Source organism: Streptomyces sp. E11-3 (genome assembly GCF_046540415.1).
Lineage (GTDB): Bacteria > Actinomycetota > Actinomycetes > Streptomycetales > Streptomycetaceae > Streptomyces.
On sequence record NZ_JAZGRL010000002.1, the window covers coordinates 1590702 to 1646976 of the forward strand.

50 protein-coding genes and 3 pseudogenes (1 of these 53 running past the window's edge) are annotated in these 56275 nt (G+C 70.9%); 26 read left to right on the forward strand and 27 right to left on the reverse strand.

Features of this window, described 5'->3' with window-relative positions; all coding sequences use genetic code 11:
• Positions 1–47: 47 nt before the first annotated feature.
• The 4 genes from U9R90_RS26270 to U9R90_RS26285 all read right to left on the reverse strand — a co-directional run bounded on the left by U9R90_RS26270 (position 48) and on the right by U9R90_RS26285 (position 5133).
• Positions 48–1739 (reverse strand): glycoside hydrolase family 13 protein, encoded by a 1692-nt coding sequence (locus U9R90_RS26270; protein WP_411059148.1) that lies wholly within the window; start codon positions 1737–1739, stop codon positions 48–50.
• Between the two features lie 111 nt (positions 1740–1850).
• Positions 1851–2774 carry a sugar ABC transporter permease gene (locus tag U9R90_RS26275; protein ID WP_411059807.1) on the reverse strand — a complete coding sequence of 308 codons (924 nt, stop codon included), beginning with the start codon at positions 2772–2774 and terminating at the stop codon, positions 1851–1853.
• 5 nt (positions 2775–2779) lie between these two features.
• Positions 2780–3781, reverse strand: coding sequence for a carbohydrate ABC transporter permease (locus tag U9R90_RS26280; protein ID WP_411059149.1), 1002 nt, complete (start codon positions 3779–3781; stop codon positions 2780–2782).
• 71 nt (positions 3782–3852) lie between these two features.
• The gene (locus tag U9R90_RS26285) at positions 3853–5133 is read right to left on the reverse strand and encodes an extracellular solute-binding protein (protein WP_411059150.1); all 1281 of its coding nucleotides are present in this window, start codon (positions 5131–5133) and stop codon (positions 3853–3855) included.
• A gap of 349 nt (positions 5134–5482) precedes the next feature.
• Here U9R90_RS26285 and U9R90_RS26290 point away from each other — a divergent pair, with 349 nt between their 5' ends.
• Entirely contained in the window at positions 5483–6508 is a 1026-nt protein-coding gene (locus tag U9R90_RS26290) for a LacI family DNA-binding transcriptional regulator (protein WP_411059151.1), read from the forward strand.
• A gap of 145 nt (positions 6509–6653) precedes the next feature.
• A complete protein-coding gene (locus U9R90_RS26295) occupies positions 6654–7577 on the forward strand; it encodes a phosphatase PAP2 family protein (RefSeq protein WP_411059152.1) in 924 nt (307 codons plus the stop codon).
• On the opposite strand, the gene U9R90_RS26300 is transcribed toward U9R90_RS26295, so the two are convergent.
• Positions 7565–10552 (reverse strand): bifunctional [glutamine synthetase] adenylyltransferase/[glutamine synthetase]-adenylyl-L-tyrosine phosphorylase, encoded by a 2988-nt coding sequence (locus tag U9R90_RS26300; RefSeq protein ID WP_411059153.1) that lies wholly within the window; start codon positions 10550–10552, stop codon positions 7565–7567. The genes U9R90_RS26295 and U9R90_RS26300 overlap by 13 nt on opposite strands.
• A 167-nt stretch (positions 10553–10719) precedes the next feature.
• Here U9R90_RS26300 and U9R90_RS26305 point away from each other — a divergent pair, with 167 nt between their 5' ends.
• The gene (locus U9R90_RS26305) at positions 10720–11148 is read left to right on the forward strand and encodes a VOC family protein (protein ID WP_411059154.1); all 429 of its coding nucleotides are present in this window, start codon (positions 10720–10722) and stop codon (positions 11146–11148) included.
• Between the two features lie 64 nt (positions 11149–11212).
• Here U9R90_RS26305 and U9R90_RS26310 read toward each other — a convergent pair whose 3' ends face one another.
• Positions 11213–11737 (reverse strand): RICIN domain-containing protein, encoded by a 525-nt coding sequence (locus tag U9R90_RS26310; protein ID WP_411059155.1) that lies wholly within the window; start codon positions 11735–11737, stop codon positions 11213–11215.
• Between the two features lie 166 nt (positions 11738–11903).
• Between U9R90_RS26310 and U9R90_RS26315 the strand changes: the two genes are divergently transcribed.
• From U9R90_RS26315 to U9R90_RS26330, 4 genes and pseudogenes are all read left to right on the forward strand, one after another.
• The gene (locus U9R90_RS26315; RefSeq protein WP_411059156.1) at positions 11904–12638 is read left to right on the forward strand and encodes a cytochrome c biogenesis CcdA family protein; all 735 of its coding nucleotides are present in this window, start codon (positions 11904–11906) and stop codon (positions 12636–12638) included.
• A 122-nt stretch (positions 12639–12760) separates the two neighbouring features.
• Positions 12761–13188, forward strand: a pseudogene (locus U9R90_RS26320) (hypothetical protein); the annotation flags it as partial.
• Positions 13189–13349: 161 nt separating this feature from the next.
• Positions 13350–13472, forward strand: a pseudogene (locus tag U9R90_RS26325) (helix-turn-helix domain-containing protein); the annotation flags it as partial.
• Positions 13455–13982: a Scr1 family TA system antitoxin-like transcriptional regulator gene (locus tag U9R90_RS26330; RefSeq protein ID WP_411059808.1), complete on the forward strand. Its 528-nt coding sequence runs from the start codon at positions 13455–13457 to the stop codon at positions 13980–13982. The pseudogene U9R90_RS26325 and the gene U9R90_RS26330, both read left to right, overlap by 18 nt.
• On the opposite strand, the gene U9R90_RS26335 is transcribed toward U9R90_RS26330, so the two are convergent.
• The gene (locus U9R90_RS26335) at positions 13886–15247 is read right to left on the reverse strand and encodes a glutamine synthetase family protein (protein WP_411059157.1); all 1362 of its coding nucleotides are present in this window, start codon (positions 15245–15247) and stop codon (positions 13886–13888) included. The two genes, U9R90_RS26330 and U9R90_RS26335, sit on opposite strands and share 97 nt — an antisense overlap.
• Positions 15248–15495: 248 nt before the next feature.
• Here U9R90_RS26335 and U9R90_RS26340 point away from each other — a divergent pair, with 248 nt between their 5' ends.
• Both U9R90_RS26340 and U9R90_RS26345 read left to right on the forward strand, forming a co-directional pair.
• Positions 15496–16179, forward strand: coding sequence for a DUF3105 domain-containing protein (locus tag U9R90_RS26340; RefSeq protein WP_411059158.1), 684 nt, complete (start codon positions 15496–15498; stop codon positions 16177–16179).
• Positions 16176–16826 (forward strand): DUF305 domain-containing protein, encoded by a 651-nt coding sequence (locus U9R90_RS26345; RefSeq protein ID WP_411059159.1) that lies wholly within the window; start codon positions 16176–16178, stop codon positions 16824–16826. Before U9R90_RS26340 ends, U9R90_RS26345 begins: the two co-directional genes overlap by 4 nt.
• A gap of 2 nt (positions 16827–16828) precedes the next feature.
• Here the strand turns inward: U9R90_RS26345 and U9R90_RS26350 are convergent, their stop codons facing one another.
• The 7 genes from U9R90_RS26350 to U9R90_RS26380 form a co-directional block, all read right to left on the reverse strand.
• The gene (locus U9R90_RS26350) at positions 16829–17617 is read right to left on the reverse strand and encodes an alpha/beta fold hydrolase (RefSeq protein ID WP_411059160.1); all 789 of its coding nucleotides are present in this window, start codon (positions 17615–17617) and stop codon (positions 16829–16831) included.
• Entirely contained in the window at positions 17614–18333 is a 720-nt protein-coding gene (locus tag U9R90_RS26355) for a DUF998 domain-containing protein (RefSeq protein WP_411059161.1), read from the reverse strand. Before U9R90_RS26355 ends, U9R90_RS26350 begins: the two co-directional genes overlap by 4 nt.
• A 371-nt stretch (positions 18334–18704) precedes the next feature.
• Positions 18705–20456: an NAD+ synthase gene (locus tag U9R90_RS26360; protein WP_411059162.1), complete on the reverse strand. Its 1752-nt coding sequence runs from the start codon at positions 20454–20456 to the stop codon at positions 18705–18707.
• A gap of 74 nt (positions 20457–20530) precedes the next feature.
• On the reverse strand, positions 20531–22108 hold the full coding sequence (locus U9R90_RS26365) for a multicopper oxidase family protein (RefSeq protein ID WP_411059163.1): 1578 nt from the start codon (positions 22106–22108) through the stop codon (positions 20531–20533).
• Positions 22109–22174: 66 nt separating this feature from the next.
• Complete coding sequence (locus tag U9R90_RS26370) at positions 22175–22549, reverse strand: DUF6153 family protein (RefSeq protein ID WP_411059164.1); 375 nt, start codon at positions 22547–22549, stop codon at positions 22175–22177.
• A gap of 550 nt (positions 22550–23099) precedes the next feature.
• On the reverse strand, positions 23100–24314 hold the full coding sequence (locus U9R90_RS26375; RefSeq protein ID WP_411059809.1) for an MFS transporter: 1215 nt from the start codon (positions 24312–24314) through the stop codon (positions 23100–23102).
• Between the two features lie 112 nt (positions 24315–24426).
• Positions 24427–25449: an endonuclease/exonuclease/phosphatase family protein gene (locus U9R90_RS26380; protein WP_411059165.1), complete on the reverse strand. Its 1023-nt coding sequence runs from the start codon at positions 25447–25449 to the stop codon at positions 24427–24429.
• A gap of 305 nt (positions 25450–25754) precedes the next feature.
• Between U9R90_RS26380 and panB the strand changes: the two genes are divergently transcribed.
• The 3 genes from panB (at position 25755) to U9R90_RS26395 (ending at position 28689) form a co-directional block, all read left to right on the forward strand.
• A complete protein-coding gene (gene panB / locus U9R90_RS26385) occupies positions 25755–26633 on the forward strand; it encodes a 3-methyl-2-oxobutanoate hydroxymethyltransferase (protein ID WP_411059166.1) in 879 nt (292 codons plus the stop codon).
• A gap of 203 nt (positions 26634–26836) precedes the next feature.
• Positions 26837–27853 (forward strand): ATP-binding cassette domain-containing protein, encoded by a 1017-nt coding sequence (locus U9R90_RS26390; RefSeq protein WP_411059167.1) that lies wholly within the window; start codon positions 26837–26839, stop codon positions 27851–27853.
• Positions 27850–28689 (forward strand): ABC transporter permease, encoded by an 840-nt coding sequence (locus U9R90_RS26395; RefSeq protein WP_411059168.1) that lies wholly within the window; start codon positions 27850–27852, stop codon positions 28687–28689. The genes U9R90_RS26390 and U9R90_RS26395 overlap by 4 nt, the downstream gene beginning before the upstream one ends.
• Here U9R90_RS26395 and U9R90_RS26400 read toward each other — a convergent pair.
• The 3 genes from U9R90_RS26400 to map form a co-directional block, all read right to left on the reverse strand.
• Positions 28637–31618, reverse strand: coding sequence for a BTAD domain-containing putative transcriptional regulator (locus U9R90_RS26400; protein ID WP_411059169.1), 2982 nt, complete (start codon positions 31616–31618; stop codon positions 28637–28639). The two genes, U9R90_RS26395 and U9R90_RS26400, sit on opposite strands and share 53 nt — an antisense overlap.
• Before the next feature lie 87 nt (positions 31619–31705).
• Complete coding sequence (locus tag U9R90_RS26405; RefSeq protein ID WP_411059170.1) at positions 31706–32356, reverse strand: heme oxygenase (biliverdin-producing); 651 nt, start codon at positions 32354–32356, stop codon at positions 31706–31708.
• A 184-nt stretch (positions 32357–32540) separates the two neighbouring features.
• Positions 32541–33398, reverse strand: a complete 858-nt coding sequence (gene map / locus U9R90_RS26410; RefSeq protein WP_411059171.1) for a type I methionyl aminopeptidase — start codon at positions 33396–33398, stop codon at positions 32541–32543.
• A gap of 67 nt (positions 33399–33465) precedes the next feature.
• Here map and U9R90_RS26415 point away from each other — a divergent pair, with 67 nt between their 5' ends.
• Positions 33466–33738, forward strand: coding sequence for a hypothetical protein (locus U9R90_RS26415; RefSeq protein ID WP_411059172.1), 273 nt, complete (start codon positions 33466–33468; stop codon positions 33736–33738).
• Between the two features lie 79 nt (positions 33739–33817).
• On the opposite strand, the gene U9R90_RS26420 is transcribed toward U9R90_RS26415, so the two are convergent.
• Positions 33818–34429, reverse strand: a complete 612-nt coding sequence (locus tag U9R90_RS26420) for a hypothetical protein (protein WP_411059810.1) — start codon at positions 34427–34429, stop codon at positions 33818–33820.
• A gap of 178 nt (positions 34430–34607) precedes the next feature.
• Between U9R90_RS26420 and U9R90_RS26425 the strand changes: the two genes are divergently transcribed.
• The 3 genes from U9R90_RS26425 (at position 34608) to U9R90_RS26435 (ending at position 36786) form a co-directional block, all read left to right on the forward strand.
• Entirely contained in the window at positions 34608–35684 is a 1077-nt protein-coding gene (locus U9R90_RS26425) for a sialidase family protein (RefSeq protein WP_411059173.1), read from the forward strand.
• An 81-nt stretch (positions 35685–35765) separates the two neighbouring features.
• Positions 35766–36491, forward strand: a complete 726-nt coding sequence (npdG, locus tag U9R90_RS26430) for an NADPH-dependent F420 reductase (RefSeq protein ID WP_411059174.1) — start codon at positions 35766–35768, stop codon at positions 36489–36491.
• A gap of 52 nt (positions 36492–36543) precedes the next feature.
• A complete protein-coding gene (locus U9R90_RS26435) occupies positions 36544–36786 on the forward strand; it encodes a hypothetical protein (protein WP_411059175.1) in 243 nt (80 codons plus the stop codon).
• Here U9R90_RS26435 and U9R90_RS26440 read toward each other — a convergent pair.
• The 3 genes from U9R90_RS26440 to U9R90_RS26450 all read right to left on the reverse strand — a co-directional run bounded on the left by U9R90_RS26440 (position 36776) and on the right by U9R90_RS26450 (position 40213).
• Positions 36776–37582 carry a site-2 protease family protein gene (locus tag U9R90_RS26440; protein WP_411059176.1) on the reverse strand — a complete coding sequence of 269 codons (807 nt, stop codon included), beginning with the start codon at positions 37580–37582 and terminating at the stop codon, positions 36776–36778. The two genes, U9R90_RS26435 and U9R90_RS26440, sit on opposite strands and share 11 nt — an antisense overlap.
• A gap of 84 nt (positions 37583–37666) precedes the next feature.
• The gene (locus tag U9R90_RS26445; protein WP_411059177.1) at positions 37667–38476 is read right to left on the reverse strand and encodes an HtaA domain-containing protein; all 810 of its coding nucleotides are present in this window, start codon (positions 38474–38476) and stop codon (positions 37667–37669) included.
• Between the two features lie 291 nt (positions 38477–38767).
• On the reverse strand, positions 38768–40213 hold the full coding sequence (locus U9R90_RS26450; protein ID WP_411059178.1) for an HtaA domain-containing protein: 1446 nt from the start codon (positions 40211–40213) through the stop codon (positions 38768–38770).
• A 133-nt stretch (positions 40214–40346) separates the two neighbouring features.
• Between U9R90_RS26450 and U9R90_RS26455 the strand changes: the two genes are divergently transcribed.
• From U9R90_RS26455 to U9R90_RS26470, 4 genes are read left to right on the forward strand one after another with little or no spacing between them, the layout of a single operon-like run.
• Complete coding sequence (locus tag U9R90_RS26455) at positions 40347–41429, forward strand: hemin ABC transporter substrate-binding protein (protein ID WP_411059179.1); 1083 nt, start codon at positions 40347–40349, stop codon at positions 41427–41429.
• Positions 41430–41431: 2 nt separating this feature from the next.
• Complete coding sequence (locus U9R90_RS26460; protein ID WP_411059811.1) at positions 41432–42517, forward strand: FecCD family ABC transporter permease; 1086 nt, start codon at positions 41432–41434, stop codon at positions 42515–42517.
• Positions 42514–43374, forward strand: coding sequence for a heme ABC transporter ATP-binding protein (locus U9R90_RS26465; RefSeq protein ID WP_411059180.1), 861 nt, complete (start codon positions 42514–42516; stop codon positions 43372–43374). The genes U9R90_RS26460 and U9R90_RS26465 overlap by 4 nt, the downstream gene beginning before the upstream one ends.
• Before the next feature lie 32 nt (positions 43375–43406).
• Positions 43407–44378 carry a hypothetical protein gene (locus U9R90_RS26470; RefSeq protein ID WP_411059181.1) on the forward strand — a complete coding sequence of 324 codons (972 nt, stop codon included), beginning with the start codon at positions 43407–43409 and terminating at the stop codon, positions 44376–44378.
• Between the two features lie 39 nt (positions 44379–44417).
• Here the strand turns inward: U9R90_RS26470 and U9R90_RS26475 are convergent, their stop codons facing one another.
• The gene (locus U9R90_RS26475; protein WP_411059182.1) at positions 44418–45155 is read right to left on the reverse strand and encodes a bifunctional DNA primase/polymerase; all 738 of its coding nucleotides are present in this window, start codon (positions 45153–45155) and stop codon (positions 44418–44420) included.
• Between the two features lie 150 nt (positions 45156–45305).
• Here U9R90_RS26475 and U9R90_RS26480 point away from each other — a divergent pair, with 150 nt between their 5' ends.
• Positions 45306–46166, forward strand: coding sequence for a glycerophosphodiester phosphodiesterase (locus tag U9R90_RS26480; RefSeq protein ID WP_411059183.1), 861 nt, complete (start codon positions 45306–45308; stop codon positions 46164–46166).
• 32 nt (positions 46167–46198) lie between these two features.
• Here U9R90_RS26480 and U9R90_RS26485 read toward each other — a convergent pair whose 3' ends face one another.
• Entirely contained in the window at positions 46199–46834 is a 636-nt protein-coding gene (locus U9R90_RS26485; RefSeq protein WP_411059184.1) for a TetR/AcrR family transcriptional regulator, read from the reverse strand.
• A gap of 165 nt (positions 46835–46999) precedes the next feature.
• On the opposite strand from U9R90_RS26485, the gene ddaH reads away from it, so the two are divergent.
• Positions 47000–47854: a dimethylargininase gene (ddaH, locus tag U9R90_RS26490; protein ID WP_411059185.1), complete on the forward strand. Its 855-nt coding sequence runs from the start codon at positions 47000–47002 to the stop codon at positions 47852–47854.
• Between the two features lie 66 nt (positions 47855–47920).
• On the opposite strand, the gene U9R90_RS26495 is transcribed toward ddaH, so the two are convergent.
• Entirely contained in the window at positions 47921–48937 is a 1017-nt protein-coding gene (locus tag U9R90_RS26495; RefSeq protein ID WP_411059186.1) for a small ribosomal subunit Rsm22 family protein, read from the reverse strand.
• 210 nt (positions 48938–49147) lie between these two features.
• On the opposite strand from U9R90_RS26495, the gene U9R90_RS26500 reads away from it, so the two are divergent.
• A complete protein-coding gene (locus tag U9R90_RS26500; protein WP_411059187.1) occupies positions 49148–50464 on the forward strand; it encodes a hypothetical protein in 1317 nt (438 codons plus the stop codon).
• A gap of 5 nt (positions 50465–50469) precedes the next feature.
• On the opposite strand, the pseudogene U9R90_RS26505 reads toward U9R90_RS26500, so the two are convergent.
• Positions 50470–51562, reverse strand: a pseudogene (locus tag U9R90_RS26505) (serine hydrolase domain-containing protein).
• Positions 51563–51630: 68 nt separating this feature from the next.
• On the reverse strand, positions 51631–53067 hold the full coding sequence (locus U9R90_RS26510) for a Bcr/CflA family multidrug efflux MFS transporter (RefSeq protein WP_411059188.1): 1437 nt from the start codon (positions 53065–53067) through the stop codon (positions 51631–51633).
• A 106-nt stretch (positions 53068–53173) separates the two neighbouring features.
• Here U9R90_RS26510 and U9R90_RS26515 point away from each other — a divergent pair, with 106 nt between their 5' ends.
• The 3 genes from U9R90_RS26515 (at position 53174) to U9R90_RS26525 (ending at position 55982) form a co-directional block, all read left to right on the forward strand.
• On the forward strand, positions 53174–54175 hold the full coding sequence (locus tag U9R90_RS26515) for a Gfo/Idh/MocA family protein (RefSeq protein WP_411059189.1): 1002 nt from the start codon (positions 53174–53176) through the stop codon (positions 54173–54175).
• A 107-nt stretch (positions 54176–54282) separates the two neighbouring features.
• A complete protein-coding gene (locus U9R90_RS26520; RefSeq protein ID WP_411059190.1) occupies positions 54283–55044 on the forward strand; it encodes an SDR family oxidoreductase in 762 nt (253 codons plus the stop codon).
• Positions 55045–55100: 56 nt separating this feature from the next.
• Positions 55101–55982 (forward strand): PhzF family phenazine biosynthesis protein, encoded by an 882-nt coding sequence (locus U9R90_RS26525; RefSeq protein ID WP_411059191.1) that lies wholly within the window; start codon positions 55101–55103, stop codon positions 55980–55982.
• 98 nt (positions 55983–56080) lie between these two features.
• On the opposite strand, the gene U9R90_RS26530 is transcribed toward U9R90_RS26525, so the two are convergent.
• On the reverse strand, positions 56081–56275 hold the 3' portion of the coding sequence (locus U9R90_RS26530) for a PhoX family protein (RefSeq protein WP_411059192.1). It continues 1764 nt past the right edge of the window; 195 of the gene's 1959 nt are visible here — the last part of the coding sequence; its start codon lies beyond the right edge, outside the window; the stop codon is at positions 56081–56083.

The window sequence follows — 56275 nt, forward strand, 5'->3', positions numbered from 1 at the left end:
GGGGGGCCCGGGGGTGGCGGCCCCCCCCCCCCGCGGCAGGGGGATCGTCACACTGCCCACCAGACGGTGCTGTCGGCCGGCAGCTCCACCTCGGCGTCGCCGGTCAACGGCTCGGCGCTGGCCAGCAGTTGGCGGCCGGGACGCGGGATGCGTACGGCCTCACCGGTGGTGTTGGCGGTGCAGACGAACGAGCCCGCACGGCGGAAGGCCAGCACGCCCTCGGGGGCGTCCAGCCACTCGACCACGTCGCCCGCGCCCAGTGCGGGCTGCTCGCGGCGTACCGCGAGGGCGCTGCGGTACAGCTCAAGGGTGGAGTCCGGGTCGCCGGTCTGTGCCTCGACGCTCAGGTCGGCCCAGGCCGCGGGCTGCGGCAGCCAGCTGCCGCCGGTCCCGAAGCCGTACGAGTCGCCCTCGACGGTCCACGGGATCGGCACCCGGCAGCCGTCGCGGAAGCCGTCCTGGCCGCTGGCCCGCCAGAACGACGGGTCCTGGCGTACCTCGTCGGGCAGGTCGGTGACGTCCGGCAGGCCGAGTTCCTCGCCCTGGTACAGGTAGGCGGAGCCGGGCAGCGCCAGCATCAGCAGGGTCGCGGCGCGGGCCCGGCGCAGGCCGAGTGCGCGGTCGCCCGCCTCGCGCAGCTGGGTGCCCAGGCCCGCGGGGTTGGCGAACCGGGTGGCGTGCCGGGTGACGTCGTGGTTGGAGAGCACCCAGGTGGCGGGGGCGCCGACCGGGCGCATCGCGCCGAGCGAGGTGTCGATGACCTCGCGCAGTTCGGCGGCGTCCCAGTGGGTGCCCAGGTACTGGAAGTTGAAGGCCTGGTGCAGCTCGTCGGGGCGTACGTAGTGTGCGGTGCGCTCCACGGTGGGCGTCCATGCCTCGGCGACGGCGATCCGGTCGCCGGGGTACTCGTCGAGGATGCGGCGCCAGCTGCGGTAGATCTCGTGCACGCCGTCCTGGTCGAAGAACGGCATGACGTCGTTGCCGAGGAGCTTGAGCTGCTCGCCGTCGCCGCCGATGTCCGGCAGGCCTTCGGCCTTGACCAGGCCGTGGGCGACATCGACCCGGAAGCCGTCGGTGCCCATGTCCAGCCAGAAGCGCAGGATCGAGCGGAACTCGTCGGCGACGGCCGGGTGCTCCCAGTTGAAGTCGGGCTGCTCGGGCGCGAACAGGTGCAGATACCAGTCGCCGGGCGTGCCGTCGGGGTTGGTGGTACGGGTCCAGGCGGGTCCGCCGAAGATGGACTCCCAGTCGTTGGGCGGGAGTTCGCCGTCGGTGCCCTTCCCGGAGCGGAAGTGGTAGCGGTCGCGCAGCGCCGAGCCCGGGCCCTCCTTGAGGGCGCGCTTGAACCACTCGTGCTGGTCGGACGAGTGGTTGGGCACCAGGTCGACGATGATGCGCAGGCCCAGTTCGTGGGCGTCGCGGATCAGCGCGTCGGCGTCCAGGAGGGTGCCGAACATCGGGTCGATCGCCCGGTAGTCGGACACGTCGTAGCCCGCGTCGGCCTGCGGCGACGCGTAGAACGGGCTCAGCCATACGGCGTCGACGCCGAGGTGACGCAGATACGGAAGTCTGCTGCGTACGCCCTCGAGGTCGCCCATGCCGTCGCCGTTGCCGTCGGCGAAACTGCGCGGATAGACCTGGTAGATGACCGCGTCCCGCCACCAGCCTGGGCGGTCGGCGGTGCTGCGGTCGGCAGCGGCGTCCGTACCGGCGGTGGCGTCAGCGAGGTGCTGGGTCATGGCATCCCTGGGTGTGGTGATGGTGGTGGGGCCGCGACCGGTCCGGAGGTGGTCCGGACCGGCGCGGCCGACGTCTGGTTCGTACGGATGGAAAGGGACGTGGCGGGGGACTCAGCCCTTGGTTCCGCCGGCGGTGAGTCCGGCCACCAAGTTGCGCTGCACCAGGAGGAATATCAGGCCCGCGGGGACCGTGATGATGACCGCGGAGGCGGCGAGGTAGCCCCACTCCGCCTTGTGCTGGCCGATGAAGCTCTGCAGTCCCACGGAGAGCGTGAGCATCGCGTCGCTGCTCAGGAAGGCCCGTGCGAAGGCGACTTCACCCCAAGCGGTGATGAACGAGTAGAACGCGGTGACCGCCAGGCCGGGCTTGGCCAGCGGCAGGATCAGCCGGTAGAAGGTGCCGAACGGGGTGAGTCCGTCGACCCGCCCTGCCTCGTCGATCTCGTGCGGGACGGTGTCGAAGTAGCCCTTCATCATCCAGGCGCAGAACGGCACCGACACCGAGCAGTACGTGAGGATCAGGCCGACGTAGGAGTCGAGCAGCCCGAAGCCGCCGAGGATGTTGTAGAGGGCGACGATCAGCACCGCCACCGGGAACATCTGGGTGACGAGCAGCACCCACATCAGCGACTTGTGGCCGGGGAAGCGCATCCGCGAGATGGCGTAGCCGGTGGAGGCCGCGATGAAGACGCCGAGGACGGTGGTGCCGCCGGCGACCAGGACCGAGTTGGCGAACCAGCGCGGGAACTCCGTCTCGGTCAGTACGTAGGTGTAGTTGCTGATCTCCAGGCCGCCTTCGGCGCTGGTCGGCGTGGTCCAGCCGTTCCGGCCGCGCAGCGAGATGAAGACCATGTAGGCGATCGGGAAGACCGCGACCAGAGCCGCGACGATCAGCCCCAGGTGCAGTCCCAGCGAGGCCAGCGGGGACCGCTCGTCGCGGCCGCGGACCTTGCGGGGCGCGCGGGGCGGCTGGGGCGGGGTGTGCGAACGGCCGTGTGCCGACGGCTGGGCACTGTCGTGCCGGGATTCGGTCATCGCGCTCACTGGGTGGCCTCCTGACGGTTGAGCAGGCGCCGGTAGAACACGGCGAACACCAGCAGCATGGAGAGGATGATGATTCCGTAGGTGGCCGCGCCGGCGTAGTCGCGCACCGAGCCGAAGGCGAGCCGGTAGGCGTAGGTCACCAGGATCTCGCTGTTCATGGCGTTGGCCTCACCGAGCATCAGATAGATGATCGGGAACATGTTGAAGGTCCAGATGGTGCCGAGCAGGATCACCGTGGAGCTGACGGGCTTCAGCCCCGGCAGAGTGACATGCCGGAACCTCTGCCAGGGGGTCGCGCCGTCCATCTCGGCGGCCTCGTACTGGTCGCTGGAGATGGACTGCAGTCCGCCGAGGATGGCGACCATCATGAAGGGGACGCCCAGCCAGACGTTGACGCCGATGACCGCGACCTTCTGGGTGAAGGTCTCGCCGAGCCAGTCGACGGGGGCGAAGCCCAGTTTGCCGAGCAGGGCGTTGAACACGCCGGACTCGCTGTTGTACATCATGCGCCAGATGTAGGTGGCGACGAACGGCGGGACCGCCCAGGGCAGGATCAGCATGACCCTGTACAGCGAGCGGCCCTTGAGCTTGCGGTTGAGCAGCATGGCCAGGCCCAGGCCGATGGTGTAGTGGAAGAACACGCAGGACGCGGTCCACACGACCGTCCACCACAGCTTGGGGTAGAACTCGCCGTCGGCGCCGGACAGGATCCGCCAGTAGTTGTCGAGGCCGATGAACTCGTAGGTCGCCGGGATGGTGGTCTCACCGAGCTGCTTGGCGACGTTCAGTTCGTTGGCGTCGGTGAAGGACAGATAGATCCCCCGGCCCAGGGGATATCCGATCAGCACGCCGATCACCAGGACCACCGGCAGCACCATGGCCCAGGCGTACCAGTACCGGTCGTAGGAGCGCTTCATGCGGGTGAGAAGCCCAGCCTTGGAAGACCCAGACGTGGCGGACCCAGTCGCCTGCGCGGGCTGTGCGGTGGCTTTCTTCATGGTTTCCCTGCTTGTGTACGGCTCTGGTCCGGCCCGGCAGCGTCAGGACTGCCGGGCCGGACCAAAGAGGCCTACTTGGTCGAGTAGTCCTTGAGGGACTGCACGTTGGACTTCCACTTGTCGGCGGTGGCGTCCAGGCCCTTCTCAACAGAGGTGTTGCCCTTGAGGGTCTCGATGTACTGCTTGGTCCACTCGGCGAACATGTCGCTGACCCCGGCGACGTTGGGGCGCGCGGTGGCGTCGTCCAGTACGTCCTTGAAGGCGCCCTTGATCGGGTCGGAGATGACCGCGGGGGTGTAGGCGTCGTCGCGGGTCGGCAGCACACCGGTCTCGGTGGCGGCGGTCTCCTGCGACTTCTTCGAGGTCATGAAGGCGACGAACTTCTGGGCCGCGGTCTTCTTGGCGGCGCTGGAGCCGTTGTAGACGACGAGGTTGTGGCCGCCGGTCGGGGTGCCCGCCTTGCCGCTGGAGCCGGCCGGGACCGAGGCGATCCCGAGGTTCTCCTTCTCCTTGAAGGCCTTGCCGGTCAGGTCGTCGGCCGTGGACCACGGGCCGTTGATGACCATGGCGACCTTGCCGTCCTTGAAGGCGGCCTGCATGTTGTTGTAGCCGTCGGTGTAGTCCGGCTTGACGGCCACGCCGTCCTCGATCAGGTCCATCACGGTCTGGACGGCCTTGTTGCCGGCCTTGTCGTTGACGGTGATCTTCTCGCCCTCGACGTCGACCATCGAGCCGCCCTCGCCGTACAGGAAGGGCAGGGCGAAGTAGCTGTCCGGGTTGAGGTAGATACCGTCGACGCCGGTCTTCTTCTTGATGGTCTTGGCGGCCTTGGCGAGCTCGTCCCAGGTGGTGGGGGCCTCCACACCGGCCTCGTCGAAGATGTCCTGGTTGTAGAGCAGGGCGAGGGCGTCGGTGACCTGGGGTACGCCGTAGAGCTTGCCGTCGACCTTGGCGCCTTCGACCAGGCCCTTCTTGAAGGAGTCGAGTTCCTTGACCGCGTCGGTGCCGTCCAGCGGGGCGAGGTACTGGTTGGCCGCGAGCCCGGCCGTCCAGCCGACGTCGGCGCGCAGCACGTCGGGCGCCTTGCCGGCCTGCGCGGCGGTCTTGTACTTCTGCTCGGCCTCGGCGAACGGGACGTTCTGGTACTTGACCTTGATCCCGTCGTTCGCCTTCTCGAACTCCTTGACGAGCTTCTTGTAGGTCGGCGCCTCGTTCGTGGCATCCGAGGTGTCCCACCAGGTGATGGTGACCGGGCCGCCGGCCTTGTCGCCACTGTCGCTGTCGCCACCGCAAGCCGTTGCCGCAAGCGCCAGGCTCGCGATCATCGCGGTGGCCGCTATGCCACGCCGCATGTGAACTCCTTCAAAGGTCCCCGGAACGACGGAGGCGAGCGTGCCTCCCGCTTACCGCGCCCTCGCGGCGCCGGGTTCGGCAGGAACGTAACAACGATGAAAGCCGACCGAAAGACCTTGCGGCAATTTTCTGCAAGACGGGTTGATCGTTACCTTCGCGTGTCCGGAAGGTTGCCACCAGATCGCTTGACAGTGGTGACAGCACGGGACCAGAGCTACGCAAGGGCCTGCAAGGCACCCCGCAAGGGCTTGCAGAGACGACGTGGGGCCGACGCAGGGCCGCTTCGGGGCCGTGCGCTCCCCGGCATTTGGTGGGCAATCCGCCCTGTGACCGGTACAGTCCAGCTCTGTGACCGCACGGCTTGCCGACATCGCAGCCCAGGCGGGGGTCAGCGAAGCCACAGTCAGCCGCGTGCTCAACGGCAAGCCCGGTGTGGCCGCGGCCACCCGCGAATCCGTCCTGGCCGCACTCGACGTGCTCGGCTACGAACGGCCCACCCGGCTGCGCAGGCGCAGCGCGGGGCTGGTCGGCCTGATCACACCCGAGCTGGACAACCCCATCTTCCCGGCGCTCGCCCAGGTCATCGGCCAGGCCCTCACCCGCCAGGGGTACACCCCCGTACTGGCCACCCAGACACCCGGCGGCTCCACCGAGGACGAGCTCACCGAGATGCTGGTGGACCGCGGGGTCTCCGGGATCATCTTCGTCTCCGGACTGCACGCCGACACCAGCGCCGACATGGAGCGCTACGAGCAGCTGCGCGGCCAGGGCGTGCCGTTCGTGCTGGTGGACGGCTTCTCGCCGAAGGTGCGGGCGCCGTTCATCTCGCCCGACGACCGGGCCGCGATGCAGCTGGCCGTCACCCACCTCGTGTCGCTCGGCCACACGGAGATCGGGCTCGCGCTGGGCCCGCAGCGGTTCGTGCCCGTACAGCGGAAGATAGAGGGCTTCGTCAAGGCGATGCGCGAGCAGCTCGGCCTGCCATCCGACGACGTCGCGGAGCGGCTCGTCCAGCACTCCCTCTACACGCTTGAGGGCGGCCAGGCCGCGGCCGCCGCCCTGATGGACCGGAACTGCACCGCCGTCGTCTGCGCCAGCGACATGATGGCCCTCGGCGCCATACGAGCGGCCCGCCAGCGCGGCCTCAGAGTGCCGGACGACATCTCCGTGGTCGGCTTCGACGACTCCCCGCTCATAGCGTTCACCGACCCCCCGCTGACCACGATCCGCAAGCCGGTGCCCGCGATGGGCCAGGCGGCCGTGCGCACCCTGCTCGAGGAGATCGGCGGGACGCCCGCGCCGCAGAGCGAGTTCGTGTTCATGCCGGAGCTGGTAGTACGTGGTTCAACGGCTTCCGCGCCCAGGACCTCATAGCCCTGTGGGGTACCCACGGACAGTGGGGCACGGGCACCTAGGGGGATGTCCGGAACGAGACTCGTCCCTAGGGTGTAGGACGTGCATTCACGAACCAACCGAGGGATGATCAGACGGCGGGCTACTTCTGGCAGACTTTTGCTCCATGGGTGAGACGACTGTGACAGCACTGGAAGGCCGGACGGCAGCCGCGTCACCCGACGTCGACGAAGAACAAGGCCGCCCGGCACAGAGTTTTATGCGGCGCCTGCGCACTCAGCGTCGGCCGCGCCTGTGGTACGAGCTGGCCCTGATCGCGGTGAGCTACTGGCTCTACTCGCTGGTACGCAACGCGGTGCCGGAACAGAAGTCCGAGGCGATGCGCAACGCCGACTGGATTCTGAGCGCCGAGCACTCGATCGGCCTGGCCTTCGAGCAGAGCGTCAACCACGCCGTCAACTCCGTGACGTGGCTCATCGTCGGCATGAACTACTACTACGCGACGCTGCACTTCATCGTGACGATCGGTGTCCTGGTCTGGCTCTACCGCCGCCACCCCGGGCGGTACGCCGCCACCCGCACGGTGCTGTTCGTGACCACCGGTATCGCCCTGGTCGGCTTCTATCTGTTCCCGCTGGCGCCGCCGCGGCTGATGGAGGGCCATGACTACATCGACACGGTCCTGGTCCATCAGACCTGGGGCTCGATGGCCTCCGGCGACCTGAAGGAGATGACCAACCAGTACGCGGCGATGCCGTCGATGCACATCGGCTGGTCGCTGTGGTGCGGCCTGACCATCTTCGCGCTGGCGCGGGTGCCGTGGGTGCGGGTGCTCGGGCTGCTCTACCCGGTGGCGACCCTCGTCGTGATCGTCGCGACGGCCAACCACTTCTGGCTGGACGCGGTGGGCGGCATCCTCTGCCTCGCCGTCGGGTACGCGGTGGCCTACACGTGGTACGGGGCACTGCCGCACCGGCTCTCGCGCGAGGTACCACCCGCGCCCCAAAGGGGCGCGGGGCTGTGTCGATCTGCGGCTCCGCCGCGTGGGCGCGACAGCCACGACGCGCCCGCGGACAGCTACGCCCCGTAGAACAGCTCCTCCACCACCGCCCGCGCCCTGCGCGTCGTACGCCGGTAGTCGTCCAGCATCTCCCCCACCGTGCCGGGGTCGTACCCCAGGTAGCGGGCCACCGCCGCGAGCTCCCGGCCGCCCGCCGGGAAGGTGTCGCCCGCGCGGCCGCGGACCAGCATCACCGCGTTGCGCACCCGCGTGGCCAGCACCCACGCCTCGTCGAGGATCGCGGCGTCCTCGGCGGAGATCAGCTCAGCGGCACAGGCCGCGGCCAGCGCCGTACGGGTCCGCGTGGTGCGCAGCCCCGGCTCCACCCAGCCGTTCCTCAGCTGGCAGAGCTGTACGGTCCACTCGACGTCCGAGAGGCCGCCGCGGCCGAGCTTGGCGTGCAGCGTGGGGTCGGCGCCGCGCGGCAGCCGCTCGGCCTCCATCCGGGCCTTCAGACGCCGGATCTCGCGTACGGCGTCGTCGCCGAGGCCCTCGGCCGGGTAGCGCAGCGGGTCGGCCAGCTCCATGAACCGGCGCCCCAGGTCCGCGTCGCCCGCGACCGGCTCGGCGCGCAGCAGGGCGTGGCTCTCCCAGACCTGGGACCACCGCCGGTAGTACGCCTCGTACGACTTCAGGGTCCGCACCAGCGGCCCGGTCTTGCCCTCGGGGCGCAGGTCGGCGTCGATGAGCAGCGGCGGGTCGGCGCTCGGCACCTGCAGCAGCCGCCGCATCTCGGAGACCACGGTGTTCGCGGCCTTGGCCGCCTCCTGCTCGTCGACGCCCTCGCGCGGCTCGTGGACGAAGAGCACATCGGCGTCCGAGCCGTAGCCGAGCTCGTGCCCGCCGAAGCGGCCCATGGCAATGATCGCGAACCGGGTGGGCAGCTCGTCGCCCCAGCCCTCGCGGACGACGGCCCGCAGGGTCCCGGCAAGAGTCACCGCCGTCAGGTCCGACACGGCGTCCCCGACCCGGTCCACCAAGGCGCCGGGGTCCTCCTGGGCGGGGTGCTCGTCGGTGCCGTACGAGCCGATGAGGTCCGCGGCCGCGGTGCGGAACAGTTCGCGCCGCCGTACTCCACGGGCCGCTGTGACGGCCTGTACGGCGTCGTCGGCCCGGCCGACCGCGGACAGGACCTCCTGTTCCAGATGGGCGTGGTCGCGGGGCTCCAGGCCACGGGGATCGCCGAGCAGGGCCACCGCCTCGGGGGCGCGCAGCAGCAGGTCGGGGGCGAGTCGTCCGGCGGACAGCACCCGGGCCAGGTTCTCCGCCGCCGCGCCCTCGTCGCGCAGCAGCCGCAGGTACCAGGGGGTCTTGCCGAGCGCGTCGGAGACCTTGCGGAAGCCCAGCAGGCCCGCGTCCGGGTCGGCGGAGTCCGCGAACCAGCCGAGCAGCACCGGCAGCAGGGTGCGCTGGATCGCGGCCTTCCTGCTCACCCCGGAGGCGAGGGCCTCCAGGTGGCGCAGGGCGGCGGCCGGGTCGGCGTACCCGAGGGCGACCAGGCGCTCGCGGGCGGCGTCGGTCCGCAGCCGGATCTCGCCCGGAGCGAGCTGGGCGACCGCGTCGAGCAGCGGCCGGTAGAAGATCTTCTCGTGCAGGCGGCGGACCACCGACGTGTGCTTGCGCCAGGCGCGGTCCAACTCGGCGACCGGTTCGGTGCGCAGGCCGAGCGAGCGGCCCAGGCGCCGCAGGTCGGCCTCGTCCTCGGGCACCAGGTGGGTGCGGCGCAGCCGGTGCAGCTGGATGCGGTGCTCCATGGCGCGCAGGAAGCGGTACGCCTCGTCCAGCTGCCCGGCGTCCGCGCGGCCGACATAGCCGCCGTCGGCCAGGGCCTTCAGGGCGTCGAGGGTGGTACCGCTGCGCAGCGAGGTGTCATGGCGCCCGTGCACCAGCTGGAGCAGCTGGACGGCGAACTCGACGTCCCGCAGCCCGCCGGGCCCGAGCTTGAGCTCTCGCTCGACCTCGGCGGCCGGGATGGTGGCGACCACCCGGCGGCGCATCCGCTGCACATCGGGGACGAAGTTCTCCCGCTCGGCCGCCTGCCACACCAGCGGGGCGAGCGTGGCGACGTACTCCTCGCCGAGCTCGGGGTCGCCCGCGACAGCCCGCGCCTTGAGCAGCGCCTGGAACTCCCAGGTCTTGGCCCAGCGCTGGTAGTAGGCGAGATGGCTGGAGAGCGTACGCACCAGCGGACCGTTTCTGCCCTCGGGCCGCAGATTGGCGTCCACCGGCCAGATGGTGCCCTCGACGGTCGTCTCGGAGCAGATCCGCATCAGGTGGGCGGCGAGCCGGGTGGCGGCCTGCATGGCCTTGCCCTCGTCGGCGCCCTGCGCGGGCTCCCCCACGAAGATGACGTCCACGTCCGATACGTAGTTCAGCTCGTGGCCGCCGCACTTGCCCATCGCGATGACCGCGAGACGGCACGCGGCGTCGTCCGCGGGCGCGGCGGCGCGCGCGATGGCCAGCGCGGCGCGCAGCGTGGCCGTCGCCAGGTCGGCCAGCTCGGCCGCGGTCTCGGCCACGTCCGTGGTGCCGCAGACGTCACGGGCCGCGATGGACAGCAGGCAGCGGCGGTAGGCGACCCGCAGCGACACCGGGTCGGTGGCCGCCGCCAGGCCGTACTCGAACTCCTCGACGCCCGGGTGCAGATCGGACGGCTCATACGTCACCAGGGCCTGCCAGTCCCGAGGGTGGCGGGCCAGGTGGTCGGCGAGCGCCGCGGAGGCGCCGAGCACGCCGAGCAGCCGGTCCCGCAGCGGCTTCGCGGAGACCAGCGTGTCAAGGAGCACCTGGCGCTCGTCGGCGGGCTGCGCCTCCACCAGCCGCACCAGCCCGAGCAGCGCCAAGTCCGGGTCGGCGCACGCCCCGAGCGCGTCCAGCAGTACGGGGTCGGCGCGCACCGGGCCCAGCTCCGGTGTGTCCAGGAGCCGCTCGGCGGACGAGGGGTCGGTGAAGCCGTGCCGCAGCAGCCGGGTGAAGGTACTGCTTCTGCGCCCGCCCGCGGTCATGGTCCGGCCTCCCGTTCGCTCACACGTGTGGCCTGAGCCTAACCCCAGTGGCCAGCCGGGGACCCGTCGTACGTGCGGAGTCTGCGCAGGCGAAGGCGGGCTATCGCTGGTCTACTCGGTAGTGCCGCGCAACAGTTCCACCACCCCCACCCCCCAGGGAACGCACCATGCACTACACCCTCGAAGTGATCCCGCTGCCCGTCTCCGACGTCGACCGCGCCCGGGACTTCTACCGCGACAAGCTGGGCTTCCACGTCGACATCGACGCCGAGGTCGCGGAAGGCCTGCGCATCGTGCAGCTGACCCCACCGGGCTCGGGCTGCTCGATCGCGCTCAGCGAGCAGCTCTGGGACATGATGGAGGGCCCGAACCCGGCGCCCGGCTCGTACCAGGGCCTCCAGCTCTGCGTCTCCGACATCAAACAGGCCCGCGCCGAACTCGTCGAACGCGGCCTGGATGTGTCGGAGCCGGTGGTGTTCGTGCCGCAGGACGGCGGCACGTTCATGTACTTCAAGGACCCGGACGGCAACGGCTGGGCGATCCAGGAGTACCGCACCCGCGCCACCCAGCCGCTGCGCGACGTGATCCCGGCCTGACCGTGCTGCCGGTGCGCGCGCCGCACCGGCAGCAGCGGGCGGATGGCCACCCACTCCGCGTCCGTCAGGTCCAGCGTTGGTAGTTGCCCTTGTTGCAGGCCTTAGTCCGGACAGTGGTTCCAGTAGATCCGCTGCTGTCCAGGCAGCGGCCGGTAGCCTTGTTCTTCAGCTGCCATCCCTGGGAGTTCTTGGTCTCATACCAGCGCTGGTAGTTTCCACCGTTGCACTTGAGGGCGTAGACCCCACCCTTGCTATTGCTGTCCAGGCAGAGTTCCCCGGTGAACCGCCTGGTTTTCATTTCCCAAGCGTCGCCCTTCTTGTACTCGTGCCACTTGGCACCAGCGACCTTGCAGGAGCCAGTCAGGATCTGCTTCGGGTGTGCGATCACCAGGCAACCGCCGTTGGCCTTGTTCTTCCAGGTGACCTGTCCGTCAGCAAGAGCAGGCGTTGCCGTTGCGGTCACGATCACAGGGACCGCGACTACCGCCGCGAGTATCTTGCCAAGTCGACGCTTCTTCATTTTGATCCTCCCCATTGCCAACCCTGGCCCTCCAGGCTGCTGGTCATGCAGCCTGTTCTGCGGACTCACGGTTGTGATCTTGGAAGCGACCCTACATGACCTCCGTCGGAGGTCATGTACGAGGCAGGGGCCCGCGTAGTGGGTCGGAACCGACGTGCGAGACTCGTTGGGCTACCGCGCCTCGTACCCTGGAGAACCCGTGATCGGAATGGCTGCTTCCACGCAGGAAACCGTCATGAGCGGTACGCTGCTAGCCGCCGTCCCCATTGCCCTCATAGCCGGGTTGATATCGTTCTTCTCGCCCTGTGTGCTGCCACTAGTTCCTGGTTACCTGAGTTATGTGTCCGGGCAGTCCCTCGCGGACCTGACGGACGAGAGGGGCGGGCACTCACGAGGGCGGGTGCTGGCCGGATCGATACTGTTCGTCATCGGCTTCTCTGTTGTCTTCGTGACGCAGGGCGCGTTCTTTGGGTACTTCGGCCAGACCCTGCTGGAATATCAGCAGACCGCGAACATTGTGCTGGGCATCTTCACTATTCTGCTCGGACTGGTCTTCATGGGCCTGTTCCCTGGTTTTATGCAGCGAGAGATCCGGAGCCATCGCCGCCCTGCGGCAGGGCTGATCGGCGCCCCCCTGCTCGGCTTCGTCTTCAGCCTCGGCTGGGCTCCCTGCGTTGGCCCGACCCTGGCGACCGTCAACGCGCTGTCCTTCAGCGAGGGAAGCGCTGAGCGTGGTGCCCTGCTGGCCATCTTCTACTGTCTGGGCCTCGGCATTCCGTTCCTGCTGACAGCGCTCGCCCTTCGCCGCGCGATCGGTGCGTTCGGATGGGTCAAGCGGCACTACAAATGGATCATGAGGTTTGGCGGGGGCGTCATGGTCGTCGTCGGTATCTTGCTGACCACCGGGGCCTGGGCCTACCTCACCAATCAACTTCAAGTGTGGCAGAGCGGCTTCACGCTAGGGATCTAGGTGTATTGCTCACGAGCGTTGTTGACATTGGCCGGGCTTGATCATGGCGAAGACCTCCGGTGTGGTGGAGCTGTCTGGGAACGCACCACGCGGAGGTCTTCGTGTCCCACCGTAATCCCCGGCTGACCGTCTTTGGCAGGCGACTGCTGGTCGAGCGCGTCTGTTCTGGCCGCCCGGCCTCGACCGTGCACTGCGTTCTGGCCCGTCACCGGCTCAACCGCCTGTCCTGGCTGGACCGTCCGAACGGCACGGTGATCCGCCGCTACGAACGCGAACGCCCCGGCGAACTGATCCACGTCGACGTGAAGAAGCTCAGCCGGATCCCCGACGGCGGCGGCCACAAGGTCCTGGGCCGCCAGGCCGGCCGAGCCACCCGCAGCCGGATGGGCTTCGACTACATCCACTCCGCCGTCGACGACCACTCCCGCCTCGCCTACAGCGAGATCCACCCGGATGAGAAGGTCGCGACCTGCGCGGGCTTCCTCACCCGCGCGGCCACGGCATCACCCGCATCGAACGGGTCCTCACCGACAACGCCTGGGCCTACCGCAAGAGCCTGGCCCACCCGCGTCAACAACCCTGCGGGTCAATACACCTATGGCCTGTCCTGCCGTTGTCCTGTTCTTGTCCCGACTGTCCGGAGTGGCGGGCGGGTAAGGGTGCGCGCGGTGGACGAGAACGGTACGTCGGAGGTGGCAGAAGCGCTGGCGGGAGAAACGCGGGCTGAGCGTGGTCGAGTTCGCCGAGGCAGTCGGGTACGGCGAGGACCTGGTACGGAAGGTGGAGCGCGGGGCGCGGATTCCGAGAGCGGAGTACCTGGACAAGGCGGACGAGGTCTCCGGGGCGAACGACTTCATCTCCGCGATGAAGGAAGAGATGGCCAAGGCCCGGTACCCGAGGAATGTCCGGGAGTTGGCGAAGCTGGAGGAGCGGGCGGTTGAGATGCCCCTGTACAGCAACCACAACGTGCATGGGCTGTTGCAGACGAAGGAGTACACACAGGCGCTGCTCAGCGTGCGGCGGCCCGCGTACTCGCGAGGTGAACTGGAGCGGATGGCGGCAGGACGCATGGACCGTCAGTCGATCTTCGAGAGATCACCTGCTCCTGAACTCGGCTTCATTCAGGAAGAGGTGACTCTTCGGCGGTTGAGCCGAGCGCGCCGGGAGCTGTCGATGCGTGGTCACGTGACCACGCATGGTGGGGTGGCCCGGCCCCCCCCCATCGACACAGAGGCCCCGGTGACCGGCTACAGGACCGGGAGGTTCTTGCGGAGCTCGAAGGCCGTGACCTCCGAGCGGTACTCCTCCCACTCCTGCTTCTTGTTCCTGAGGAAGAAGTCGTAGACGTGCTCCCCCAGCGTCTCGGCGACCAGCTCGCTGCGCTCCATCAGCGTGATGGCCTCGCCGAGGTTCTGGGGCAGCGGCTCGATGCCCATGGCGCGGCGCTCGGCGTCGGAGAGCGCCCACACGTCGTCGTCGGCGCCCGGCGGCAGCTCGTAGCCCTCCTCGATGCCCTTGAGTCCGGCGGCGAGGAGTACGGCGTAGGTCAGGTACGGGTTCGCGCCGGAGTCGATGGAGCGCACCTCCACCCGCGCCGAGCCGGTCTTGCCCGGCTTGTACATCGGGACGCGGATCAGCGCGGAGCGGTTGTTGTGGCCCCAGCAGATGTACGAGGGCGCCTCGCCGCCGGCGCCCGCGGTGCGCTCGGAGCCGCCCCAGATGCGCTTGTACGAGTTGACCCACTGGTTGGTGACGGCCGCGATCTCGGCGGCGTGGGTGAGCAGCCCGGCGATGAAGGAGCGGCCGACCTTGGAGAGCTGGTATTCGGCGCCCGACTCGTAGAACGCGTTCCGGTCGCCCTCGAAGAGGGAGAGGTGGGTGTGCATGCCCGAGCCCGGGTACTCCGAGAACGGCTTGGGCATGAACGTCGCCTGGACGCCCTGCTCCAGCGCCACCTGCTTCATGATCAGGCGGAACGTCATGATGTTGTCCGCGGTGGACAGCGCGTCCGCGTACCTGAGGTCGATCTCCTGCTGGCCCGGCGCGCCCTCGTGGTGGCTGAACTCCACCGAGATGCCCATGGATTCGAGCATCGTGATCGCCTGGCGGCGGAAGTCCATGCCCACGTTCTGCGGGGTGTGGTCGAAGTAGCCGGAGGAGTCGGCCGGGGTGGGCCGGGTGCCGTCCACCGGCTTGTCCTTCAGCAGGAAGAACTCGATCTCGGGGTGCGTGTAGAACGTGAAGCCCAGGTCGGAGGTCCTGGCGAGGGCGCGCTTCAGTACGTACCGCGGGTCGGCGTACGACGGCGAGCCGTCCGGCATCAGGATGTCGCAGAACATCCGGGCCGTGCCGGGCGCCTCCGCGCGCCAGGGCAGGATCTGGAAGGTCGCCGGGTCCGGCTTGGCGATCATGTCGGACTCGTAGACCCGCGCGAAGCCCTCGATCGCGGAGCCGTCGAACCCGATGCCCTCGTCGAAGGCCTGCTCCAGCTCGGCGGGGGCGACGGCGACCGACTTGAGGAAGCCGAGGACGTCTGTGAACCACAGGCGCACAAACCGGATGTCGCGCTCCTCGAGCGTGCGGAGCACAAACTCCTGCTGCTTATCCATGTTCAGGTCCTACCCATCCTTGCTGGTCAGTCCGCCTGTCCCGCGTCTGGAAGGTACCGACGGGCACCTGAGCATCCCACCACACGGTTTCCCTGGTGTTGCGCACGCGCGTCTGAATACCCTCGATGCCCTCATTGTGGAGCACGGTGTCTACCCGGGTCGACCTGCGGTCCCTTCCGGCTTCCTACTACGATCGGCCCACCTGCCTGCCCGCCCCCATCCCCGATATCCCCGCGAGGACACACAGCATGGGTTCCGCCAAGAACAGAGCTTCCAACGCCCGCCAGGCCCGGATAGAGGAGATGCGCCGGGCCGAGCGCGCGCGTGAGCGGCGCGGTCGCATCATCGCGATCGTCGCCAGCACCGCCGTCGTCGCGGGGCTGGTCGGCTTCGGCTCGTACCTGTTCATCAAGGAGCAGGACAAGCGGAAGGCCGAGGACGCCAAGGTCCAGGCGGACGCCAAGGCGCGCGAGAAGGCCGCGAAGCGGCCGATCAAGGACGAGAAGACCTGGGACGCGAAGAAGCTGGGCCGCAACCACGTCAGTAAGCCGGTCAGCTACCCGATGACGCCTCCGGTCGGCGGTGACCACGACCCGGCCTGGATGAACTGCAACGGCGACGTCTACAAGAAGGCGATCCCGGACAAGCACGCCGTGCACTCCATGGAGCACGGTGCCGTGTGGGTCACGTACAACGACAAGGCGGTGGCGGGTGACGTCACGAAGCTGGCGGACCGGGTTGCCGAGACTCCGTACTCGCTGATGAGCCCGCACGACGACCAGAAGGGCGCGATCATGCTCAGCGCGTGGGGGAAGCAGGTCACCGTCGACAGCGCTGACGACCCGCGCGTCGAGACGTTCTTCGCCAAGTACGTGCTGGGCGAGCAGACTCCGGAGAAGGGCGCCGCCTGCACGGGCGGGATCTCGCAGTGAGGCGTGCGGGCTGGGTCGCGGCGGGCGCGGCTGTGGTGCTGGCCGCCGTGGGAGGTGTGACCGTTGCCCTCGCGGACGGGCCTGTCGCGTCCGCGCCCGCTGCGAAGTCGAAGGTACCGACGGATGGTTCGGCGGATGCGGGCTTCGCGCGTGACATGGCCGTGCACCATCAGCAGGCCGTCGAGATGTCGTTCGTCATCCGGGATCGTACGGATGACCCGGGGATTCGTCGGCTCGCGTACGACATCGCCAACACTCAGGCCAATCAGCGCGGGATGTTGCTGGGGTGGCTTGATCTGTGGGGGCTGCCGTATGCGTCTTCTGACGCACCTATGGCTTGGATGAAGCACGGCGGGGACGGGGGGCACTCTGGGCATCAGGTCAAGGACGGTGCGCTGATGCCTGGCATGGCTACCAAAACGGAGATGGCGCGGCTTGCCAAGGCCAACGGGAAGCAGGCTGAGATCCTGTTCCTGCAGTTGATGACCGATCACCACAAGGGTGGGGTCACCATGGCCCAGGGCTGTGTCGACCAGTGCTCGGTCGGTACCGAGCGGAAGCTCGCGCAGGGCATGGTGGACGCTCAGGAGTCCGAGCTCAAGCTGATGGCCGACCTGCTGAAGGAGCGGGACGCGAAGCCTCGTTGATGTCAGGGAGAGATGGTACTCAGGACCGCGTCCGCTACCTCGGTTGGGCGGTCCAGCATCACCAAGTGGCCGGATGGCTCGACGACCCTGAAGTGCGCGTGCAGTTCTGTGGCCAGGTGCGCTTGGCGTTCCAGCCAGCGGCGGTTGTCCCCCGCGGCCAGTACGGTGACCGGGCTGTGCGGCGGGAGCGGGAACTCTCTGCGCAGCGCGGCTAGTTCCGCTGCCTGGTCGTGGTAGCTGGCGTACTCGGTGAGGATCGCCCGCGCGGAGTTGCTGGTGCCGTACGTCCTTCGCACCAGGTCGTACGGGGCCGGGTCGCCGCCTGCGGTACGGCCCGCCCGCACTACGGCTCGGCGTAGCGGCGGGCCGAGCGCGCGTGGTGCGCCGATGGCGCGCAGCGTCGCGGCGGCGAGCCTGGCCGCGGTGGTCCGCAGGGCGGGGGCTGGGGGGCGGCGCGCGTCCTCTTCGACGCTGGAGTCGACCAGTACGAGGCCTGCGGTGCGGGACGGGTACAGGCGGGCGAACGCCTCGCAGTGGAACCCCGCGAGTGAGTGGCCGACGATTGTGGCTTGGCGGTGGGGTGCGTGGGCGTCGATGGCGCGGAGGATGCGGGCGGCCTCTCGGGCCAGTGAGGGTGTGCGGTGCGGTTCTGGGCCCAGGCGGTCTAGGCGGATGACTGTGCGGTGCGGGGTGAGGAGGCGGGCCACCGCGTCCCAGTCGAACCAGGCGAGGCCCAGGCCGCCGGACAGGACGCAGACTGGGCCGTTGCCCTCCACCACGGTGCGGTTCATCGGGCCGTCGCCTCCGTGGCCTCCGTCGCCGCCGTCGTCCCTGACCTGCTCCGTGCCAGGGCGAGCGCCAGCATCGCGAGCCAGAGCGCGATGGTCAGCACCTGCAGGCGCTGGCCGAGCCCCAGCAGCCAGGTGCCGCGACCGGCCGTGAAGGCTGCGACGGAGGCGAGGGTCCAGGCGGTGGCGGCCAGTTCCAGGGCGGTGAGCCAGGGGCCGGTGCGGGCCAGGGGTGCCCAGCGGCCGTAGCGGCGTGCCGCGGTCGTGAGCGCGACCATGCCGATGAGTGCGCCGGTCACGGCGAGCGCACTGCTGACGGCGTGTGCGGTGTGGGTGGCGGGGACCAGGCCCGCGGCCTCTCGGGTCGCGCAGGCCGGGTCGGCGGTGGGGGTGCAGCTCAGGGGCAGCTGCGAGTCGAGTGCGGTGGCCGCGCCGAACAGGGCGAGGCCTGCCCAGCCGACGGTGGTCCAGTGCCCGCTGCGGCGGTCGGCTCGGCGGTCGGCGCGGTGGGCACTGAGCGCTCCGGCGAGCACGAGCAGCCCTGCTGTGAGATCGGCGGCACGGAACAGGTCACCCAGCGGCTGGCTCTGCGCGGCCAGTTCGCTGACGTAGGTCCGTAGCGGATCGAGCCCGGTGTCGACGACTCCCTCGATCACCCAGGCGCTGTACGCGACGGCACCAAGCCCAAGCAATAGGGCAGCGAATCGGATCGTGGACATCGTGCCCAAAGCCTACGGGAACGGGCGGGGCGCCCCGTTCAGCTGTGGGGCGGGGCCGCGCGTCGGGGTGCGTGCTCCGCACCGTGGTGGGTGCGCTCTGTTTCGTTGTGGGGCGGGGCCGCGTCGGGGGGTACGTGCTCACGCCGACGTCTGATCCGGTGGTGGCATAGGGGTCCCGGTGTGGACCGTCGGCGCTGCGCGCGCACCCCCCGCCCCGTCCCCTCCGGCCGGTTACGCGCCTGCGGGGNGCGCACCCCGCACCCCGACGCGGCGGCCCCGCCCCACAACGAAACAGCGCGCACCCCGCGGCACAGAACACACAACCCCGCCCCACAACGAGACAGTGCGCAGCACGTACCCCGACGCGAGGATCAGCCCGACTCGCGCCAGCGATTGGTGATCGGGAGACGGCGGTCCTTGCCGAAGCCCTTGGCGGAGATCTTGGTGCCCGGCGGGTACTGGCGCCGCTTGTACTCCGCCGTGTCGACCAGCCGCAGCACCCGCGCCACGGTCTCCGCATCGAACCCCGCCGCGACGATCGCGTCCACACCCTGGTCCCGGTCCACGTACAGCTCCAGAATCCCGTCCAGGACGGGATAGTCCGGCAGCGAGTCCGTGTCGACCTGGTCGGGCCGCAGCTCCGCGCTCGGCGGCTTGACGATCGAGTTCTCGGGGATGGGCGGCACCTGCCCGCGCTCGACGGCCGCGCGGTTGCGCCACTCGGCCAGCCGGAAGATGGCCGTCTTGTAGACGTCCTTGATCGGCCCGTACGCGCCCACCGAGTCGCCGTACAGCGTCGAGTACCCCACCGCCAGCTCGGACTTGTTGCCCGGAGCCAGCACGATGTGCCCCTCCTGGTTGGAGACCGCCATCAGCATCGTGCCGCGCAGCCGCGACTGGAGGTTCTCCTCGGCGAGCCCGGTCAGCCCCAGTGAGCCCATATAGGCATCGAACATCGGCTCGATCGGCACGGTCCGGAAGTTCAGCCCGGTACGTCGCGCGAGCTCCGCCGCGTCGTCCTTGGAGTGGTCCGACGAGTACTTCGAGGGCATCGAGATGCCGTACACCTGCTGCGCGCCCAGCGCGTCACAGGCGATCGCCGCGACGAGCGCCGAGTCGATACCACCGGAAAGCCCGATGAGCACCGACCGGAAGCCGTTCTTGGCGGCGTACGCACGCAGCCCGACGACCAGCGCCGAGTACACCTCCTCGTCATCGTCGAGCCGCTCGGCGTACCCGCCGACCAACTCGGCCTCGAACGGCGGCAGCGGCGCCTCGGACAGCACCACGTGCTCGATCCGCAGCCCGTCGTCGACGACACCCTCGGGCACGGCCCCGGCCGCGGGCAGCTCCAGATCGAGCACCACACATCCCTCGGCGAACTGCGGCGCCCGCGCGACGACCTCACCACCCGCGTCGACGACGATCGAGTCCCCGTCGAAGACCAGCTCGTCCTGCCCGCCGATCATCGCCAGATAGGCCGTCGTGCACCCGGCTTCCTGGGCGCGCTTGCGCACCAGCTCAAGCCGGGTGTCGTCCTTGTTCTGCTCGTACGGAGAGGCGTTGATGGAGACCAGCAGACCGGCCCCCGCGCTCCGGGTGGCCGGCACCCGGCCGCCGTCCTGCCAGAGGTCCTCGCAGATCGCCAGCGCCACATCCACGCCGTGCACCCGCACCACGGGCAGGGTGTCGCCCGGCACGAAGTAGCGGAACTCGTCGAAGACGCCGTAGTTCGGCAGGTGGTGCTTGGCGAACGTCAGCGCCACCTCACCACGGTGCAGCACCGCGGCCGCGTTCTGCGGAGCCCCGGCCGGCTGCCCGTACTTCGGCTGAGCGTTCTCGGACCGATCCAGGTAGCCGACGATCACCGGGAGCTCACCGAACCCCTCATCGGCCAGCCGCCCGGCGAGCGCCCGCAGCGCGGCGCGGGACGCCTCGACGAAGGACGGCCTGAGGGCCAGGTCCTCGACGGGGTAACCGGTCAGCACCATCTCGGGGAACGCCACCAGATGGGCGCCCTGCTCGGCGGAGTGCCGGGTCCAGTGCACGATCGACTCGGCGTTCCCGGCGAGGTCGCCGACGGTCGCGTCGATCTGATTCAAGGCGAGGCGTAGTTGAGGCACGCGCCCAGTGTAATCGTCAGACCGACACGATGTCCCGTGGGGCCCGGCTCCGGCAGCCGGACCCCACGAGCCCCTCAGCGTCGGTAGCCGAGCACCGTCATCATCCCCGCCTCGGCGTGGTAGACGTTGTGGCAGTGGATCATCCACAACCCCGGGTTGTCGGCATCGAAATCGACCGTCAACGTGCCGTTCGGCAGGATCACGGCCGTGTCCTTCCGCGGCCCACCGGCGACGTTCGCCAGGGCGAAGGTGTGGCCGTGCAGATGGAGCGGATGCCACATCATCGTGGAGTTCTGGAACACCAGCCGAACCCGTTCCCCGGAGCGGACCGCATGGCGCACCGACGGGTCGTACGCCCGCTTGTCGAAGGCCCAGTCGTACTTCGCCATGCCACCGGTCAGCTGAAGCTTGATCGTACGGTCAGGCTTCTTCTCCGCCAGCGCGACGGACTCGGCGGCCTTGAACTTCTCCGCGGTGAGCAGCTTCCCGCCCAGCTCCTTGGGCCTGACGTCCGCCTTCGGAGCCGATCCCGAGCCCGTACGCAGCACAGCCAGCGCCGAGGCCTTCTTCCCCTCAGCCGCCGCGACCAGCGGAAAGACACCGTCGCCCGCGGTGACCAGCACGTCGTACCGCTCACCCATGCCGAGCAGCAGAGCATCCGCCGTGACGTGCTCCACGGGGAACCCGTCCGTGTGCGTCACCGTCATCCGATGACCACCCAAGGCGACCCGGAAGGCGGTGTCGCCCCCGGCGTTCACAAGCCGGATCCGGATCCGCTCCCCAGGCTTGGCCCGAAACGACGAAGGCTCCTCCGCCACACGCCCGTTGACCAGGTAGTAGGGATAGGCGACATCCCCCGCGTCGCCCCCGAGCAGCTCGCTCCGAGCCCCCATCATCATCCGCGAGGGCCCAGCGGAACCGGGGGACGGAGACTTCTCCGCACGCATCGACATCCCCGGCATGTCATGCCCCTCGTGTCCACCACCTCCCATGCCCATGCCGTCCCGCAGCTCGGCCAGCACGGCGTCCGGCGTGGAGCCGTCCACACCATCCACCCAGTCGTCGAGTACGACGACCCACTCCTTGTCGTACTTCAGCGGTTCCTTCGGGTCCTCGACGATCAGCGGGGCGTACAGCCCGCGGTCCTGCTGGGTACCGGTGTGCGGGTGCAACCAGTACGTCCCCGGATGCGGGACCGCGAAGCGGTAGGTGAAATCGGCACCCGGCTTGACGTTCCGCTGGGTCAGCCCCGGCACGCCGTCCATGTCATTGCGCAGTGCGAGGCCGTGCCAGTGCACGGAAGTGGGTTCGGGGAGGTGGTTGGCGAGAGTCAGGGCGAGCGTGTCACCCGCGGTGACCCTGACCTCCTTGCCGGGCAGCCGGTCGCTGTACGCCCACGAGGTGACCGTACGGCCACCGCCCAGGTCGAGCGGTGTCCTGGCAGCGGTGAGCTTGACCTCGCGGACAGGTCCGCCGCCTCGCTTGTCCTCGGCGGCGGCCACTTCCCTACCGGCCGGGTCGACGTACGACGCCGACGTGCCATCGCTCGACCCCTGGCCTGAATTGCCCGAATCCGTGCAGGCGGCCAGAACTCCGGCGCCCGCGACGGCGATGGACGCACCGAGTACGGTGCGGCGCGTGTGAGTGCGCATGACTGAGTGACACCTCGTCATCTGTGGTGTGTGTATGGCTGGGCGCGTCTACTGGCTCGCGCCGACCTATATGCGCAACACGGACAATCGGGATAGAACGGTCCGTCGGGCGGGCGGGGCTCTCAAGGTGTACGCCGCGCGCGTCCTGGGCGCCAGAGGGGTGGCCGCTCCCGGCCGCGGGAGCCGTCCGGCGGCGAGCAGGGCGAGGGCGAACGCGCTCAGCACGGCGAGGCACACGGTGGCCGGGGTCATCCCGTGGTCGGGCGCGGGGGACTCGTCCTCCGTGCCTGCGGCCTCGGGGGCGTGCGGGTGCGAGGCCACGACCTGGACGTCGGCCGTGATGGGGGTGGGGCCGGCCGGGTGGCCCTGCGTGTGCATCGTGACGAGCCCGAGGAGCAACGCGGCGAGCACCAGCCGCCATGTCGCACTCGCCGTCACCATGCCTCGCAGCCTACCCCTGCCGGGTATGTGCGGGGTGAGGGTGCCTCTCGGGCGTGCGCCCACGGGTCCCCCGTGTCGGGGGTGAGGGCGCGCCCTCGGGCTTGGTTGCACGGGTGCGCCGTGTCGGGGTGAGGGTGCCCCTCGGGCTTGGTTGCACGGGTGCGCCGTGGCGGGGGGAGGGTGTTGCCCTTCGGGCTTGGTGGAACGGGTGCACCCCGTGGCGAGGGGTTGTGCCCACCCTCCCCCACTCTCGACTTCGCTCGAGCGGGAGGTGCCCCCCTCGCCCTGCGGAACGATTGCCCACAACGGGTAGACGCCAAACCGGCGTGAGGGGGCGTGGTGGGGGGTGCGCGCGGACCGCCCAACATTCGCCCCCGACACCGGGCTCGCTATACCGCTACCGGATCACCTCGCGCGGCGGGAGCACGTGCCCCCCAGCGCGCCCCCGCCCCACAACCAACAGAGCGCAGCACCACCACGGGGCACCCCCCGCCGTGGCCCCGACCCGACAACGAAACAGAAGCGCACGGCGGGGAGGCACATCGCGGCCTCAGCCCACCCGCTCCGCGGCGGGCGACGTCGATACCGAGCTTCCCGTGACGACTCGGGACGCCTCCCGCCGCGTACCCCGGTTCAGCAGGCCCGCCGCGCCGGCGATCATCAGGCCGACCACCGCCAGACCGGCTCCGACCAGCGTCGGCGACATCCAGCCCCATCCCGCCGCGATGGCCGCGCCACCCGCCCACGCCCCACCCGCGTTCGCCAGGTTGAACGCGGAGTGGTTCGAGGCCGAGGCCAGCGTCGGGGCCTGTGAGGCCGCCCGCATCACCAGCATCTGCAGGGGCGTGGTGGTCAGGAAGCCGACCGCGCCCAGCACCACCACGGTCACCAGCGCCGCCCACGGGATGTGCACGGTGAAGTAGAAGGCGACCAGGGTGAGCGCGAGGGCGCCCAGGGAGCCGTACAGGGTGGGCCGCAGGGCCCGGTCCGTGAGCGGCCCTGCGGCGAGCGCGCCGAGTGTCATGCCGATGCCGAACAGGGCGAGTACGAGGGTGACGGACGACTCGCCGAAGCCCATCACCTCGGTGGTCATCGAGGCCAGGTAGGAGTACACGGCGAAGACGCCCGCGAAGCCGAACACGGCGGTGAGCAGCCCGAGCAGCACCTGCCCGCTGCCGAGGGCTCGCACCTCGCGGCGCAGGCTCTGGGTGGCGTCCGGCGGCAGGTCCGGGACGAGCCGGGCCAGCGCCGCCATCGAGACCAGGCCGATCGCGCTGACTACCAGGAACGTCGCCCGCCAGCCGAGGTGCTGGCCGAGCAGTGTCGCGGCGGGTACGCCGACGATGTTGGCCACGGTCAGGCCGAGGAACATGGTCGCCACCGCGCGGGCCTGGCGCCCCTCGCGGACCAGCTGGGCCGCGACCACCGCGCCGACCCCGAAGAACGCGCCGTGCGGCAGCCCGGCGAGCACCCGCGCCGCGGCGAGCAGCTCGAAGGTGGGGGCCAGCACGGTGGCCAGGTTGCCGACCGTGAAGACCGCCATGAGCGCCACCAGCATGCGCTTGCGCGGGATGCGGGAGCCGAACGCGGTGAGCAGCGGGGCACCGATGACGACGCCGATGGCGTACGCGGCCACCAGGTGCCCCGCGGTCGGCACCGAAGTGCCCAGATCGTCCGCGACGTTGGGCAGCAGGCCCATCATCACGAACTCGGTGGTGCCGATACCAAAGGCGGAGACGGCGAGCGCGAGCAGCGCCATGGGCATGGAGAGACCTTCCATAGGTTCGCGGGTGCGCGGGTCGTTTCTACGGGCGAGTATGTTCCCGTACGAAACAAAGTCTCTCAGGTCCAGTATTCCGCTGGGTAACGGGTATGCGTCAGAAGCTGACCGACGCGGCGAGCGGCAGGTGGTCGCTGCCCGTGCGCGGCAGTGTCCAGGAGGCTTCCGGCTGTACGCCCTTCACCATGATCTGGTCGATCCGCGCCATCGGGAACGCGGCGGGCCAGCTGAACCCGAAGCCGTCCCCCGCCGCGCCCTGTGTGGAGCGCAGCTGCGAGGTGACCGGCGAGAGCGCACGGTCGTTCATGGTGCCGTTGAGGTCGCCGAGCAGGACGACCCGGCGCAGCGACTCGTCCCTGATGGCCAGGCCCAGGGCCTCCGCGCTGGCGTCCCGCTGCCCGGCGGTGAACCCGGCGTTGAGCTTGACGCGGACCGACGGCAGGTGCGCCACGTACACCGCGACCTCGCCCTGCGGGGTCTCTACCGTGGAGCGCAGCGCGCGGGTCCAGCCCATCTTGATGTCGACGGGGCGGGTGTCACGCATCGGGTACTTGCTCCAGAGGCCGACGGTGCCCTTGACCTGGTGGTACTTGTACGTGCCCGCAAGGGTTTCCGTGTACGTGGGTACGGTGGCGGCCGTGAGCTCCTCCAGGGCCACCACGTCCGCACCGGACTCGGCGATCTTGCGGGCGGTGCCCTCGGGGTCGGCGTTGCCGGCGTCGACGTTGTGGGTGGCGACGGTGAGATCGCCGCCGCTGCCGGCCTTGTCGGTGACCAGGCCGCCGAACAGGCTCACCCAGACCACGGCGGGCAGCAGCACCGCGATCAGCGCGGTGGCCGACTTGCGGACCACCGCCAGGATCAGCAGCAGCGGGACGCCGAACCCCAGCCAGGGCAGGAACGTCTCGGTCAGGCTGCCGAGGCTGCCGACGCGGTTGGGGATGTGACTGTGCAGCGCCATCACCAGGGCGAGCAGTACCGCGAAGGCGGCCAGGATCAGGCCGCGGCGCCAGATGGCCCGGTCCCGCCGCCAGCCGTCGAGCAGACGCAGTGGACGGGGTCGCGGGCGCTCGGGTTCCGCGCCGTCGCTGTCCGCCTGTGTGATGTCCGCCCGCGCCATACTGTCGCCTCACTGCCCTGCTGTGCACACGTCCCCTGCCATGACCCTAGGTGATGGGGGGCGCGTCTTCTCTGCCGCCTGCCGTGGCGGCCGTACTGCCTTGAGGACGAGAGGGCTCACCCCTTGGGTTCCTTGGCGCGCGGGCCGGGTGGGGTCTGTGACAGAACGGGCACATTGCCGCACATCACCGCGCTGGCCGTCGCCCGTGCCGCCCGCACTAGCCGGAGCCAGGGGCGAGGTGCCACCATGGACGTGATCCGGGGACGCCGTAAGGGCGCCTCGAGATGACAGAAGGAGCCGTCGCCATGACGCAGCTTTCGGCTGCCCAGAAGTCTTCCGCAGCCCAGCCCGCCGACAGCAGCAAGGCGCTGTACGGCGGCAAGGGCACGCGCCGTATCACCGTGCGCGACATCGCCGCCGCCAAGGAGCGGGGCGAGAAGTGGCCCATGCTCACCGCCTATGACGCGATGACCGCCTCCGTCTTCGACGAGGCCGGTATCCCGGTCCTGCTCGTCGGCGACTCGATGGGCAACGTCCACCTGGGGTACGACACCACCGTGCCCGTCACGCTGGACGAGATGACCATGCTCTCCGCGGCCGTGGTCCGGGGCACCCAGCGCGCCCTGGTCATCGGCGACCTGCCGTTCGGCTCGTATCAGGAAGGGCCGGTGCAGGCGCTGCGCTCGGCCACCCGGCTGGTCAAGGAGGCCGGTGTCGGGGCGGTCAAGCTGGAGGGCGGGGAGCGCTCGCTCGCGCAGACCGAGCTGCTGGTCCAGTCCGGCATCCCGGTGATGTCGCACCTCGGCCTGACCCCGCAGTCCGTGAACACCATGGGGTACCGGGTCCAGGGCCGGGGGGACGAGGACGCGCACCGGCTGCTGCGCGACGCCAAGGCAGCGCAGGACGCGGGCGCCTTCGCCCTGGTCCTGGAGCTGGTACCGGCCGAGCTGGCCGCCGAGGTGACCCGCTCGCTGCACATCCCGACCGTCGGGATCGGCGCCGGGGACGGGTGCGACGCCCAAGTGCTGGTCTACACCGACATGATGGGCCTCACCGGCGGCAAGATGCCGCGCTTCGTGAAGCAGTACGCGGACCTGCGCAAGACCATGGGTGACGCGGCGAAGGCCTTCGCCGACGACGTGGTCGACGGGGCGTTCCCGGAGGCGAAGCACAGCTTCCAGTGACCCGCTGACATACGCGTTTCAGTGACCCGCTGAGATGCGTGTTCCAGTGACCCGCTGAGGTGCGTGCGCAGGCACCCCTGATCCACTGCGGCACAGACGACAGCCCGCCGATCTTCCCCCGTCGGCGGGCTGTCGGGCGTCTGTCGGTGGCTTGTCGGCAGCTTGTCGGCGGCCTGTCGGCGGGGTCCGGCACCGTTGGCGGCATGACGCGATTCGACAACGACCCCAGGGGCGGCGGCAACGCCGTCGAGGTGCGGGGCCTGGTGAAGCACTTCGGCGAGACCAAGGCACTGGACGGCGTGGACCTCGACGTCCGCGAGGGCACCGTCCTCGGCGTGCTCGGTCCCAACGGCGCCGGCAAGACCACCCTCGTACGCTGCCTGTCCACACTGCTCACACCGGACGCCGGGCACGCCACCGTCGCGGGCTTCGACGTGGTGCGCCAGCCGCGCGCCCTGCGCCGCACGATCGGCCTGACCGGCCAGTACGCCTCGGTCGACGAGCGGCTCTCCGGCTGGGAGAACCTGTACATGATCGGGCGGCTGCTCGACCTGCCACGGTCGGCCGCCCGCAAGCGCGCCGACACCATGCTGGAGCGGTTCTCGCTCACCGAGGCCGCGCGGAAGCCCGCCAGCCAGTACTCCGGCGGGATGCGCCGACGGCTTGACCTCGCCGCCTCGTTGATCGGGGAGCCCGCGGTGCTCTACCTGGACGAGCCGACCACGGGCCTTGACCCGCGTACCCGCAACGAGGTGTGGGACGAGGTGCGGCGACTGGTCGCCGAGGGGGCGACCGTGCTGCTCACCACCCAGTACATGGAGGAGGCCGAGCAACTCGCGGGCGAGCTCACCGTCATCGACCGCGGCAAGGTGATCGCGGGCGGCAAGGTGGCCGAGCTGAAGGCCAGGGTCGGCGGTCGCACGCTGAAGATCCGGCCCAGCGACCCCGCGTTGCTCGGCTCGATGGCCCGTGCGCTGAGCGAAGCGGGTCTGGACGGTGTCGCGGGTTCGCAGGCCGTTCCGGACGACGGGCTGCTTTATGTGCCGATCCTCAGCGACGAGCAACTGACGGCTGTGGTCGGCCTGTTGGGCGACCGCGGCTACGGAATCGCCGATATCGGCACCGAACTGCCCAGCCTGGACGAGGTGTTCCTGGCCATCACCGGCCAGAAGACCGCCGGTTCCACGGACCACTCCGAGTTCGAGGAGGTCGCGGCGTGAGCGCGGCAACCGTCACCGCCCCCGCCCCGGACGCCCGGGCGGCCCTGCCCGACGAGGGCCGGATCGGCCTGCGGGCCAACCTGCGCCACATCGGCGCGCTGGTACGGCGCAACGCCCTGCAGATCAAGCAGAACCCGGAGTCGATGTTCGACGTCCTGCTGATGCCGGTCATCTTCATCCTGCTGTTCGTGTACGTCTTCGGGGGCGCGATCTCCGGCAAGGGCAACCAGCAGGAGTACGTCAACTACGTGGTGCCCGGCATGATGGCGATGATGGGCATGAACGTCGCCCTGGCGGTGGGCACGGGCGTCAACGAGGACTTCAAGAAGGGGGTGATGGACCGGTTCCGGACGATGCCGATCGCCCGGTCGTCGGTCCTGATCGCCAAGATCGTCGTGGAGATCGGCCGGATGCTGGTCGCCACCGCGATCCTGCTCGGCATGGGCTTCCTGCTCGGCCTGGAGATCAAGACGTCGGTGCTCGACCTGTTCGCGGCGGTGGTGCTGGCCACGCTGTTCGGCGCCTCGCTGATGTGGATCTTCATCCTGCTGGGGCTCTCCATGAGCACCCCGCAGGCCGTCCAGGGCATGGCGATGACCGTGCTCATGCCGCTGCAGTTCGGCTCGTCGATCTTCGCCCCGACGTCGACGATGCCGGACTGGCTGCAGGGCTTCACCTCGGTCAACCCGCTGTCGAACCTGGCGGACGCGTCTCGTGCGCTGATCAACGGCACGGGGGCGATCGCCCACCCGACGCTGGTCACGCTGGCCTGGGCGGTGGGGATCACGCTGGTGACCGCGCCGCTGGCGGTACGGAAGTTCCGCAGCCAGAGCTGAGAGCCTGTCTTTGAACCCCCGTCGTTCGCCCGAAGGGCGGGCGCAGCGCCCGCCGCGAAGCGGCTGATGTCCCGGCGGTGCGTGCCCTCGGTGTGCGGCGTTGCAGGTCATGAATGGGGTCTCCCCTGCTCAGGGGGGCACCTCCCGCTCGAGCNTCGGGCGGGTCGGGCGCGAGGGCGGTGGGGTCCGGGGCGGCGGCGTCGTCGGCTGCGGCGTCCGGGGCGGCCCCGCAGACCGACTCGGCCGCCGCGAGGTCGCTGCCGCCCGCGAAGACGGAGAGGCGGCGCAGCACGGCGCGCTCGTCCTGCGTCAACAGGTCCCAGGACCAGTCGACGACGGCGCGCAGGGTCTGCTGGCGGGGCAGGGCGGTGCGGCTGCCGCCGGTGAGGAGCCGGAAGCGGTCGTCGAGGCGGTCGGCGATCTGGCGCGGGGTGAGCATCCGCAGGCGGGCGGCGGCGAGTTCGATGGCCAGCGGGAGGCCGTCGAGGCGGCGGCAGATCTCGGCGGCCGCGGCGGCGGTCGCCTGGTCGGCGTCGATCCGGAAGCCGGGGCTGGCCGCGGCGCCGCGGTCGGCGAGCAGCCGGAGCGCGACGGGTTCCGGGAGGGGGTCCAGGGGGCGGACCAACTCGCCGGGTACGCCGAGGGGTTCGCGGCTGGTCGCGAGTACGGTGAGGCCCGGGCAGCGGGCCAGGAGGTGTTCGACCAGGCGGGCCGCGGCCACCACGACGTGCTCGCAGTTGTCCAGAAGCAGCAGCATGCGCCGCCGGGCGCAGTGCTCGGCGAGCCGCACGAGGGGGTCGTCACCGCGCCGGTCGGCGGCGCGCAACTCCTCGGCCCCCGCGCCGTGCAGTACGGTCTCGCGGGCCCCGAGCGCGGTGAGCACGGCCTCCGGAACGGCCTCGGGGTCAGCGGCCGCGTCCACCGGCGCGAGCTCAGCCAGCCACACCCCGTCCGGCACCCCGCCCACGCCTTCGGCGACCTCCTGCGACAGCCGCGTCTTGCCCGCACCACCGGGCCCAAGCAACGTAACCAGCCGCGCCGCGCCCAGGTCTCCCCGGATGGCCTGGATCTCGGCTTCCCTCCCCACGAAGGAGGTAAGCCGAGCACGCAGATTGCCGAGCACCTTCGGCTCAGGGCTGTGCGGTGAGGGGTCGGCGGACCCGTTGGCGAGGTGGGGCGCGCCAAGGGCGGCCGCCGTCACGGGGGTGTCCGCCGGGTGCCAGGCGCCGGGCGCCGCGGCGGCGGAGGCCGCCGACGGGTGCGGCGCGGCGGGGGCCTGCGCCGGGCCCGGGGCGCCGGGCCCTATAGCCGAGTGCGGCGTACCCGGAGCCGCCGACTGGGCGTCAGCGGCGACCGCTGGCGAGTGCGGCGCGGCGGGCGCCTGCGCTGGGTCCGGGACGCCGGGGCCCACAGCCGACTGCGGCGTACCATCAGCGACCGAATCCGAGGCACCTGGACCAGCCACGCTTTGCGGCACACCAGGAACGGCCGACTCCGCTCCACCGGGCGCCCCCGCGTGCGGCCCAGCGGACGCCTGCGCCAGGTCCGGGACGCCAGGACCCACAGTCGGCTGCGGCTCGCCAGAAGCCGCCACCGGATGCGCGGCAGAGGCCACTGGCGCCTGTGCCACAGCAGGGGCAGTCGGCTGCGGGGCGCCGCGACCCACGGCCGCCTGCGACACACCAACAGCGGCCGACTCCACTGCACCGGGCGCACCCGCGTCCGGCCCAGCAGACGCCTGCGCCAAGCCCGGGACGCCAGGACCCACAGCCGACTGCGGCTCGCCAGGAGTCGGCCCGTGCTCCGTGCCCCGCCCCGCCGCCGGATGCGACGCGCCAGGCGTGGCCGGTGGCGGGGCGCCGGGTGTCGCCCCCGGATGCTGTGTGGCAGGGGCCGGAGTGTGCGCGGCGCCCCGCCCCGCCGGGTCGAAGGCGGCGGGAGCCTGCACCCCGTCTGGGGCGCTGGGGACCGCGGTCGGCTGCGGGGCGCCGGGACCCGCAGTCGGCCGTGGCTCACCAGGAGTCGGCCCGTGCGCGGCGCCAGGGGTCGCCCGGTCGGGGGCAACCGGAGCCTGCGCCCCGTCTGAGGCGCTGGGAACCGCGGTCGGCTGCGGGGCCGTGCCAGGGCCCGAAGGCACGGCGGTGCCTGGCCCCGTCTGTGGATGCGGGGCCCCGGGAGCCGCCGGCGGCCGGGGCGGAGCCGGGTGTAGCAGTTCGGTGTGCAGGGCGCGGAGTTCTGGGCCCGGGTCGGTTCCCAGGCGGGCTGCGAGGTCCGTGCGTATGGCGTCGTAGGCCGCCAGGGCCTGGGCCGGTTGGCCCGCCTCGCGTAGGGCGCGTAGGCGTAGGGCCTGGAGGGGTTCGTCGAGGGGGTGGGCGGCGCAGAGTGCGGTGAGGTCGGGGAGTGCGGCTTCCGCCTGGCCGAGGGCGAGTCCGGCCGCCAGGCGCGTGCGGCGGGCGTCCAGGCGTAGCGCGTCCCACCGGGCCGACTCGGCCGTGCGGTCGGGGATGTCGGCGAGTGCCGGGCCCCGCCAGAGTGCCAGGGCCTCGTCGAGGAGGGCGGATGCCTTCTCCGGCGCACCGGAGGCGTACGCCGCCGCCCCCTCGGCCACGAGCCGCCCGAAGCGGTGGGCGTCGACGTCGTCCGGCTCAGCGGCCAGCCGGTAGCCACCGCCGTCGACGGAGATCACGGCCGCGTACCCGATGGCCCTCCGCAGGCGTCCGACCAGCGCCTGCAGCGCGCCGGGCGCGTCCGCCGGCGGGTCGCCGTCCCACACCCCGTCGATCAGCACCCCGACGGGCACCGCCCGCCCCGCCCGCAGCGCGAGTACGGCGAGCAGCGCGCGCAGCCGCGCCCCGCCGACCGGGACGGGCGTGCCGTCGGTGCGGTGTACCTGGGTGGTGCCGAGGATCGAGAAGTGCACGTCGCCCATTGTCCCCGGACCGCCCCCGAACGCCCGTACCTTTATCGCCCGCGCCTTCACGCGAAGCGGAACCGGTTACCGCTGAGCGGCATCCGGCTACGCGCTGAGCGGGAACTCCTCCCCCAGCGCCCGGAACACCGCCGTGTTCAGCGCGAACGCCCGCTTGCACTCGTCGACGATCCGCTGCTTCTCGAGGTCGTCGACGGCCACCCCGTCCAGCAGCTCGCGGTAGCCGCGCTTGAACGCCGCCGGGTTGGCGATCGACTCGAAGACGTAGAAGCGGACGCCGTCACCCTTGCGGGCGAAGCCCCAGGCCTTCTCGGCCTTGTCGCGGATGATCTGGCCCCCGGACAGGTCGCCTAGATAGCGCGTGTAGTGGTGGGCGACATAGCCGCCCGGCCAGCCCCGCGCGCACTCCTCGACCCGTGCCGCGTACGCCCGCGTGGCCGCCAGCGGCCGCAGCCCCGCGCGCCAGTCGGGGCCGCGCAGATGCGCCAGGTCGCGCTCCAGCTCGGCGACCCGCATCAGCTCGGGCTGGATGAAGGGACCCGCCACCGGATCGTCCCGCAGCTCCCGCGCGGCGTCCTCCAGGGCGCGGTACACGAACCACAGCTGCTCGGTGTACCGGGCGTAGGCGTCTACGCCCAGCCGCCCGCCGAGCAGATCGCTCATGAACGTCGAGGTCTCCGCCTCGGTGTGCTGCTCATGGGACGCGGTACGGATGAGCGTGGAGAACGGCGTGTCCACTGGGGCCTCCGATGCCGAACGATGCCGAGCGATGCCGAGCGATGCCGCAGGTGCGGGAACCACCACTGATCTTCCTACTTAGGTATACCTAAGTCAATGTGTTCCCGACGCCCTGTCGGCAAAACGGCCTCGCGCGAAAAATCGCGCGAGGCCGTGGCAGAGTGCCAGAGGTAGCGAGGGAGGGTCAGGGCAGCGTGAGGATCTCCGCCCCGGTCTCGGTCACCACCAGTGTGTGCTCGAACTGCGCGGTCCGCTTCCTGTCCTTGGTCACCACGGTCCAGCCGTCGTCCCACATGTCGTACTCGTGGGTACCCAGGGTGAGCATCGGCTCGATGGTGAACGTCATGCCGGGCTGCATCACGGTCGTGGCGTGCGGACTGTCGTAGTGCGGGACGATCAGCCCGGAGTGGAAGGCCGAGTTGATCCCGTGCCCGGTGAAGTCGCGGACCACGCCGTAGCCGAAGCGCTTGGCGTACGACTCGATGACCCGCCCGATGATGTTGATCTGGCGTCCGGGCTTGACCGCCTTGATCGCCCGCTGGGTGGCCTCCCGGGTCCGCTCGACCAGGAGCTTCGACTCCTCGTCGACGTCACCGCACAGGTACGTGGCGTTGTTGTCGCCGTGTACGCCATTGAGGTACGCGGTGACGTCCAGGTTCACGATGTCGCCGTCCCGCAGCACCGTGGAGTCCGGAATGCCGTGGCAGATGACCTCGTTGATCGAAGAGCAGAGCGACTTCGGGAAGCCCCGGTAGCCCAGCGTGGACGGGTAGGCACCGTGGTCGCACATGAACTCGTGCGCGACCCGGTCCAGCTCGTCGGTGGTGACGCCCGGCGCGATGTGCTTGGCGGCCTCCGCCATCGCCTGCGCCGCCACCCGCCCGGCGACGCGCATCCGCTCGATCGTTTCGGCGTCCTGGACCTCGGGACCGGTGTACGGCGTGGGCGCGGGCTTGCCCACGTACTCCGGGCGCCGGATGTTTCCGGGGACGGAGCGGACGGGAGAGAGCTCCCCTGGTTCAAGCAGTGACTGGCCAGACATGTCCACGAGTGTATCCAGCGCCTTTCGGGCACCATGGCGGCGGAACGTCAAACAGAGGGAGCCGACGATGGCCCTGTTCAAGAAGCGGACGGTCGGAAAACCCGGCGAGTGGTACTTCTGCCTGCGGCACGGAACGGTCGAGGAGGGCCCCGAGTGCCGGGCCCTGGACCGCTTCGGCCCCTATACGACCCGCGAGGAGGCGGGGCACGCGCTGCAGACGGCCCGCGAGCGCAACCTCAAGTGGGAGAACGACCCCCGCTGGCACGACGAGTCCGACAACGGCGACGACAGCACCGGCGACACCGACGGGACCGGAAGTGGTGACGCGAAACACGACTGACGCGGAACACGACTGACGTGACACACGGCTGGCGCGAGACACGGCTCACGCGAGACACCGCTGAACCCGGCCGCCTCGCTCACCACCGCTCCGGCGGCGGCGCCGTCAACTGATCAGCGAGCCGGGAGAGCCGGTCCCGCAGCCGCCTGCCGCGCGGCGCGGGCGCCGGCAGGCTGTTCTCCCCGACCGCCGCGCTGACCAGGTGCTGGACCGTGTCCAGGTCCAGCTCCTGCTCGGGCTCCGCGGGCACCGACAGCGCCTCATGGGCCATGGCCCGCAGCTCGCGCCCGCCGGCGTCCAGGGCCAGTACGGTCGCCCCCGCCCGGCGCGCGTCACGTACCCGCTCCAGGAGCCCCGCGCCCGGCTCGTCGGGCGCCACCACGAGCAGGGTCTCGCCGCGCCGCGCCGCCTCGATCCTGCCGAGGCCCACCGACAGCTGCGCCGGGTCGCCGGGCCGCACCCGGTGGCGTACCAGCGTCGGGTTCAGCTCGGGCGTGCCCGACCAGGCCGCCTCGTCGACCAGGTGCGCGGTCAGATGCCAGGGCTCGTACGCCTCGGTGCCGACCAGCAGCAGCCCGCCGCCGTGCGGCACCACCGAGGTACGCAGGGCTCCGGCGAAGCGGCGGGTCGCGCCCAGCCACTCCGTTCCGGCCAGCACTTCGCGCAGCAGCGCGACCCGTACGGCGTCCATGGCCCGCATCCTGCCGCAGACCTCGCGGCCGGGCGGGCGGTTCGGGTCGATGACACTCACGTGAGTGAAGTGCCGTGCCGTGGCTCGCCGTTCACCCAGAGTTCGGCTCCGCTTGCGAGGGTGGGTCCGTGCAGCGCGAAGTGACCTGTCGGTGATCTATCGGTGATCTGGAGGGCTGATGGCGATCGAGACGTCCGTACCGTTCTCTGCGGGCTGTGAGGGCTACGCCAGTTTCCGTATCCCGGCGGTGGTGGCCACCGCATCGGGCACGCTGCTGGCGTTCTGCGAGGGCCGCGTGGACTCCCGCCACGACTTCGGGCACATCGACATCGTGCTGAAGCGGTCCACGGACGGCGGCCGCACCTGGGGCCCGCTCCACGTCGCCGCCGCGAACGGCCCCGACCTCGCCGGGAACCCGGCCCCGGTCGTCCTGGACACCGGCCGCATCCTCCTCGTCCACGTACGCAACCTGGCCGCCGCGACCGAGACGCAGATCCGCCGCGGCCAGATCTCCGCCGCCGACGGACGCCGCGTCTGGATCACCCACAGCGACGACGACGGCGCGACCTGGTCAGGACCGCGCGAGATCACCGCCCAAACGAAGAAGACCGGTTGGCGCTGGTACGCGACCGTCCCCGGGCACGCTCTGCAGCTGAGCACCGGCCGGGTCGTCGTGCCCGCCAACCACTCGCTGCCGCCCACCGGCTCCGACGTCGGCACCGAGGCCAAGTACAACGGCGGCCACTGCCTGCTCTCCGACGACCGCGGCGAGAACTGGCGCATCGGCTATGTCGACAGCGCCGCCCGCGGCATCGTCAACGTCAACGAGACGACCGCCGCCGAACTCCCCGACGGACGGCTCTACTTCAACACCCGCACCGACTCCCCCGCCCCCGGCACCCGCGCCGACGCGCTGTCCACCGACGGCGGCGCCACGCTGGTCAAGCCGTTCCGCCCGCAGGCCGGGCTCACCAGCCCGGTGGTGGAGGGCTGTGTACTCCAGCTCCCGGACGGCGGCCCGCTCCTCTTCTCCGGCCCCGCCGACCCCGGCCACCGCGCCCTGATGACCGTCCGTGCGAGCACCGACTCGGGCACCACCTGGCGGGTCGCGCACACCGTGAACGGGCTCCCGGCCGCGTACTCCGATCTCGTACGGGTCGACGAGGACACCCTCGGACTCCTCTACGAGACAGGGGACTTCGGCCCGTACGAGACGGTCACCTTCCGGCGCGTTCCGCTGACGGAGCTGCGCTGAGCCCGTGCCCGTACCGCGGCCGTACCGCGCCCGTTCGGACGGGGGCCCGCTGGCACGCCTACCGGCGAGTATCGTCGCCGTATGACTTCCTCTGATGACGTACAGGGCGGGCAGAAGACTCCCGCGAAGGCCCCGGCCAAGGACCCCTGGGACCTGCCGGATGTGTCGGGGCTCGTGGTCGGTGTGCTCGGTGGCACCGGTGACCAGGGCCGGGGCCTGGCCTACCGGCTGGCCAAGGCGGGCCAGAAGGTGATCATCGGGTCCCGGGTCGCGGAGCGTGCGCGGACCGCGGCGGACGAGCTGGGTCTGGGGATCGAGGGGCTGGAGAACGCGGAGTGCGCGCGGCGCAGCGACCTGGTGATCGTCGCCGTACCGTGGGACGGCCACGCCAGGACCCTTGAGGCGCTGCGCGAGGACCTGGCGGGCAAGCTGGTCGTGGACTGCGTCAACCCGCTGGGCTTCGACAAGAAGGGCGCGTACGCGCTGAAGCCCGAGGAGGGCAGCGCGGCCGAGCAGGCCGCGGCGCTGCTGCCCGATTCACGGGTGACGGCGGCGTTCCACCACCTGTCGGCGGTGCTGCTGCAGGACGAGTCGGTCGACGAGATCGACACGGATGTGATGGTGCTCGGCGAGTCCCGTGCGGACACGGATGTGGTGCAGGCGCTGGCCGGGCGCATCCCCGGGATGCGGGGGGTCTTCGCGGGGCGGCTGCGCAATGCCCACCAGGTGGAGTCGCTGGTCGCGAACCTGATCTCGGTGAACCGTAGGTACAAGGCGCATGCGGGCCTGCGCGTGACCGACGTGTAAGGGCGTCGTGTAACGGCGACGTGTCAGGGCGACGTCTCGGCAGGACCGGGGCATGGGGGACACTGGAGGCGAACACCTTCAGTACCTCGGACAGGAGCCGACCCCCATGCCCCGCCTCGCCCTCTACGCCCTCGTCGTCTGTCTGCTCGCCGTGGCCGCGGCCGTGGTGTCCTTCGTCCAGGGCAGCTGGCTCGGGGTCGTCTGGGTGCTGCTGGCCGGGCTGTCGTCGAACATGGCCTGGTACTACCTGCGCCGCGCGAAGGCCGAGCGCGAGTCGTCCGCCGCTACGGACTGACCAGGCAGAACGGGGTCTCCTCCTTCCAGAAGCGGTAGAGGTTCAGCCCGCAGTAGGAGTCGAGATCGGTCACCCCGAGGCTTCTGAGCAGGGCGTGTACCGCGTCGAAGAACACCTCGTTGACCTCGGGAATCCACAGCAGCGCGAACACGGCGAGCAGCCCGAACGGCGCGAACGGCTCCATCTGGCGGCGGATGCCGTGCGAGAGCCAGGGCTCGATGACGCCGTACCCGTCCAGGCCGGGGACCGGCAGGAAGTTCAGGATCGCGGCCGTGACCTGGAGCAGCGCCAGGAAGCCGAGCGCGTAGCGGAAGGGCCCCGGCACGCCGTCCAGCGCGTCCAGCCAGAACGGCGCGGTGCACACGATCGCGAACAGCACGTTGGTCAGCGGTCCGGCCGCCGAGATCAGGCTGTGCCGCCAGCGGCCGCGGATACGGGCACGCTCGATGAACACGGCACCGCCGGGCAGCCCGATCCCACCCATGATCACGAACAGCACGGGCAGCACGATGCTGAGCAGCGCGTGCGTGTACGCGAACGGGTTGAGCTTGAGGTAGCCCTTGGCGCCGATCGAGATGTCCCCGCTGTGCAGGGCGGTACGGGCATGCGCGTACTCGTGCAGACAGAGCGAGACGACCCAGGCCGCGGTGACGAACAGAAAGACCGCGATCCCCATCCGCGGCGAGACATCCGCCCACACGGCCCAGCCGCTCGCGCCCATGACCGCGACCAGCCCCAGAAAGATGGGGCTGATCCGGCGCTCAGCCCTGCTGATGCCCGTACCGCTACCGCTCATGAGCCGACCCTAGCCGTCGGAGCACGGCGTTGGGCCGCCCCCCGTCGACGGTGTATCGCCGGTGGGGGGCGGTGTTCGGGGCCGTCAGGCCTCGTTGTCCGTGAGCGAACGGCGGCGGGTCGCGTAGACCGTGCCCGCACCGGCCGCGACGACCAGGCCGGCCGCACCGAGGAGCGCGCCGATGGGCAGGTCCGAGCCGGTGGAGGCGAGCGAGCCCGAGCCGCCGACGGAGCCGCCTATGGTGCCGGTGCCCACGGAGCCGGTGCCGCCGGTGGTGGTCCCGGTACCACCCGTGGTGCCCGTGCCGGACGTGGTCCCGGTGCCACCCGTAGTGCCGGACGTGCCCGTGCCGCCCGAAGTGCCGGTGCCGTCAGGGAGCTTGGCGTCGTCGGTGAAGGACAGTGCGACCGTCACCGGGTCGATCGCGTCGCCCTCCTTGTAGGGCGAGCCGGTCGTCGGGTTGGCGAACTGCTCGGCGCCGTCCGCGGTGAGGGTCGCCGGGACCTTGTCGAGCACCAGGACGTCGTTCTTGGCCGTGTACGAGGCCTTGGAGAGGTCCAGAGTGGCGAACTCGACGTCGTTGGCGGTGCCTTCGGGGGTGGTGACGTCCAACACCAGGGTGCCCTTGGCGCCCGTGGCCTTGACCTCGATGTCGCTGAACTTCATGTCGATGCCGTGCGCCTTGTAAAGGAACCGCACGCTGCCGCCGAAGGCCGCCTCGACCTTCCGCGCCTTGGCGTCCACGTCGGCCTTGGCGTACGGGAAGGTGTAGCCGTTGGTGGTCTTCTTGGCGCCGCCCGCGGTCTTCACCTCACCGCCGGTGGAGACATAGCGGCGGAAGGACTCCTTCAGGCCCCAGGAGAGGCTGCCGTCCACGATCTTGCCGGTGGGCACCGTGGTGGGCTCGCCGGTCGGGGTCGTAGTCGCCGTCGGCTTCGGCTTCGGCTTCGGCTTCGGCGAGGGGGACGCGGTGGTGGTGGGAGTCGTGGTGGGCGGCGTGGTCGGCTTGGTGGCNCCGCTCGGCGGCGAACGCCGGGAGCGTGAGCGCGGCGGCGCCCAGTGCGGCCGCGGTGACGACGGCGGCGGTGAGGGCTATCGGGCGGCGGGTGGCTGCCATGGTCAGGGGTCTCCTTGGTCAGAGGGGTCAGAGGGGATGGGCGGGGGGAAGCAAGTGAGGGAAGCTGGCTACTGGTTGTCGGGGGACGGCGCCGTACGCCTCTTGCGTACGACGGCGAACGCTACCGCCGCGGCGAGCAGCGCCCCGGCCCCGATGCCGATCGGCACCGCGGGCAGCGAGGAGGATGAGGAAGAGGCGGTGGCGGACGCGGTGGGCGCGGCCGTGCTCGGCTCGGGGGCCGTCGTGCTCGGGGCCGCCGACGAGCCCAGGTCCGGCAGCGCCGGGAGTTCCGCGTCCTTGGTGAGGGCGACGGCGAGCGAGAGCGGGTCCATCGCGGTGCCCGCCTTGTACATCGACCCGAAGGCCTTCGCGCCGTCGGCGGTGAGCTTGGCGGGGGCCTCGGCCACGGCGAGCAGGCCGCCCTTCGGCTTGAGGTCCTCGGCCGTGAAGGTGATCAGCGGGGTCTTCTCGCGCGTGAAGTCCGCGCTGGCGACGTCCGCGTAGAGCGTGCCCTTGCCGTCCTTGACCGTGACGGCGAGTCGACGGAGCTCAAGGTCGAGGTCGTGCGCGCCGGTGAAGCGGACGCTTCCGGTGAAGGACGCGTCGAGGGTCTGCTTCTTGCTGTCGTACGTCCCCGATCCCGCGGGGAAGCGGAAGAGCGCGCCGCCGTCCTGGGCGCCGCCCGACAGCGTCCACCTGCCCTGCGCGATGGAGCCGGTGACGTACTCACGGAAGGTGCGGCGTACGCCCCAGTCGATGGCGGCGTCCTCGATGCGGCCCGCCTCTCCGGCCTTTCGCGATGGCTGAGAGGGCTCCCCCGGGGACTTGTCGTCCGAGGACTTGTCGGACGGCTTCTTCTCCGCGGGGGCCGTCGCCGCCGACTCCGTGACCAGATCCGCCGACAGGCTCACCGGGTCCAGCGCCGTACCGGCCGCGTAGTACCCCGCGAATCCCTTGGCGCCCTGCGAAGTCAGCGTCGCGGGAATGTTGTTGAGGGCGATCGGCCCGGTGCCGCCCTTCATGGTGATGCCGGAGAGGTTGAGCGAGGCAAGCGGCACCTGCGCGGACGAGGTGACCTTGCCGCTCTCCTTGTCCTTGCTGACCATGTCGGCGTAGAGGGTGCCGGAGCCCCCGGAGACGCTGACCGTGGGGCGGCTGACCGTCAGGTCGAGTTCGTGCGAGCCGTCGGGCTTGGCGTGCCCGGTGAAGCGCACGCCCCCGGAGAATCCCGCCCGGAACGCCCCGCTGTCCGGGTCGTACGTCCCCTTGGCCGAGTGGAAGCGGAACTGGGTGCCGCCGACCGTGGCGGCCCCGCCCTGGAGGGTCGAAGTCCCCTGGGCGATGGGGCCGGTGACGTAGCTCTGGAAGGAGGACTTGATGCCCCAGTCGAGCCTGCCGCCGCGCACCGCACGGTCCTGCGCCTGGGCGGTGGCCACCGGAAGCAGGGCCGCCAGGAGGGCCGCGAGACCCACCACGGCACCAGTGCGGGCGGCGGCGCTTGTCCACGACACCATCGGTCCCCTTTCACCTCTCCCCGTCTAGCTAATTAGGCAAGGCTAACCTAAACTATCCCTCGATCTGGGCGGAACCCCTCCGCCCCCGAAAAGCACAGCAACCCCAACCGCACGACAGGACGGTGGAATTAGCGTGGCACCGGCCCATCCGCTCAGCCCGCTCCGCCCGCTCCGTACGGTCGGCGCCCTGCTCGCCCTCCTCTGCCTCACCCTCACGGCGTGCGGCGGCGGCAGCGGCAGCAGCAGCGGCTCGGACAACTCGGCACCGGCCGGTAAGGCCACCGCCGCGCCGGACCGCGTGGAGCCGCTCAAGGCCACGCCGAAGCCCGAGCTCCCGGTCACGGTCGAGTCGGCGGACGGCCAGCGCGTCACCGTCAGGTCCACCGACCGGATCGTGCCGCTCACCGGCGCCCTGAGCGAGATCGTCTTCACCCTGGGCCTCGGCGAGAACGTCGTCGCCCGCGATGTCACCGCCACCTTCGAGCAGGCGAAGCGGCTGCCCGTGGTCACCCGCGCGCACGACGTCTCGGCGGAGAGCGTGCTGTCCCTGAAGCCCACGGTGGTACTCGCCGAGACCACCACCGGGCCCGCGGAGGCGATCGACCAGATACGTGACGCGGGCATCGCGCTGGTCGTCCTCGACCCCGCCCGGAGCCTCGACGACGTCGGCACCCGGATCAGCGCCGTGGCACACACCCTGGGCGTCGACAAGGCGGGCGACGAGCTGGAGCGCCGTACGCGGGACCGCATCACCGCCGTCCAGAAGGACATCCCGGCGCGCGAGGGCCAGGACAAGCCGCGGGTCGCGTTCCTGTATCTGCGCGGCTCGGCCTCCGTCTATCTGCTCGGCGGCCGGGAATCCGGGGCGAGTTCGCTCCTGGAGGCGGCGGGCGCGGTCGACGCGGGCAAGGCGTCCGGGCTGAAGAAGGACTTCACGGCCATCACCAGCGAGGCGCTCGCCAAGGCGGCGCCGGACGCGATCCTGGTGATGAGCAAGGGCCTGGAGTCGGTGGACGGCGTCGAGGGCCTGGTGAAGATCCCGGGCGTCGCGGAGACGCCGGCGGGCATGGACCGGCGCGTCGTGGCGGTCGACGACGGGGTGCTGCTGAGCTACGGGCCGCGCACCGACCAGGCGCTGAAGTCCCTGGTGGACCAGTTGTACGCGGACACCGGCGACGGCTCCGACGGCGACGACTCCGGCAGGGACGCCGAGTGACGCTGTTGTCCAAGCCCGTTCGGGGCTCGGCCGCCGAGCCGTCCGCCCCCAGGACCCGACGCCGCGGTACGACCTACCTCCTCACCGCCGGACTCGTCGGCGCGCTCACCCTCCTCTGCCTGCTCTCAGCCGGGACCGGCGCGTTCCCGATCCCACTCGGCGATGTACTCGGCTCCGTACAGCACCGCGTCGGCCTCGGCGGCAGCGCGCTCGACCGCGTCGCCGAGAGCGTGCTGTGGAACGTACGGCTGCCGCGCGTGACCCTCGCGCTGCTGATCGGGGCATCGCTCGGCTGCTCCGGCGCGCTGATGCAGGGCGTGTTCGGCAATCCGCTCGCCGAGCCCGGGGTGATCGGCATCTCGGCGGGCGCGGCGGTCGGCGCGGTGGCGGCGATCGCGTTCGGGCTGGGCTTCCTCGGCAACTGGACGGTGACGTTCTGCGCGTTCGTCGCCGGACTCGCGACCGTCCTGCTCGTCTACACGCTGTCCCGCTCGGGCGGCCGTACCGAGGTCGTCACCCTGATCCTCACCGGGATCGCCGTGAACGCCTTCGCGGGCGCCCTGATCGGCCTGTTCATCTTCTTCGCCGACAACGCGCAAATCACCCAGATCACCTTCTGGCAGCTCGGCTCGCTCTCCCAGGCGACCTGGCCGAAGGTGCTCGCCGTCCTGCCGTGCGCGCTCGCCGGACTGGCCGTCGCGCCGCTGTACGCGCGGAAGTTGGATCTGCTGGCGCTCGGTGAGCGGCCAGCCCGGCACCTGGGTGTCGACGTCGAGCGGCTGCGGATCGTCCTGGTCCTGGTCGTCGCACTGCTCACGGCCGCCGCGGTGGCCGTCGCCGGGATCGTCGCCTTCGTCGGGCTACTCGTCCCGCATCTGCTGCGGATGGCGGCGGGCCCCGGGCACCGCTTCCTGGTGCCGGGCAGCGCGCTCGGCGGGGCCGTCGTCCTGGTCGCGGCGGATCTGGCGGCCCGCACCGTCGCCCAGCCGGCCGAGCTGCCGCTCGGGGTGCTGACCGCGCTCTTCGGCAGCCCGTTCTTCTTCTGGCTGCTGCGCAGGACCCGCCGCAGGCAGGGGGGTTGGGCATGATCAGGTCACTGTTCGCACTGCGCGAGCGGGAACTTCCCGAGCCCGTCGCACCAGGTACGGCCGTGGCGGAAGCCGACGCACTACGCGTACGGCTCGGTGCGCGCGAGGTGCTGGCCGGGGTCTCGCTCACCGCGCGCGCCGGTGAGGTGCTGGCCCTGGTGGGTCCCAACGGTGCGGGCAAGTCGACCCTGTTGGCCGCCATCGCCGCCGACCTTCCGGCCGCGGACGGCGTGGTACGTATCTGCGGGCGCCCGGCCGCCGCGTGGACGCCGCCCGAACTGGCGCTGCGGCGGGCCGTGTTGCCGCAGTCCGCCGCACTCTCCTTCCCGTTCGCGGTCGAGGAGGTGGTACGGATGGGCCGGGCGCCCTGGGCCGGAACGCCGCGCGAGGACGAGGACGACCCGGTGGTCGCCGAGGCGATGGCCAGGGCGGAGGTCACCGAGTTCGCCGCCCGGCCGTTCTCCGCGCTGTCCGGAGGTGAACGGGCCCGGGTCGCGCTGGCCAGAGTGCTGGCCCAGCGGGCGCCCCTGCTGCTGCTCGACGAGCCGACCGCCGCGCTCGATCTGCGCCACCAGGAGCTGGTGTTGCGGATCTGCCGGGAGCGGGCGGCCGCGGGGGACGCGGTCGTGGTCGTCCTGCACGACCTGGGCCTCGCGGCGGCGTACGCGGACCGGGTCGCCGTACTGCACGAGGGCCGGGTGGCCGCCGACGGCGCCCCCGCCGACGTCCTGGAGGCCGAGCTGCTCAGCCGCGTATACCGGCAGCCGCTTGAGGTGCTGCCGCATCCTCGGACGGGGGCTTTGCTGGTCATCCCGCTGCGCGACGGTAAGGTGCCTGCGTGCATCGGTGGGGGCTAGCCCGACAGGGCCTTGAGAGCAGAAGGCGAACCATGAGCAGGGTGAGTCGGCTGGCCACGGCGGCGGCGACAGTGGCGGCGCTGGCCGTGACGGCGAGTGGCTGTGTGACGGTGCACGGGGAGCGGGAGATCGTTCCGACGGCGACCGAGGAAGAGGCCGCCCAGGCCCTGAAGGACTTCACGGCCGCCTACAACAAGGCGGACAAGGCCTACGACCCGGCGCTGTCGGCGGGCCGCGTGTCCGGGCCGCTCGGGGCGATCAACCAGGCCGGCCTGAAGGCCAAGCAGCAGAACAACCCGGACGGCAATCCGCGGCACTCGCCGCTGAAGCTGACCGACGCGAAGTTCACGATACCCAAGCAGGCCGGCTGGCCACGGTGGTTCGTCGCCGACACCCAGAGCAACCGCGGCGCGCAGACCCGCTGGTTCCTGGTCTTCACCCGTGGCGGGCCTGACCAGCTGTGGCAGGCCTCGTATCTGACGATCCTGGCCACCGAGCGGGTACCCGAGTTCAAGCTCGACAGCGACGGGTGGGCCGAACCGATACCGGCGAACTCCACTGAACTGGCGGCGGCCCCCAAGGACCTGAGCGCGAGCTACGCCACGTATCTGAAGGACGGCAGCGGCGCCTTCGCCCCCGGCAAGAACACCAGCGAGTGGCGTGCGGCACGCAAGAAGAACGCCAGCCGTCCCGGCCTGTCCACGCAGTGGGTCGACCAGCCGCTGACCGAGGACACGTTCGCCCCGCGCGGGCTGCGTACCAAGGACGGGGGCGCGATGGTGTTCTTCTCCACCCGCCACTACGAGAAGCGGACCGCGGCCGAAGGCGTGCGGCTCACCGTCCCGCCCGATCTGGCCGCCCTGATGACCGGCGAGGTGAAGCGCTCGGTCACCACGGAGTACACCTCCAACCAGGCGGTGAAGGTTCCGGCGAAGACCGTGGACGGCGCGGGCATCGTGTTCCTGAACCGCATCCAGGGCACCACCGGCGCCAAGGGCGCGTAGGGGGCGGTGGCCCTGAGAGCCTGATTCGGAAACAGGCTCTCAGCCCCGCAGCGGCCAGGCCGCCACCGGCTCCGAGTCGCCCGCGAACCGGGCGCAGGCGTCGGTCAGTGTCTCCAGGAGGGTCAGCGGCTCCGGCAGTGGATGCTCGGGGCCACGCACCCACGCCACCCGCTGCTCGCCGGGCAGCTGGGCCGGTGGCACCAGGACGTAGGAGCCCCGGCAGTGCCAGCGCAGGCCGGGATGCTCGTCCATCGTCTCGGGGTGGCAGTCCAGCTCGCAGGGCCACCACTCGTCCTCGTCCGCGGGCGTGCCCCGGGTGAGGGTGAAGAAGAGCATCCGTCCCTGGTCGTCGGGGGCCGACAGCTCCGCTACGGGCCCGACCTCGACGCCCGCTTCGAGCAGCCGCTCCAACGCACTGCGACCGGCCTCCACAGGTACGTCGAGTACGTCGTGGACCATGCCGGTCGCGGTGATGAAGTTGGCCTGGGGTTGATGCCTGGCCCAGCGCTCGATCTGGGCGCGGTCCGTCGTGGACTGGGTCTGCCAGGCGAAGGAGACGGGATGCCGCGCGGGCGTGGGACAGCCGACCCGGTCACACGAGCAGCGATACCCCGCGGGGTGGGCGGCGGGCGCGAGCGGCAGCCCCGCTCCGGCGGCGGCCAGCAGCTCTGTCTCCCGGGCCGATGCCGCGGCGTCCGCGCTCTGCGGGCGGCGGTTGCGCAGCCACTGGGAAATCCTGCCCTGTCCACCAGCCGGTCGACCGAACTCCGCGCCCATTTAACCCCTCATCTCGCCCTCGTTCTGTCCATGGTGCCACCATCCTGGTCCCCAGGTGGCCGTAGTCCACATCCGGGGTACCTGGGGTGATGCCAGCCACTGGGTGTCTTTGCCTGGCATAACCCCATTTGCACCCCTACGTTGGTCGCCATGGTCACCACCACCGTGCCCGTCATGCTCATGGCACTGGCTCTCACGGGGCACACGGGACCGGGCGGCGCCCCGACTCCGCTGGAATGGCGCGGCGGCCCCCTGACGGTCGACTCGCTCTCCCGCGTCACTTACACGGCACACCGCGGTGGGGCGCTGGAGGTGCCGGAGAACAGCATGTCCGGACTGATGGCCACCTACCTGCGCGGCACCGCGCAGGTGCTCGACGTGGACTTCCGGATGCTGCGCGACGGCACCCTGGTGGCGATGCACGACAAGACCCTGGACCGTACGACCAACATGACGGGGCGGGTGCGCGCCCTGACCCGTAAGGACTGGGAGCGGGTCAGGCTGCGTCCGGACCCGGCCCTGCCGGGCAGCTGGCGCGCCGAGCGCCCGCCGACGGTGGACGAGGTGCTCGACCGGCTCGGCGGCCGGGTGCTGCTGATGCTGGAGGCCAAGGACCCCGCCAGCCTCCCAGTCCTGGCCGGGAAGCTGCGGGCGCGTGGGCTCACCCGGTCGGTGTTCGTGAACTCCAACAAGCCTTCGGTCGCGCGGCAGGCGCACGAGCTGGGCCTGCTCGCCCAGCTCTGGCGCTCCGCCAAGCAGCTGCGGAGCGACGAGCCCAGCCGGTGGCGGGACTTCGTGGACGTACTCGACGTGAACCACGAGGCCGACGACAAGGATCTGGTACGCGCCGTGAAGTCCGGCATCAAGCGGGTGTGGGCGCACACCGTGAACACGCCCAAGGAGCGCGACCGGGTGCTGCGGCTCGGCTGCGACGGCGTCCTCACCGACGCGCCGGGGCTGCTCACCGGCACTCCGGCGAGGAGCGGGCAGCGCCAGATCAGCTCGGGGTGAGGCCGTAGGGCTCAGCGCTGTGCCCGTACGGCTCAGCGCGGGGTGAGCCCGTACAGCGCGTACTCGACGAGACGGTCGGCGTAGGCGTGCGAGAGCGGTCCTGTGCCCTGGAGCCAGCGCTGCGCGAGCGGGGAGACGAAGAGCTCGAGCCCGATGCGCGGATCGACGTCGGCGCGTACGTCTCCGGCGTCCTGGGCGGCGCGCAGCCGCTGTACGTAGAGCTGGAGCGAGGGTTCCAGAAGCTGCTCCACGAACCGGACGCTCAGCTCGCGGTTGATAATGCCCTCGGCGGCGAGCGCGCGCGACGGGGCGTCGAACTTGGGGTCGAGGAGCTCGTCGACGGTGGCCCGCAGGACGTACTTCAGGTCGGCTTCGAGATCGCCGGTGTCCGGGATGCCGTACGCGTGCCCCGGCTCCTTCCCGGCCGCTTCGGCGGCGGCGTCGGCGGCCTGCTCGCCGAGGTCGAGGAAGGCTTCGAGCAGCACCTCGGCCTTCGACGACCACCAGCGGTAGATCGTCTGCTTGCCGACGCCCGCGCGGGCGGCGATCGCTTCGATGGTCGTCTTGGGGTAGCCCACCTCGCCGACGAGGGCGAGGGCGGCGTCGTAGATCGCTCGGCGGGAGCGTTCGCTGCGGCGGTTCTGGTCGGGGGCGGTCTTGGTGGCCATGGGTCGAATGTAGCAGCGGGCGGAGGCGATACGTATCGTCTCGAAAGCCGGGGCGGGCGGTGTACGCGAACGGCGGGAAAACAACCCGTTCGCCACATCCCACATTGGCGCCGTAGGTCGCACCATGGGCAGCACAGGACCCAGCCGATCGTGAGGAGCCCTTCTTTGCCTCGTCACGCCACACCCCGGCGCTATCTGATGTGCCCACCGGCACACTTCAAGGTCACCTACTCCATCAACCCCTGGATGGACCCCGGCAAACCGGTCGACGTCCCCCTCGCCGTCGCGCAGTGGGAGGAGCTCAGGGACCGCTACCGCTCGCTCGGCCACACCGTCGACGAGCTGCTCCCCCGGCCCGAGCTGCCCGACATGGTCTTCGCCGCGAACGGCGCGACCGTGCTCGACGGCCGGGTGCTCGGGGCTCGCTTCGCCTACCGCGAGCGGGCGCCCGAGGCCGAGGAGCATCTGGACTGGTTCCAGGCGCGGGGCTTCACCGATATCCACGTACCGGCGCACATCAACGAGGGCGAGGGCGACTTCGCGGTCACCGCGTCCTGGATTCTGGCCGGGCGTGGCTTTCGGGCGAGCCCGCTCTCGCATGGCGAGGCGCAGGAGTTCTTCGGGCGCCCGGTGGTGGGGCTCGACCTGGTCGACCCGCGCTTCTACCACCTGGACACGGCGCTGGCCGTGCTCGATGACGCGGGTGACGAGGTCATGTACTACCCGGGTGCGTTCTCGCCCGGGAGCCAGGCGGTGTTGCGGCGGCTGTTCCCGGAGGCCCTGATCGCCTCGCGTGCGGATGCCGAGGCGCTCGGTCTGAACGCCGTGTCCGACGGCCGCCATGTGCTGCTGCCGCAGGCGGCGCTGGGGCTTTTCGAGCCTCTGCGGGCTCGGGGCTACGTGCCGGTCGGCATGGACCTCGGGGAGCTCCTGAAGGGTGGCGGCAGCGTGAAGTGCTGCACGCTGGAGTTGCGGGGGGCGACGGGCATTTCTCCCCCACCCCGCCCCTTCCCGACATAGACATTTGCGGCTTCGCCGCGTGGGGGGCTCCGCCCCAGACCCCTTGATCGCCCTTCGGGCTCGTCCTCAATCGCCGGACGGGCTCGAAGGAGGCGGCCACCCGTCCCCCCAAGCCGCATCCCGTGCCGCCCGGTACAGCGACCCGTGGCGCTTGGTCACGGTGTCGCGGGCCAGCCCGGGGTCGCGCGTGCACAGGTCCAGGAGGACCTGGCCCTTGCGGATCTGGGGGCGGCGGACCACCCGCGCCTCCACCGGTTCCGCGTCGAAGCGCGTCGCGGCGACGTAGCTGAACTTCTCGTCCTCGTACGGCAGCGACCCGCCCTTCACCTGCCGATGCAGTGAGGACCGGCTCACCCGCGCCGAGAAGTGGCACCAGTCCTGCCCCGGCACGATCGGGCACGCCGCGCCGTGCGGGCAGGGCGCGGCGATCCGCAGCCCGGCCGCGATGAGCTGGTCCCGTGCCGCGAGGACGCGGGCATAGCCCTCGGGCGTGCCGGGCTCGACGATCACCACGGCCTGCCCGGCCCGGGCCGCCTCGGCGACCACCACACCGCGATCCGCCTCGGTCAGCTCCCCGAGTACATACGACACCGTCACAAGATCAGCGCTCGGAAGCGAGAGCGCCGCTCCGATCCGAGAGCGCTGCCACTGCGCATCGCGCAGCAGCGGGTTCGCCGACGCCAGCTCACGGCCCAGCGCGAGCGCGGGCTCCGCCCAGTCGAGCACCGTCACCGGCCGTACGGACGACGACCAGGTCGCGCTCACCGCCCAGGTGGCCGCGCCCGTACCGCCGCCCACATCGACATGGCTGTCCGGCGACCATCCCGCGGGGGCCGCGTCCGCGAGCGCGTCGAGCGCGGCGCACACCGCCTCGAACGTCGCCGGCATCCGGTACGCGGCATACGCCGCGACGTCCGAACGGTCGCGCAGCACCGGCGCGTCGGTCGGGGTACGCCCCCGGTAGTTGGCGATCAGCCGCTCAACGGCCTGCGCTGCCTGCTTCGGCGGCAGCCCGTCGAGCAGTCCGGCGAGGGCCGCACGGAGGGTCTCCGCGGAGACGGCGGGGGTAAGGGGGGCGTTCACCCGCAAATTCTAGGGCCTGTCGGCGCAGCGCACTGGACCCGTCGGCGCAGCGCACAGCGCACAGCACCCGATGCGGAAAGTGACGTCTGAGAACTGCTGTGCTGTCAGAGGACGTTGCTACTGTGGCGATCGCCGGTGGGCACGGACAGCCACCGGTGACCACCGACTGTCATGCTCCTGGGGGGACCAGTGGGACAGAGGATCGTGCGCGTGGCGCTCGTCGCGGGTGTGGTCGTCCTGGCGCTGCTGCTCGGCCTCGCCGCCTTCGCGGGCGGCAAAGACGACGACAGCGCCAACGACACCTCCGGTGCCAAGCCGAAGAAGCAGGCCGCGTCGGCCAGCCAAGGCCCGGTCACCCGGCTCGAGGTCCCGGCCGCGTACGACGCACGGCGCGGCTGGGAGATATCCGGCGTCTCGCCGGAGTACGCCCTGGCGCCAGGCGCGAGCCGGATCGGGTACATCGAGCGGGTCGACCAGCGGCGTTTCCGCCTCAAGGCGGTGGACGCCAGGACTGGCGAGCCGCGCTGGAAGAGCGCTCCGTGGCAGCCGCTCGGCGACGACCCGGAGCGGTTGCCCAAGCTGTTCGCGCTCAGCAAGGACCGTCGGCAGTACTTCGCGACCTGGTCGTACGGCAAGGTCAAGAGCGGCGACCCGCTGAGCGAGACCAGCAAGGTCCTCTCACTCGACGTGTACGACGCGGCCGACGGGTCCCTGCAGCGCGTCGAGCTGCCCTGGGACTCCGCGCCCAGCGTGACCGGCGCGGGTCCCGGCATCCTGATCGGCAAGGGCACCACCCACGCGGCCGTCGTCGACCCCCGTACCGGCGAGACCGTCCGCTTCGAGCGCGCCGATCTGAAGGACCCGAGGGGCTGTAAGAACTGCCGCAAGCTCACCGAGATACGCGGCCTGACCAGCAAGGGGCCGCTGGTCCGCGGGGCGGGTGAGTTCTGGGTGCCCGGCGCCTGGCACGGCCGCAAGGTCGCGCCCAAGGGCACCGCACCCGGGTCCGGGACGCCGACCTCGGTGACGACGGACCACGTACTCGCCAAGTGGAGCAAGAAGCGCGGCAGCAAGGGCGCGGCGGACCTCGACGTCTGGGCGGTGCACGACGCCGTGAACGGCAAGGCGCTGATCACGGTCGAGTGCCACAAGCCCGCACTCAAGCCCGGCCGCTACCCGGAGCTGACGCCCTCCCCCACCGGCCGCTATCTGGTCGCCGGGAACCTCGCCTTCGACCTGTGGGAGAAGACCGGGCACTGCTTCGAGGAGAACGACGGCGCCAAGCCGCTGACCCTGGCCACGGTCACCGACGAGGGCGTGGCCTACGGAGCGACGGGGGCGCGGAGCGCGGCCGATGCGCTCGCCGGTGGCGGGACACCGGTCGAGGTGCGGCTGGACACCGCCGAGCCCCGGGCGCTCGCGCCGAACGTGAGGCTGCCGGGGCACGACCAGGGCGGCATGGGGATCTTCCGCTGGACGGACAGCAAGGACGGGGTGCACCTCATCGGGTACGAGCGGCGCGGCTGAGCCGGTCATCGCATGCGAGCGGCGCGGCTGAGACGAGTGGCGGCCGCCGCGCGCGGTGCGCTGTCGGCGGGCTTACGGCGCGGGTGCACGGTGTTGGCTAGCAGCACCAGGAACGTGTCGGTGGCCCGGTCGACGACCAGCGAGGTCCCGGTGAACCCGGAGTGCCCGGCCGCGCCGCGACCCGCCAACTCGCCCATCAGCCACGGTTGGTCGACCTGGAAGCCGAGGCCGGGGGCGCGGAGCATCAGGTCGACCTGGTCGGCGCCGAGTATCCGCGCCGTGCCGTAGGTGCCGCCGTTCAGCAGCGTCCGGCAGAACACCGCCAGATCGCGGGCGGTCGAGAACAGCCCGGCGTGCCCGGCGACACCGCCCAGCGCGTAGGCGTTCTCGTCGTGCACGGTGCCGCGGACCATCCCGCGGTCGAGCTTGGCCCAGGGCCTGCGCTGGTCCTCGGTGGCGGCGGCGAACGCGCAGGGGCCGAAGCCGGTGTGCCGCATGCCCAGCGGGCGGGTGATGCCTTCCCGTACGAGACGGTCCAGGCGCTGCCCGGTGACCCGCTCCAGGACCGCCTGCGTCAGCAGCATGTTCAGGTCCGAGTAGAGGTAGTCGTCGCCGGGTTTTGGCGATCGGCTCCTCGGCGCGCAGCGCCGCGAGGCGGGCCTCGTCGTCCGGGCAGTCGTACAGCGGGAGTTCGGGCCGCAGCCCGGAGGTGTGGGTGAGCAGCTGGCGCAGGGTGAGGCCGTGCTCGGCCGCGGCCGTGAAGTCGGGGACGTACGTCCCGACACATGTGTCGAGATCCAGGCTGCCGCGCTCCAGCTGCTGGACGGCCGCGACGGTGGTGAACAGCTTGGTCAGCGAGGCGAGGTCGAAGGGCGTGCCGGTGGACATCGGCACGCGGCGGTGTTCGGGCAGCTCCTCGTCGCGGGAGCGGTGGCGCACCGCCCAGCCGACCGCCTGCTCGACGGCGATCACCGGGCCGCGCCCGGCGATGACCACGGCGCCCGCGCACCAGGTGTCCGGCAGCCGCTCCACCTCCGCCACGAGCAGCCGCAGGTCCTCCGGGTCGAGTCCGGCCCTGCTCGGGGTTCCGCTGCGCAGTCGTGCCGCTCTCAGCGCCCTGCTCCCTCCGCCTTCGCGTTCGCGTTCGCGTTCGTCGTCGCGTCCGGCTACGCGTCCGTCTTCGTGTCGGTCGTCCGGTTCGTCTTCGCCGTACCGCTCCAGGGTCGGCACAGTCCCATGAAACAGCCGACGGCCACCAGCGCGCTCGCCAGCTGTACGACGGCCATCGGCACGGCCGTGTCCTCGCCCGCGATGCCGACGAGCGGCGAGGCGACCGCGCCGACCAGGAAGGAGGCGGTGCCGATCAGCGCGGAGGCGGAGCCCGCGGCGTGCGGGGTGCGCATCAGGGCCAGGGCGTTGGTGTTGGGCAGCGTCACGCCCATCGCGGACATCAGGAAGAACAGTCCGGTCGCCATCGGGACCAGGCCCACCTCGCCGAACACACCGGTGGCCATCAGCAGCAGCGCGGTCGCGGCGAGGGTGATCACGGCGAGCCCGGCGGCGAGCACCTTGTCCAGGCTGACCCGGCCGACCAGGACCTTGCCGTTGATCTGACCGGCCACGATCAGCCCGACCGAGTTGAGCCCGAAGAGCAGCGAGAAGGTCTGCGGCGACGCTCCGTAGATCTCCTGGATCACGAACGGCGAGGCGGATATGTAGGAGAAGAGCGCGGCGAAGGCGAAGCCTCCGGCGAGTGTGTAGCCGGTGAAGACGCGGTCGGCGAGCAGTCCGCGCATGGTGTGCAGCGCCTTGCCGACGCCGCCGTCCTGGCGGTTCTCCGGGGCGAGGGTCTCCGGGAGGCTGCGCCAGACCAGGGCGGTCAGCACGATGCCGATCGCGGTGAGAACCAGGAAGATGCCGCGCCAGTCGGTGACGCGCAGGACCTGGCCGCCGATCAGCGGCGCGATGATCGGCGCGACGCCGGATATCAGCATCAGCGTGGAGAAGAATCTGGCCATCTCCATGCCGTCGTAGAGGTCGCGGACCACGGCGCGGGCGATGACGATTCCGGCCGAGCCCGCCAGGCCCTGGAGCAGCCGGAAGCCGATGAGCAGTTCGGCGGTGGGGGCGAAGGCGCAGATCGCGGTGGCGAGTATGTAGACGAGCAGACCGACCAGGAGCGGGCGGCGGCGGCCCCACTTGTCGCTCATCGGGCCGACGACGAGCTGGCCGAGCGCCATTCCGGCGAGGCAGGCGGTGAGCGTGAGTTGGACGGTCGCGGCGGATGCGCTCAGCGATCGGGTGACCTCCGGCAGGGCCGGGAGGTACATGTCCATGGAGAGCGGCGGTACGGCGGTCAGCCCGCCCAGGACCAGCGTGACGAGGAAGCCCGTGTGGGCGGTACGGCGACGGGCGGCGGCGACCGCCGGGTCGGCCGTCGCCGCTCTGTCCCCTGGCGTGCTCTCCCCTGGGGCTGTGGCTCCCTGTGCTGCGTCGCCCGGTGCCGTGTCCCCCGGTGCCGTGTCCCCTGGGGCTGTGTCCCCCGGTGTTGTGTCCCCTGGTGCCGTGGGCACAGCGGTGCCCTCGCTGCCGCGCTTCGGCATGCGCCCCTCCCCTTGATTCCCGTCCGTCCCTATGCTCTCAGCTTGACCGCGATGGCTGAGACCATTTGTTCGAGTCGCGGGGGCAGGGCCGATGGAGGGGACGGGTATGGACCGGGTGCGGTGGGGTGTGCTGGGGACCGGTGGGATCGCCCAGCGGTTCACGTCGGAGCTGCTGGCCATGGAGGAGGACGCGCAGGTCGTGGCGGTCGGCTCGCGTACCGACCGGGCGGCGCGGGCGTTCGCCGAACGGTTCGGAATCGAGCGGGCGTACGGGGACTGGGCCTCGCTCGCCGCGGACGACTCGGTGGATGTGGTGTACGTCGCAACGCCGCACTCGGCGCACCGGGCGGCGGCCGGAATGTGTCTGGAAGCCGGGCGCGCGGTCCTGTGCGAGAAGGCGTTCACGCTGAACGCGCGGGAGGCGCGTGAGCTGGTGACGCTGGCGGCTAAGCACGACCGCTTCCTGATGGAGGCCATGTGGATGTACTGCCATCCGCTGATGCGGCAGCTGACCGCGCTGATACGGGATGGCGCGATCGGGGACGTCCGGACGATCCAGGCGGACTTCGGGCTCGCGGGTCCTTTCCCCGCCGAGCACCGGCTGCGGGACCCGGCACAGGGCGGGGGTGCGCTGCTCGATCTGGGGGTCTACCCGGTGTCGTTCGCACAGTTGCTGCTCGGGGAGCCGTCCGCCGTCACGGCGAGTGCGGTGCTCTCAGAGGAGAGCGTTGATCTGCAGACCGGAATGCTGCTCTCTTGGGCGAGCGGTGCTCACGCCGTGTTGCACTGCTCTATAGAAGGGGGCACTCCGGTTTCCGCCTCGGTCACCGGCACCCACGGCCGTATCGACCTCCCGGACGGCTTCTTCTTCCCGGACCGCCTCGTCCTGCACCGCCCGGGCCGCGAGCCCGAGGTGATCACCGGCGAAGGACCCCGCGACTCGCTCCAGCACGAGGCCGCCGAAGTGATGCGCTGCCTGCGCGCCGGGGAGAGGCAGTCACCGCTGGTCCCACTGGACGGCACCCTCGCGGTGATGCGCACCCTGGACGCGGTGCGGGAGCGGATCGGGGTGCGCTACCCGAGCGACCGGGAGGCGAGGGTCCCGTAGGCGGGGGTCCCGTAGGCGAGTGTCCCGTAGGCGGGTGACCAGTACGCACGTGACCAGTACGCAGACGATCGCGCTGCCTGCGAGGCACCGTGGGTACTCTGCCGCCCATGAGCGATCTGCGGACGAAGACGGCGGTAGTGACGGGAGCGGGCTCCGGCATCGGCCGGGCGGTCGCGGTGGAGCTGGCACGCGGCGGCTGGTCGCTGGCCCTCGCCGGGCGCCGCGTCGAGGCCCTGGAGGAGACGGCGGCCCTGGCGAAGGACGCCGCCGACGTGTGCTGCGTACGCACCGACGTGGCGAGCCAGGAGGACGTGGCCGCCCTCTTCGCCACCGCGCGGGAGCGGTTCGGGCACCTTGACCTGCTCTTCAACAACGCGGGCACGTTCGGCCCCGGTGGCGTACCGCTGGAGGACCTCGACTACGACGCCTGGCGCCATGTCGTCGACACCAACCTCAACGGTGCCTTCCTCTGCGCCCAGGCCGCCTTCCGGCAGATGAAGGAACAGGACCCGCAGGGCGGCCGGATCATCAACAACGGTTCGATCTCCGCCCATGTGCCGCGCCCGCACTCGGTCGCGTACACCGCCACCAAGCACGCCATGACAGGCCTGACGAAGTCCCTGTCCCTGGACGGCCGTCCGTACCGGATCGCGGCGAGCCAGATCGACATCGGCAACGCGGCGACCGACATGACCGAGCGGATGCGACAGGGCATCCCGCAGGCGAACGGCCAGCTGGCCGTGGAGCCGGTGATGGACGTGGCCGACGTGGCGCGCACCGTACGGCATATGGCGGAGCTGCCGCTGGAGGCGAACGTGCAGTTCGCGACGGTGATGGCGACCAACATGCCGTATATCGGACGCGGTTGACCCAGGCGGGGCCGCCCCGGGGAATGCGCAGGTCGGCACCGTGGTTAGGTGCGGACATGCCACAGAACAACACCACCGAAGTCCTGCGCTACACCGCCTTCTCCAGCGACCCGTCCGGCGGCAATCCCGCCGGAGTCGTGCTGGACGCCTCCGGGCTCGACGACGCGGGAATGCTCGCCATCGCGGCCGGACTCGGCTACAGCGAGACGGCGTTCCTGACGGCGCCGCCCGAGGGCCTGGGCGGCGACGAGCCGGGCCGCGCTTACACGCTGCGGTTCTTCAGCCCGAAGGCGGAGGTGTCCTTCTGCGGGCACGCCACGGTCGCCACGTCGGTGGCGCTGGCCGAGCACAGGGGCGGCCCCGGCGACTACGTCTTCGCGACCCCGGCCGGTACGGTCCCGGTGACCGTCGCCGAGGCCGACGGCGAGCTGCGGGCCACGCTCAGCAGCGTAGAGCCGCAGGTCAAGCCGGTCGGTGACGCTGATCTGGCCGAGGCGCTCGCGGCCCTTGACTGGCCCGCCACCAACCTGGACCCGGCGCTGCCGCCGCGGATCGCGTTCGCGGGCAACGACCACCTGGTCATCGCGGCCGCGACCCGGGAGCGGCTGGCGGACCTGTCGTACGACTTCGACCGCCTCGAAGCCCTGATGCAGCGCCTGGGTCTGACCACACTGCAACTGGTGTACCGGGCCTCGGAGTCCGTGTTCCACGTCCGTGACCCCTTCCCGGTGGGCGGGGTGGTCGAGGACCCGGCGACCGGGGCCGCCGCGGCCGCGTTCGGGGCGTACGCGCGTGAGCTCGGCATCGCGAAGGACGAGGCGGTGCTCACGCTGCACCAGGGCGAGGACATGGGGCGCCCTGGGGTGCTGACGGTGACGCTGCGGGCGGGCGACCCGCGCGTCCATGTCGCGGGAACGGCCGTGCCGATCAGCGCCTGACCCCGGCCACCCGAATCCTGCCACCGGCCTCCTGCCACCCGAATACTGCCCCCGTCTCCTGCCACCCGATCCCTTCGGGTGGCAGGAGCATGCGGGACTCAGGCGCCGATCTTCCCGCCGTCCGTCCTGCGGATCACCACGGTGGCCGAGCGCGGACGGCCTTCGGGGTCGAAGTCCGGCCAGTTGCTGACCGCCCGCGGGTTCTCGGGGGTTGGGCTGCCCCAGGCGGCGGTGGACTCGCCCGGGTGCTGGATGTTGACGAACATCGTCCGCTGGTCGGGCGTGGTGACAAC

What these genes read in the sequence shown, in the direction of transcription:
- U9R90_RS26520 (WP_411059190.1), top strand. Translation starts at nt 54,283, where the DNA reads ATGAGCGATCTGCGGACGAAGACGGCGGTAGTGACGGGAGCGGGCTCC.
- npdG (WP_411059174.1), top strand. Translation starts at nt 35,766, where the DNA reads ATGACTTCCTCTGATGACGTACAGGGCGGGCAGAAGACTCCCGCGAAG.
- U9R90_RS26370 (WP_411059164.1), bottom strand. Translation starts at nt 22,549, where the DNA reads ATGGTGACGGCGAGTGCGACATGGCGGCTGGTGCTCGCCGCGTTGCTC.
- U9R90_RS26350 (WP_411059160.1), bottom strand. Translation starts at nt 17,617, where the DNA reads ATGAACCGCACCGTGGTGGAGGGCAACGGCCCAGTCTGCGTCCTGTCC.
- U9R90_RS26280 (WP_411059149.1), bottom strand. Translation starts at nt 3,781, where the DNA reads ATGAAGAAAGCCACCGCACAGCCCGCGCAGGCGACTGGGTCCGCCACG.
- U9R90_RS26465 (WP_411059180.1), top strand. Translation starts at nt 42,514, where the DNA reads ATGATCAGGTCACTGTTCGCACTGCGCGAGCGGGAACTTCCCGAGCCC.
- U9R90_RS26380 (WP_411059165.1), bottom strand. Translation starts at nt 25,449, where the DNA reads ATGGCGCGGGCGGACATCACACAGGCGGACAGCGACGGCGCGGAACCC.
- U9R90_RS26485 (WP_411059184.1), bottom strand. Translation starts at nt 46,834, where the DNA reads ATGGCCACCAAGACCGCCCCCGACCAGAACCGCCGCAGCGAACGCTCC.
- U9R90_RS26300 (WP_411059153.1), bottom strand. Translation starts at nt 10,552, where the DNA reads ATGACCGCGGGCGGGCGCAGAAGCAGTACCTTCACCCGGCTGCTGCGG.
- U9R90_RS26450 (WP_411059178.1), bottom strand. Translation starts at nt 40,213, where the DNA reads ATGGTGTCGTGGACAAGCGCCGCCGCCCGCACTGGTGCCGTGGTGGGT.
- U9R90_RS26525 (WP_411059191.1), top strand. Translation starts at nt 55,101, where the DNA reads ATGCCACAGAACAACACCACCGAAGTCCTGCGCTACACCGCCTTCTCC.
- U9R90_RS26470 (WP_411059181.1), top strand. Translation starts at nt 43,407, where the DNA reads ATGAGCAGGGTGAGTCGGCTGGCCACGGCGGCGGCGACAGTGGCGGCG.
- U9R90_RS26335 (WP_411059157.1), bottom strand. Translation starts at nt 15,247, where the DNA reads ATGGATAAGCAGCAGGAGTTTGTGCTCCGCACGCTCGAGGAGCGCGAC.
- U9R90_RS26435 (WP_411059175.1), top strand. Translation starts at nt 36,544, where the DNA reads ATGGGGGACACTGGAGGCGAACACCTTCAGTACCTCGGACAGGAGCCG.
- U9R90_RS26365 (WP_411059163.1), bottom strand. Translation starts at nt 22,108, where the DNA reads ATGCGCACTCACACGCGCCGCACCGTACTCGGTGCGTCCATCGCCGTC.
- U9R90_RS26420 (WP_411059810.1), bottom strand. Translation starts at nt 34,429, where the DNA reads ATGGACGCCGTACGGGTCGCGCTGCTGCGCGAAGTGCTGGCCGGAACG.
- U9R90_RS26315 (WP_411059156.1), top strand. Translation starts at nt 11,904, where the DNA reads ATGAGCGGTACGCTGCTAGCCGCCGTCCCCATTGCCCTCATAGCCGGG.
- U9R90_RS26440 (WP_411059176.1), bottom strand. Translation starts at nt 37,582, where the DNA reads ATGAGCGGTAGCGGTACGGGCATCAGCAGGGCTGAGCGCCGGATCAGC.
- U9R90_RS26390 (WP_411059167.1), top strand. Translation starts at nt 26,837, where the DNA reads ATGACGCGATTCGACAACGACCCCAGGGGCGGCGGCAACGCCGTCGAG.
- U9R90_RS26375 (WP_411059809.1), bottom strand. Translation starts at nt 24,314, where the DNA reads ATGCCCATGGCGCTGCTCGCGCTCGCCGTCTCCGCCTTTGGTATCGGC.
- U9R90_RS26295 (WP_411059152.1), top strand. Translation starts at nt 6,654, where the DNA reads ATGGGTGAGACGACTGTGACAGCACTGGAAGGCCGGACGGCAGCCGCG.
- U9R90_RS26515 (WP_411059189.1), top strand. Translation starts at nt 53,174, where the DNA reads ATGGACCGGGTGCGGTGGGGTGTGCTGGGGACCGGTGGGATCGCCCAG.
- U9R90_RS26480 (WP_411059183.1), top strand. Translation starts at nt 45,306, where the DNA reads ATGGTCACCACCACCGTGCCCGTCATGCTCATGGCACTGGCTCTCACG.
- U9R90_RS26475 (WP_411059182.1), bottom strand. Translation starts at nt 45,155, where the DNA reads ATGGGCGCGGAGTTCGGTCGACCGGCTGGTGGACAGGGCAGGATTTCC.
- U9R90_RS26510 (WP_411059188.1), bottom strand. Translation starts at nt 53,067, where the DNA reads ATGCCGAAGCGCGGCAGCGAGGGCACCGCTGTGCCCACGGCACCAGGG.
- U9R90_RS26285 (WP_411059150.1), bottom strand. Translation starts at nt 5,133, where the DNA reads ATGCGGCGTGGCATAGCGGCCACCGCGATGATCGCGAGCCTGGCGCTT.
- U9R90_RS26340 (WP_411059158.1), top strand. Translation starts at nt 15,496, where the DNA reads ATGGGTTCCGCCAAGAACAGAGCTTCCAACGCCCGCCAGGCCCGGATA.
- map (WP_411059171.1), bottom strand. Translation starts at nt 33,398, where the DNA reads ATGTCTGGCCAGTCACTGCTTGAACCAGGGGAGCTCTCTCCCGTCCGC.
- U9R90_RS26425 (WP_411059173.1), top strand. Translation starts at nt 34,608, where the DNA reads ATGGCGATCGAGACGTCCGTACCGTTCTCTGCGGGCTGTGAGGGCTAC.
- panB (WP_411059166.1), top strand. Translation starts at nt 25,755, where the DNA reads ATGACGCAGCTTTCGGCTGCCCAGAAGTCTTCCGCAGCCCAGCCCGCC.
- U9R90_RS26355 (WP_411059161.1), bottom strand. Translation starts at nt 18,333, where the DNA reads ATGTCCACGATCCGATTCGCTGCCCTATTGCTTGGGCTTGGTGCCGTC.
- U9R90_RS26415 (WP_411059172.1), top strand. Translation starts at nt 33,466, where the DNA reads ATGGCCCTGTTCAAGAAGCGGACGGTCGGAAAACCCGGCGAGTGGTAC.
- U9R90_RS26305 (WP_411059154.1), top strand. Translation starts at nt 10,720, where the DNA reads ATGCACTACACCCTCGAAGTGATCCCGCTGCCCGTCTCCGACGTCGAC.
- U9R90_RS26270 (WP_411059148.1), bottom strand. Translation starts at nt 1,739, where the DNA reads ATGACCCAGCACCTCGCTGACGCCACCGCCGGTACGGACGCCGCTGCC.
- U9R90_RS26275 (WP_411059807.1), bottom strand. Translation starts at nt 2,774, where the DNA reads ATGACCGAATCCCGGCACGACAGTGCCCAGCCGTCGGCACACGGCCGT.